The organism is Rhodococcus sp. GQ147 (assembly GCF_059759155.1).
On the sequence record NZ_JCAXDU010000007.1, the window covers coordinates 57672 to 113453 of the forward strand.

The 55782-nt window shown below is 68.9% G+C and carries 57 protein-coding genes (2 of these 57 running past the window's edge); 28 read left to right on the forward strand and 29 right to left on the reverse strand.

The features are described 5' to 3' along the window. A protein-coding gene (locus AC6CID_RS10285) for an MMPL family transporter (protein WP_498353919.1) crosses the window boundary here: on the reverse strand, positions 1 to 2023 show its 5' portion. Its footprint begins 92 nt before the window's first position; the window shows 2023 of its 2115 coding nt (coding positions 1–2023); the start codon lies at positions 2021 to 2023; the stop codon falls past the left edge of the window. Positions 2024 to 2315: 292 nt separating this feature from the next. Between AC6CID_RS10285 and AC6CID_RS10290 the strand changes: the two genes are divergently transcribed. Beyond that, entirely contained in the window at positions 2316 to 3092 is a 777-nt protein-coding gene (locus AC6CID_RS10290) for a putative protein N(5)-glutamine methyltransferase (protein ID WP_064061453.1), read from the forward strand. A 22-nt stretch (positions 3093 to 3114) separates the two neighbouring features. Here AC6CID_RS10290 and AC6CID_RS10295 read toward each other — a convergent pair whose 3' ends face one another. From AC6CID_RS10295 to AC6CID_RS10305, 3 genes are all read right to left on the reverse strand, one after another. Further along, positions 3115 to 3933: an anti-sigma factor gene (locus AC6CID_RS10295; RefSeq protein ID WP_217579315.1), complete on the reverse strand. Its 819-nt coding sequence runs from the start codon at positions 3931 to 3933 to the stop codon at positions 3115 to 3117. Beyond that, positions 3926 to 4498: a sigma-70 family RNA polymerase sigma factor gene (locus AC6CID_RS10300; protein ID WP_024102602.1), complete on the reverse strand. Its 573-nt coding sequence runs from the start codon at positions 4496 to 4498 to the stop codon at positions 3926 to 3928. Before AC6CID_RS10300 ends, AC6CID_RS10295 begins: the two co-directional genes overlap by 8 nt. A 77-nt stretch (positions 4499 to 4575) precedes the next feature. Next, positions 4576 to 5199 carry a DUF1365 family protein gene (locus AC6CID_RS10305; RefSeq protein WP_006553346.1) on the reverse strand — a complete coding sequence of 208 codons (624 nt, stop codon included), beginning with the start codon at positions 5197 to 5199 and terminating at the stop codon, positions 4576 to 4578. Positions 5200 to 5681: 482 nt separating this feature from the next. Between AC6CID_RS10305 and AC6CID_RS10310 the strand changes: the two genes are divergently transcribed. Continuing rightward, on the forward strand, positions 5682 to 6353 hold the full coding sequence (locus tag AC6CID_RS10310) for a fasciclin domain-containing protein (protein ID WP_064061457.1): 672 nt from the start codon (positions 5682 to 5684) through the stop codon (positions 6351 to 6353). 30 nt (positions 6354 to 6383) lie between these two features. Next, the gene (locus AC6CID_RS10315; protein WP_217579314.1) at positions 6384 to 6974 is read left to right on the forward strand and encodes a lipocalin family protein; all 591 of its coding nucleotides are present in this window, start codon (positions 6384 to 6386) and stop codon (positions 6972 to 6974) included. 144 nt (positions 6975 to 7118) lie between these two features. On the opposite strand, the gene AC6CID_RS10320 is transcribed toward AC6CID_RS10315, so the two are convergent. The 3 genes from AC6CID_RS10320 to AC6CID_RS10330 form a co-directional block, all read right to left on the reverse strand. Further along, a complete protein-coding gene (locus tag AC6CID_RS10320; protein WP_363888716.1) occupies positions 7119 to 8582 on the reverse strand; it encodes an SDR family oxidoreductase in 1464 nt (487 codons plus the stop codon). Beyond that, entirely contained in the window at positions 8579 to 9943 is a 1365-nt protein-coding gene (locus AC6CID_RS10325; protein WP_006553351.1) for a TIGR01777 family oxidoreductase, read from the reverse strand. Before AC6CID_RS10325 ends, AC6CID_RS10320 begins: the two co-directional genes overlap by 4 nt. Before the next feature lie 355 nt (positions 9944 to 10298). Beyond that, positions 10299 to 11654 carry a cryptochrome/photolyase family protein gene (locus AC6CID_RS10330; protein WP_064853058.1) on the reverse strand — a complete coding sequence of 452 codons (1356 nt, stop codon included), beginning with the start codon at positions 11652 to 11654 and terminating at the stop codon, positions 10299 to 10301. Positions 11655 to 11682: 28 nt separating this feature from the next. Here AC6CID_RS10330 and AC6CID_RS10335 point away from each other — a divergent pair, with 28 nt between their 5' ends. Further along, entirely contained in the window at positions 11683 to 11904 is a 222-nt protein-coding gene (locus AC6CID_RS10335) for an RNA-binding S4 domain-containing protein (RefSeq protein ID WP_006553353.1), read from the forward strand. A 25-nt stretch (positions 11905 to 11929) separates the two neighbouring features. Here AC6CID_RS10335 and rraA read toward each other — a convergent pair whose 3' ends face one another. Genes rraA through AC6CID_RS10350 form a run of 3 tightly spaced genes read right to left on the reverse strand, consistent with a single transcriptional unit; the run spans position 11930 to position 14712 of the window. Continuing rightward, positions 11930 to 12418 (reverse strand): ribonuclease E activity regulator RraA, encoded by a 489-nt coding sequence (rraA, locus tag AC6CID_RS10340; protein WP_006553355.1) that lies wholly within the window; start codon positions 12416 to 12418, stop codon positions 11930 to 11932. Positions 12419 to 12465: 47 nt separating this feature from the next. Further along, the gene (locus AC6CID_RS10345) at positions 12466 to 12849 is read right to left on the reverse strand and encodes a DUF5313 family protein (protein WP_006553356.1); all 384 of its coding nucleotides are present in this window, start codon (positions 12847 to 12849) and stop codon (positions 12466 to 12468) included. Positions 12850 to 12867: 18 nt separating this feature from the next. Continuing rightward, positions 12868 to 14712 (reverse strand): AMP-dependent synthetase/ligase, encoded by a 1845-nt coding sequence (locus AC6CID_RS10350; RefSeq protein WP_217579312.1) that lies wholly within the window; start codon positions 14710 to 14712, stop codon positions 12868 to 12870. 67 nt (positions 14713 to 14779) lie between these two features. Between AC6CID_RS10350 and AC6CID_RS10355 the strand changes: the two genes are divergently transcribed. Both AC6CID_RS10355 and AC6CID_RS10360 read left to right on the forward strand, forming a co-directional pair. Further along, the gene (locus tag AC6CID_RS10355; protein WP_006553358.1) at positions 14780 to 15163 is read left to right on the forward strand and encodes an ArsR/SmtB family transcription factor; all 384 of its coding nucleotides are present in this window, start codon (positions 14780 to 14782) and stop codon (positions 15161 to 15163) included. Continuing rightward, on the forward strand, positions 15160 to 15786 hold the full coding sequence (locus AC6CID_RS10360; protein ID WP_064061460.1) for an SRPBCC family protein: 627 nt from the start codon (positions 15160 to 15162) through the stop codon (positions 15784 to 15786). The genes AC6CID_RS10355 and AC6CID_RS10360 overlap by 4 nt, the downstream gene beginning before the upstream one ends. 33 nt (positions 15787 to 15819) lie before the next feature. Here the strand turns inward: AC6CID_RS10360 and AC6CID_RS10365 are convergent, their stop codons facing one another. Beyond that, entirely contained in the window at positions 15820 to 15957 is a 138-nt protein-coding gene (locus AC6CID_RS10365) for a hypothetical protein (RefSeq protein WP_019290400.1), read from the reverse strand. 43 nt (positions 15958 to 16000) lie between these two features. Here AC6CID_RS10365 and AC6CID_RS10370 point away from each other — a divergent pair, with 43 nt between their 5' ends. The 5 genes from AC6CID_RS10370 (at position 16001) to AC6CID_RS10390 (ending at position 23033) form a co-directional block, all read left to right on the forward strand. Next, positions 16001 to 16270 carry a hypothetical protein gene (locus AC6CID_RS10370; protein ID WP_019290399.1) on the forward strand — a complete coding sequence of 90 codons (270 nt, stop codon included), beginning with the start codon at positions 16001 to 16003 and terminating at the stop codon, positions 16268 to 16270. 159 nt (positions 16271 to 16429) lie between these two features. After that, positions 16430 to 17161 carry a GAF and ANTAR domain-containing protein gene (locus AC6CID_RS10375; protein ID WP_064061461.1) on the forward strand — a complete coding sequence of 244 codons (732 nt, stop codon included), beginning with the start codon at positions 16430 to 16432 and terminating at the stop codon, positions 17159 to 17161. A 65-nt stretch (positions 17162 to 17226) separates the two neighbouring features. Then, positions 17227 to 18780 (forward strand): succinic semialdehyde dehydrogenase, encoded by a 1554-nt coding sequence (locus AC6CID_RS10380; protein WP_064061462.1) that lies wholly within the window; start codon positions 17227 to 17229, stop codon positions 18778 to 18780. A gap of 426 nt (positions 18781 to 19206) precedes the next feature. Continuing rightward, a complete protein-coding gene (locus AC6CID_RS10385) occupies positions 19207 to 20526 on the forward strand; it encodes an alpha/beta hydrolase (protein ID WP_094979626.1) in 1320 nt (439 codons plus the stop codon). Beyond that, complete coding sequence (locus AC6CID_RS10390) at positions 20526 to 23033, forward strand: bifunctional lysylphosphatidylglycerol flippase/synthetase MprF (protein ID WP_498353952.1); 2508 nt, start codon at positions 20526 to 20528, stop codon at positions 23031 to 23033. The genes AC6CID_RS10385 and AC6CID_RS10390 overlap by 1 nt, the downstream gene beginning before the upstream one ends. Positions 23034 to 23130: 97 nt before the next feature. On the opposite strand, the gene AC6CID_RS10395 is transcribed toward AC6CID_RS10390, so the two are convergent. Then, positions 23131 to 24552, reverse strand: a complete 1422-nt coding sequence (locus tag AC6CID_RS10395) for a DHA2 family efflux MFS transporter permease subunit (protein WP_498353920.1) — start codon at positions 24550 to 24552, stop codon at positions 23131 to 23133. Beyond that, positions 24549 to 25322 carry a DUF427 domain-containing protein gene (locus tag AC6CID_RS10400; protein WP_019290393.1) on the reverse strand — a complete coding sequence of 258 codons (774 nt, stop codon included), beginning with the start codon at positions 25320 to 25322 and terminating at the stop codon, positions 24549 to 24551. Before AC6CID_RS10400 ends, AC6CID_RS10395 begins: the two co-directional genes overlap by 4 nt. A gap of 177 nt (positions 25323 to 25499) precedes the next feature. Between AC6CID_RS10400 and AC6CID_RS10405 the strand changes: the two genes are divergently transcribed. The 7 genes from AC6CID_RS10405 to AC6CID_RS10435 all read left to right on the forward strand — a co-directional run bounded on the left by AC6CID_RS10405 (position 25500) and on the right by AC6CID_RS10435 (position 33656). After that, positions 25500 to 25631, forward strand: coding sequence for a hypothetical protein (locus AC6CID_RS10405; protein WP_019290392.1), 132 nt, complete (start codon positions 25500 to 25502; stop codon positions 25629 to 25631). Further along, entirely contained in the window at positions 25628 to 27247 is a 1620-nt protein-coding gene (crtI, locus tag AC6CID_RS10410; protein ID WP_039583614.1) for a phytoene desaturase family protein, read from the forward strand. The genes AC6CID_RS10405 and crtI overlap by 4 nt, the downstream gene beginning before the upstream one ends. Further along, on the forward strand, positions 27240 to 28208 hold the full coding sequence (locus AC6CID_RS10415) for a phytoene/squalene synthase family protein (protein WP_006553367.1): 969 nt from the start codon (positions 27240 to 27242) through the stop codon (positions 28206 to 28208). Before crtI ends, AC6CID_RS10415 begins: the two co-directional genes overlap by 8 nt. 52 nt (positions 28209 to 28260) lie before the next feature. Beyond that, positions 28261 to 28953, forward strand: a complete 693-nt coding sequence (idi, locus tag AC6CID_RS10420) for an isopentenyl-diphosphate Delta-isomerase (RefSeq protein ID WP_498353921.1) — start codon at positions 28261 to 28263, stop codon at positions 28951 to 28953. Positions 28954 to 28990: 37 nt separating this feature from the next. Continuing rightward, the gene (locus AC6CID_RS10425) at positions 28991 to 29743 is read left to right on the forward strand and encodes an ABC transporter permease (protein ID WP_498353922.1); all 753 of its coding nucleotides are present in this window, start codon (positions 28991 to 28993) and stop codon (positions 29741 to 29743) included. Positions 29744 to 29815: 72 nt separating this feature from the next. Next, positions 29816 to 32998, forward strand: a complete 3183-nt coding sequence (locus AC6CID_RS10430; RefSeq protein WP_498353923.1) for an acetyl-CoA carboxylase family protein — start codon at positions 29816 to 29818, stop codon at positions 32996 to 32998. A 19-nt stretch (positions 32999 to 33017) separates the two neighbouring features. Then, positions 33018 to 33656 carry a UdgX family uracil-DNA binding protein gene (locus tag AC6CID_RS10435; protein WP_230789578.1) on the forward strand — a complete coding sequence of 213 codons (639 nt, stop codon included), beginning with the start codon at positions 33018 to 33020 and terminating at the stop codon, positions 33654 to 33656. Positions 33657 to 33660: 4 nt separating this feature from the next. Here the strand turns inward: AC6CID_RS10435 and AC6CID_RS10440 are convergent, their stop codons facing one another. The 5 genes from AC6CID_RS10440 to AC6CID_RS10460 are packed head-to-tail and all read right to left on the reverse strand — an operon-like array spanning position 33661 to position 37052. Further along, positions 33661 to 34599 carry a CopD family protein gene (locus AC6CID_RS10440; RefSeq protein WP_230789581.1) on the reverse strand — a complete coding sequence of 313 codons (939 nt, stop codon included), beginning with the start codon at positions 34597 to 34599 and terminating at the stop codon, positions 33661 to 33663. Positions 34600 to 34604: 5 nt separating this feature from the next. Next, on the reverse strand, positions 34605 to 35138 hold the full coding sequence (locus AC6CID_RS10445) for a copper resistance CopC family protein (RefSeq protein ID WP_006553373.1): 534 nt from the start codon (positions 35136 to 35138) through the stop codon (positions 34605 to 34607). Further along, a complete protein-coding gene (locus AC6CID_RS10450) occupies positions 35135 to 35809 on the reverse strand; it encodes a YcnI family copper-binding membrane protein (protein WP_498353924.1) in 675 nt (224 codons plus the stop codon). Before AC6CID_RS10450 ends, AC6CID_RS10445 begins: the two co-directional genes overlap by 4 nt. 33 nt (positions 35810 to 35842) lie before the next feature. Beyond that, the gene (locus tag AC6CID_RS10455) at positions 35843 to 36334 is read right to left on the reverse strand and encodes a hypothetical protein (RefSeq protein WP_120281026.1); all 492 of its coding nucleotides are present in this window, start codon (positions 36332 to 36334) and stop codon (positions 35843 to 35845) included. Positions 36335 to 36368: 34 nt separating this feature from the next. Then, positions 36369 to 37052, reverse strand: coding sequence for a DUF6474 family protein (locus tag AC6CID_RS10460; RefSeq protein WP_106200837.1), 684 nt, complete (start codon positions 37050 to 37052; stop codon positions 36369 to 36371). 149 nt (positions 37053 to 37201) lie between these two features. Between AC6CID_RS10460 and AC6CID_RS10465 the strand changes: the two genes are divergently transcribed. Both AC6CID_RS10465 and AC6CID_RS10470 read left to right on the forward strand, forming a co-directional pair. Next, complete coding sequence (locus AC6CID_RS10465) at positions 37202 to 38779, forward strand: TM0106 family RecB-like putative nuclease (protein WP_498353953.1); 1578 nt, start codon at positions 37202 to 37204, stop codon at positions 38777 to 38779. A 15-nt stretch (positions 38780 to 38794) separates the two neighbouring features. Further along, the gene (locus tag AC6CID_RS10470; RefSeq protein WP_225623685.1) at positions 38795 to 38998 is read left to right on the forward strand and encodes a hypothetical protein; all 204 of its coding nucleotides are present in this window, start codon (positions 38795 to 38797) and stop codon (positions 38996 to 38998) included. On the opposite strand, the gene AC6CID_RS10475 is transcribed toward AC6CID_RS10470, so the two are convergent. From AC6CID_RS10475 to AC6CID_RS10505, 7 genes are all read right to left on the reverse strand, one after another. Then, on the reverse strand, positions 38982 to 39791 hold the full coding sequence (locus tag AC6CID_RS10475; protein ID WP_159417038.1) for an alpha/beta hydrolase: 810 nt from the start codon (positions 39789 to 39791) through the stop codon (positions 38982 to 38984). The two genes, AC6CID_RS10470 and AC6CID_RS10475, sit on opposite strands and share 17 nt — an antisense overlap. 71 nt (positions 39792 to 39862) lie before the next feature. Continuing rightward, positions 39863 to 40630: an SDR family NAD(P)-dependent oxidoreductase gene (locus tag AC6CID_RS10480; protein WP_120281029.1), complete on the reverse strand. Its 768-nt coding sequence runs from the start codon at positions 40628 to 40630 to the stop codon at positions 39863 to 39865. Between the two features lie 44 nt (positions 40631 to 40674). Further along, positions 40675 to 41922 carry an MFS transporter gene (locus AC6CID_RS10485; RefSeq protein ID WP_174246956.1) on the reverse strand — a complete coding sequence of 416 codons (1248 nt, stop codon included), beginning with the start codon at positions 41920 to 41922 and terminating at the stop codon, positions 40675 to 40677. Beyond that, on the reverse strand, positions 41919 to 42422 hold the full coding sequence (locus tag AC6CID_RS10490) for a MarR family winged helix-turn-helix transcriptional regulator (protein WP_174246955.1): 504 nt from the start codon (positions 42420 to 42422) through the stop codon (positions 41919 to 41921). Before AC6CID_RS10490 ends, AC6CID_RS10485 begins: the two co-directional genes overlap by 4 nt. 78 nt (positions 42423 to 42500) lie before the next feature. Continuing rightward, on the reverse strand, positions 42501 to 43199 hold the full coding sequence (locus tag AC6CID_RS10495; protein ID WP_159417037.1) for a TMEM165/GDT1 family protein: 699 nt from the start codon (positions 43197 to 43199) through the stop codon (positions 42501 to 42503). Positions 43200 to 43463: 264 nt separating this feature from the next. Then, positions 43464 to 43997: a peptidase gene (locus tag AC6CID_RS10500; RefSeq protein WP_498353925.1), complete on the reverse strand. Its 534-nt coding sequence runs from the start codon at positions 43995 to 43997 to the stop codon at positions 43464 to 43466. Between the two features lie 231 nt (positions 43998 to 44228). Then, positions 44229 to 44852, reverse strand: coding sequence for a superoxide dismutase (locus tag AC6CID_RS10505; RefSeq protein ID WP_006553395.1), 624 nt, complete (start codon positions 44850 to 44852; stop codon positions 44229 to 44231). Positions 44853 to 45148: 296 nt separating this feature from the next. Between AC6CID_RS10505 and AC6CID_RS10510 the strand changes: the two genes are divergently transcribed. The 3 genes from AC6CID_RS10510 (at position 45149) to AC6CID_RS10520 (ending at position 47668) form a co-directional block, all read left to right on the forward strand. Continuing rightward, entirely contained in the window at positions 45149 to 46243 is a 1095-nt protein-coding gene (locus AC6CID_RS10510) for an acyltransferase family protein (protein ID WP_120281032.1), read from the forward strand. Between the two features lie 9 nt (positions 46244 to 46252). Beyond that, positions 46253 to 46921, forward strand: coding sequence for a peptide-methionine (S)-S-oxide reductase MsrA (msrA, locus tag AC6CID_RS10515; RefSeq protein ID WP_006553397.1), 669 nt, complete (start codon positions 46253 to 46255; stop codon positions 46919 to 46921). Positions 46922 to 47077: 156 nt separating this feature from the next. Beyond that, positions 47078 to 47668 (forward strand): Rv1733c family protein, encoded by a 591-nt coding sequence (locus tag AC6CID_RS10520; RefSeq protein WP_225623686.1) that lies wholly within the window; start codon positions 47078 to 47080, stop codon positions 47666 to 47668. A 15-nt stretch (positions 47669 to 47683) separates the two neighbouring features. Here the strand turns inward: AC6CID_RS10520 and AC6CID_RS10525 are convergent, their stop codons facing one another. Continuing rightward, positions 47684 to 48619 carry an LLM class F420-dependent oxidoreductase gene (locus AC6CID_RS10525; RefSeq protein WP_159417036.1) on the reverse strand — a complete coding sequence of 312 codons (936 nt, stop codon included), beginning with the start codon at positions 48617 to 48619 and terminating at the stop codon, positions 47684 to 47686. A gap of 258 nt (positions 48620 to 48877) precedes the next feature. On the opposite strand from AC6CID_RS10525, the gene AC6CID_RS10530 reads away from it, so the two are divergent. The 4 genes from AC6CID_RS10530 (at position 48878) to AC6CID_RS10545 (ending at position 52012) form a co-directional block, all read left to right on the forward strand. After that, positions 48878 to 49204, forward strand: a complete 327-nt coding sequence (locus tag AC6CID_RS10530) for a rhodanese-like domain-containing protein (RefSeq protein WP_059382076.1) — start codon at positions 48878 to 48880, stop codon at positions 49202 to 49204. Continuing rightward, positions 49204 to 50262, forward strand: coding sequence for a DUF4328 domain-containing protein (locus AC6CID_RS10535; protein ID WP_498353926.1), 1059 nt, complete (start codon positions 49204 to 49206; stop codon positions 50260 to 50262). Before AC6CID_RS10530 ends, AC6CID_RS10535 begins: the two co-directional genes overlap by 1 nt. Further along, entirely contained in the window at positions 50259 to 51032 is a 774-nt protein-coding gene (locus tag AC6CID_RS10540) for a glycerophosphodiester phosphodiesterase (RefSeq protein WP_016694581.1), read from the forward strand. Before AC6CID_RS10535 ends, AC6CID_RS10540 begins: the two co-directional genes overlap by 4 nt. A gap of 62 nt (positions 51033 to 51094) precedes the next feature. Continuing rightward, on the forward strand, positions 51095 to 52012 hold the full coding sequence (locus AC6CID_RS10545) for a DUF5926 family protein (RefSeq protein WP_498353927.1): 918 nt from the start codon (positions 51095 to 51097) through the stop codon (positions 52010 to 52012). Between the two features lie 84 nt (positions 52013 to 52096). On the opposite strand, the gene AC6CID_RS10550 is transcribed toward AC6CID_RS10545, so the two are convergent. From AC6CID_RS10550 to AC6CID_RS10560, 3 genes are all read right to left on the reverse strand, one after another. Further along, the gene (locus AC6CID_RS10550) at positions 52097 to 52642 is read right to left on the reverse strand and encodes a ferritin (RefSeq protein WP_229568520.1); all 546 of its coding nucleotides are present in this window, start codon (positions 52640 to 52642) and stop codon (positions 52097 to 52099) included. 140 nt (positions 52643 to 52782) lie between these two features. Further along, positions 52783 to 54012, reverse strand: coding sequence for an LCP family protein (locus tag AC6CID_RS10555; RefSeq protein ID WP_232512453.1), 1230 nt, complete (start codon positions 54010 to 54012; stop codon positions 52783 to 52785). A 199-nt stretch (positions 54013 to 54211) separates the two neighbouring features. Continuing rightward, positions 54212 to 55018: a CPBP family intramembrane glutamic endopeptidase gene (locus AC6CID_RS10560; protein ID WP_006553406.1), complete on the reverse strand. Its 807-nt coding sequence runs from the start codon at positions 55016 to 55018 to the stop codon at positions 54212 to 54214. Between the two features lie 195 nt (positions 55019 to 55213). Between AC6CID_RS10560 and AC6CID_RS10565 the strand changes: the two genes are divergently transcribed. Next, positions 55214 to 55782, forward strand: partial view of an MFS transporter gene (locus AC6CID_RS10565; RefSeq protein WP_037217341.1) — the start only. The gene runs 733 nt beyond the window's last position; only the first 569 of its 1302 coding nucleotides appear in the window; it begins with the start codon at positions 55214 to 55216; its stop codon lies off the right edge, out of view.

A 55782-nucleotide genomic window follows, 5' to 3' on the forward strand; every position in this document is an offset into this window, starting at 1 on the left:
TCTTGCCGATGTCGATCGTCAGGGCCGGCACCACCAGCGACCGCACGAGCAGCGCGTCGAGCAGGACACCGAAGGCGACGATGAACGCCAGCTGAGCCAGGAACAGCAGTGGGATCACCGCCAGCGCCGAGAACGTGGCCGCGAGCACCACGCCGGCGGACGTGATGACACCACCGGTGACGGTCAGCGCCCGCAGGGTGCCCGCACGGGTACCGACCTTCTTCGTCTCCTCGCGGACGCGGGTCATGAGGAAGATGTTGTAGTCGATACCCAGCGCCACGAGGAAGACGAACCCGAACAGAGGCACCACCGGGTCGGCGCCCGGGAAACCGAACAGGTGGTTGAACACGAGCGATGAGATACCGAGGGTCGCCGCGAACGAGACGATCACGGTGAGCATCAGCAGGATCGGTGCGACGACCGCCCGCAGCAACGCGATGAGCACCAGCAGCACCACGAGCGTCACAACCGGGATGATGACGGTGCGGTCGCGGGTCGCGGTGTCCTTCGTGTCGAGGTCGACGGCCGTGGGTCCGCCGACGAGTGCCTCGGCCCCGGGCACGGCGTGCACCGCCTCGCGGATGCGTTCGACGGTCTCCTCGGCGGCGAGGGAGTCGGCGGGATCCGAGAGCGTCGCCTGCACCGCGACCAGTCCGTCGACCACGCGCGGCGCGCCGTCGGGGCCGGGGACGGGCTGGACGGTCGTCACGCCCTCGACGCCCTCGGTGGCGCCGACGACACCCTCGAGCGCGCCTTCGCGGGCGACGACGATGCTGGGCGAACCGGTGCCGGCGTCGAAGTGCTCACTGAGCACCTCCTGGCCGGACTTCGAATCGGTTTGCAGGAGGAACAGATCCGAGGACGCGACACCGCTCGCCTTGAACTGCGGTGCCAGCAGGGCGAAGGCGACGAGCACGAGGCTGCACACGATCCAGATGGGACGCGGCTTCGACCCGACGAAGTCGGCCACCCGGCCCCACACCTTGTGGGACTTCTGCATGTCGTCGGCGTCGGCGTTCGGGTCGTAGACCGGGCGGGTGGGCCAGAACGCGACGCGGCCGAGCAGCACGAGCACTGCGGGCAGGAAGGTGAGCGACGCGAGGAACGACGTCGCGATGCCGATGGCGGCCACCGGGCCGAGACCGCGGTTGGAGTTCAGGTCCGACAGCAGTAGGCACAGCACACCGAGGATGACGGTGCCGGCCGACGCCGCGATCGGCTCGATCGAGCCGCGGAGCGCGCTGCGCATCGCGGCGTACTTGTCCTGCTGCAGTCGCAGTTCCTCGCGGTACCGGGAGACCAGCAGCAGCGCGTAGTCGGTGGCGGCGCCGAACACGAGGATGAACATGATGCCCTGGCTCTGGCCGTTGAGCGCGATCGCTCCGGCGTCGGCGAGCACATAGATCAGCAGGCTCGCGAGGGCGAGTGCGAACAGCGCCGAGATGATGACGACGAACGGCAGGATCGGGCTGCGGTAGACCACCACGAGGATGACGAGGACGACACCGCCCGCGACGAGCAGGAGCAGTCCGTCGATGCCGCCGAAGGCCGACGACAGGTCGGCGGCCTGCCCGGCGGGGCCGGTGACGTAGACGGTCAGGCCGTCCGGTGCGCCTTCGAGGGCCGTCCGGAGTTCCTCGACGGCCTCCTGGACCTCCCCGGAGGCGTCGAGCGGCACGATCATCTGCGCCGCTGCGCCGTCCTCGGACGGGATCGGCGGCGGTCCGGCCGATTCGGCGGCGAGGAAGGCGAGGTCCTCGTCGGTGATCCCACCGTCGCGTTCGGCGACGACGATCGCGGGGATGAACTCGCTCTCGTTGAACTGCGCGTACAGCTCGTCCGCGCGGGTGGATTCGGCCGATGCCGGGAGGAAGGTGCTCGCGTCGTTGGAGGCGACCTCGCTGAGCTTGCCTGCGAACGGGCCGCCGCCACCGGCGGCCACGAGCCACGCGATGAGCAACAGGGCGGGTAGCAGCCACCGCCATCGGCCGGTTCTACGTGGGGGCGCGGTAGCAGTGCTCAAGATTCCTCCTGGCGTGAACGGATATGTCGACCCACCCGGGGGCGTGGACGCCTACCGGCGTGTGATCGAACTCGAGCGCGACGACGCGACCGGTGGCGACTCTCCGGTCGCGGTCTCGGACCCGGCGACCCTGCGCAGGCTCCTGCTCGAGATCGTTCGTTCCCACAGCGCTCCTCGTGACAGCCCGCGGAATACCCATGATCGGGAGATTCCACCCCTTCACGGGGTGTGAGCCGGCCCCCGCCCCGGGAAACGGAGAGATTCGCCGGATGAGCGCGCGGTAGGGTTCCGCATGGTCTCCGCCCACCGGACCCACGCCGACGTTGTCTCCGCACTGCGAGCGGCCGGGTGCGTGTTTGCCGAGGAGGAGGCGCAGCTGCTCGTCGAAGCCGCTCCCACACCCTCGGATCTGGAGCGGCTCATCGCGCGGCGGGTCGGCGGAGAACCCCTCGAACACGTACTGGGACAGGTCTTCTTCCACGGCAGGCGCATCGCGGTGCGAGAGGGGGTGTTCGTCTCCCGTCGCCGCACCGAGTACCTGGTGGACTGCGCGATCGAACTCGCGCGGCCCGGCGCCGTGATCGTCGACATGTGCTGCGGGTGCGGTGCCGTCGGTGCCACGCTCGCCACCGCCGTCGAGGCCTGCGAGGTCTACGCGGCCGACATCGATCCCGTCGCCACCGCGTGTGCCCGCCTGAACCTGCCGCCCCACCGGGTGTTCGTCGGCGATCTGTTCGACGCCCTGCCGGGCACGCTGCGCGGTCGCGTCGACGTGCTCGTCGCCAACGCGCCCTACGTGCCGTCGGGGGCGATCGCGTCGATGCCGCGGGAGGCGCGCTGCAGCGAGCCGCGACATGCACTGGACGGCGGACCCGACGGACTGGACGTCCACCGTCGGCTCGTCGCCGACGCGGGTCGGTGGCTCACCGACGGTGGGTCGCTGCTCGTCGAGTCGGCCGCGTCGCAGGCACCCGTCGTGCGCGACCTCATGACCCGGGCCGGACTCGACGCCGACACGCGGGGTTTCGAGGAGGCCGACGCGACCGTCGTCATCGGCACCCGCCGATGACGTGCTCGCTGCCGCGAACATGTCAGTCGAGCGGCAGCTGAGCGAAGATCGCGGTCGGCTGGGTCGACCCGCCCGTCGGTTCCACGCTGAAGGCGAGCGCGGTGGCACCCGAGATGTCCTCGAGCACCGCGGTCGTCGACGGCGCGACGTCGTCGGGTGTCATCGTGCCTGCGGGCTCCATTCCCTCGGGCCCGACCAGCCACATCTGGTAGACGCTGCCCTCGGCCGGCGGGGCGACGTTGTTCATCACCAGCACGCCGGCGTCCTCCTCCTTGGAGAACACCACGGTCGCGGTGCCGCCACCGTCGAGCTCGCCCGACGAGGTCCGTACGTCCTCCGCGGCGAAGACCCGCTCGCTCGTGCCCGGCTCGGACGTGTTCTGCCATTGACCGGCCACCACGACGCCGCCGATCGCGACGATCACGGCCGCTGCCGCGGCGAGCAGGAAGTTCCGCCGTCGGGCCTGGCGGCGCTCGTCGAGGGAGACGGGCGGGGGAGGGTGATCATCCTCCGCCCGAGGTGCCTCGGTCGCCTCCGGGTCACCGGGTCGTTCCGTGTGCGTCTTCTCGGCGGGCGTCTTCGCGGTGAGTTCGGCGTGGACCAGATCGAGCAGTCGCACCCGGAGTTCGGGCGGCGGCTCGGTCGCGGTACCGGCCGACATCGCTGCGAGGGTCTCGCGGACCTCGCGGACCTCGACGCCGAACCGTTCGGCCACCTCCGGGTCTGCTTCCGCGAGTCGCTCGGCAAGCTCTCGACGTTCGTCGGGCGTGACGGCATCCAATGCGAAGACGGGTGCCATGTCGAGCAGATCGCGCGAGGAATAGTTCGCCTCGTCAGCCATCCACAGTCACCCCCAGACAATTCTTCAGTCGTTTCAGGCCGTCCCGGATGCGCGACTTGACCGTCGGCAACGGGGACGAAAGTTCTTCTGCCACTTCGGTATACGTAAAACCTCTGTAGTAGGCGAGCTCGACCGAGCGTCGCTGCAGTTCGGTGAGCGAACCCAGACACTCGTTCACCCGGCGGCGATCGTCGCGCTGCGCTACCTCCTCGCTCACCGAGTCGAAGGCCGCGTCGACGTTCGTCGAACCGTACTGCGACTCGCGGTCGGCTCCGGACTGTTCGCTGCGGACCCGGTCGACGGCACGCCGATGGGCGAGCGTGATGATCCACGACAGAGCGGAACCCTGACGCGGGTCGTACTTGTCGGCCGACCTCCATACCTGGAGGTAGACCTCCTGGGTGGTCTCCTCGCTGTAACCGGGATCCCGCAGGACCCGCAGCACCATGCCGAAGACTCGGGAACGCGTCGCGTCGTACAGTTCGGCGAACGCCGTAGGGTCTTGCCGGGCCACCCGCCCGAGCAGTTCGCCGAGGGTATCGGTATGGCCTCCGACGCCGGTCATCGGCTCAGTCCGCTCATCGAGGGAAAGCCTAGCCTGGACATTCCCTCCACTCAAGGCAACCGTGTCGACCACGAGCGTCACCCCATCCACATCCGAGCACGTAGAACAGTCGTGAGATCGGCCGGCAGCCGTTCGCCGCTGACGGTCGCGGTGAACACCGGGACGCCGGGTCGCCGCAGGGCGACCGAGACCGCGAACGTGTCGCCGGCCCGGGTGATGATGTCGATCTCGTCCGAGCGCAGCGTGTAACAGTGCCGTCCGTTCCGGCGCGAATGGATCTCCGCGACCACGCAGGCCAGGGAACCGCTCGGATCGTGGCACCAGAACAGGTTCAGCGGATCCGATCCGAGGCCGAGGCGCCGGATGTTCAGCAGCGCAGTGATGCGCCCGACCGGAACCCGCACCCCGTCGGCCACGAGCTGATCCTCGACCCGCCCGCGGAAGGTGTCCGAATCGCTCGCGACGAAGTGGTCCCACGGCTCGAACCGCATCAGCGTGCGCAACCACCAGGACGAAGGCATCGACTCGTCGACATCCATGACCCAGCTGAAGCCGCGGTACTCGAGCGAGGGGCGCTCGGCCGAGCCCTGCGCGTGGCGGACGAAGGTCCGGTAGATCGCCGGCACGACCGCCTCCCGGCCACCCGGGAACTCGACGTCGTCGCCGATCATCGCGACTGCGCGGGGAAGGTCAGGATGCATGGTCGTCTCCGGGGCACTGGGTCGGTTTCCCCGACAGTGTGCACGTGAGGAAATCGGCTGTGGTGTCGGCCCACCAGCGCGGGTCGGTGAGGAGGAAGTGCCCGGCTCCGGGCAGGGGATGCCAGCGCGTGTCCACGCCCCGGTCTCCCGCCGCCGTCGTCCGGCTCTGCGCCATCCGCGGGTCGGTCCGGGTGTCCTCCGACGCATGTGCAACTGCGACAGATGCCACGGACGCGGCGGTGTGGTGCCGACCGGACGCCCACCGGGCAACACGAATACGTGAGCCGGTCGGAGATCCTCGACGTCGTCCATGACCTGCATTCGGAGCCGACCGCAATACGGATGGGTCGAACACCGGATACCGATCCGAAAAAAAATCTCTCGATCCGACCCATCCGGGCCGACCCGAGGTTCGAATGACCGGTGACACACCTGATCGACGTGGCCGTTTCCGGCCACGGCCTACGAAGGGAACCACAGTCATGAACATCACTGCGCGCAAGAGCCTGGCCGTCGTCGGAATCGGTGCGATGTCCCTGCTGGGTGTCGCGGCGTGTTCGGATGATTCGGGCACGGACACCACCGACACCACCACGATGGAGACCACCCAGGAGACGATGCAGGAAACCACTACGGCTGCAACCGGTACCGCAGCCCCCGCTGCCGGCCCCGTCGGACCGGGCTGCGCCGATTATGTCGCCGCGAACCCTACCGGCCCGTCGTCCGTCGAGGAACTCGCGAACCAGCCTGTCGCCGAGGCCGCCGGAAACGTGCCGATCCTGACCACTCTCACGCAGGCCCTGTCCGGCCAGCTCAACCCCGACGTCAACCTGGTCGAGACGCTCAACGATGGCGAGTTCACCGTCTTCGCGCCGGTCGACGACGCGTTCGCCGCCCTGCCGCCGGAGACCGTCCAGACGCTGCAGACGGATTCGGCTCTACTGACCGACATCCTCACCTACCACGTGGTTCCCGGTGAGCTGACCCCGGCCGATATCGCCGGCACGCAGACCACCGTCCAGGGCGGCACCGTCGAGGTCGCCGGCGAGGGTGAGATGTGGACCGTCAACGACGCCAACGTGATCTGCGGTGGCATCGAGACCGAGAACGCCACCGTGTACCTGATCGACGGCGTTCTCATGCCCCAGCAGTAACCGATACCGGACGACGGAAAGGTAGAAGGCATGCGTAGATCCCGACACGGCGTTCGGGGGCTTGCGGCGGCGTTCATCGCCGCCGCAGGCGCGCTCCTGTTCGCCACGCCCGCCGCCGCAGCGCCGCTCACTCCGGTTCCCGAGCTCGACGTGAACCGGTATGTGGGGCAGTGGTATCAGCTCGCCGCCAATCCGGCTCCCTACAACATCGACTGCGCTCGCGACACGACGGCGTTCTACACGCTGCTCGACGAACGCAACGTGCGCGTGGAGAACTCGTGCACCACGTTCACCGGTGATCGTCGCGGGATCATCGGGAACGCCCGCGTGAACGACACTGCCGCACTGCATGTGTCTTTTCCGGGGGTACCCTTCCAGGATTCGCTCGACGGACCGAGCAACTACATCGTCACGTACCTCGCGAACGATTACTCGTGGGCAGTCGTCGGTGACCCGACGCGCATCTCCGGATTCGTGCTGTCGCGTTCGCCCGTCGTCAGCGACGACGCGTGGCGCGAGATCCGGAACGTCGTCGAGGCGAGCGGGTACAACTCGTGCCTGATGCTCACCTCGCCCACCACCGAGGGAGTGCAGGACATCAAACCGCTCTGCGCCGTGTAACTCTCGGTCGATCGTGGTGGTGTGCGGATCCCGAGGAAGATCCGCACACCACCCAGATCCGTCGTCCCGAGAACATCCGCTCGCGAACTCGCCATCCGCTACAGCAATTGCCGTAGCGGATGGCGAAAGATGTAGCGGATCGCTCTAGCGGCCGGCCGTACCCGCGATGTTCTCGAGCATCCCCCGGAAGATGATGCCGTGGAACGGGACCAGCACGTACCAGTACAGACGGCCGGCGATCCCTCGCGGGAAGAAGATCGCCCGCTGGTGCACGCGCGACCGGCCCGACTCCAGCGGTTCGACCCGCCACTCGAGCCACGCTCCGCCGGGTGCCCGCATCTCCGCGCGCAGGCGCAGCAGCGTCGGGCGTTCGATCCGTTCGACGCGCCAGAAGTCCAGGGCGTCACCGGTATGCAGGGTTTTCGGGTCGCGGCGACCGCGGTGGAGTCCGACGCCGCCGACGAACCGGTCGAGCCAGCCGCGGATGGTCCACGCCAACGGGAAGGAATACCAACCGTTCTCGCCGCCGATGCTCTCGACGACGGCGAACACCTTCTCCTGGGACGAATCCGACTCGAGTGACCGCTCGTCGGTGAAGACGACCTCGCCGGCCCAGTCCGGGTCGGACGGAAGCGGATCGGCGGGTGCACCGACCGGTGATGCGTTCGTCCACGTCGTCTCGACCTCTCCCCGTTCGATACGGCCGAGGGCGAGCCGGACCGCGTCGCGGTAGCCGGTGAGGCCGGATTCCGGCGGGGGGATGATCGAGTCGACGTCATGGTTGCGCATTACCGCGTCGGTCGACAGCGATTCGAGGAGCGCGCGACCGAGAGGCGGAGGAATCGGCGTGACCAGACCGATCCACAAACCGGCGAGCTTCGGTGTGAGGACGGGCAGGACGAGGATCCGGCGTTTCGTCAGACCGGCGACCTCCGAGTACTGCTGCATCATCTCGCCGTACCGCAGGACGTCGGGCCCACCGATGTCGTAGGTGCCACTGCGGGGGAGGGGTGCATCTGCGGCAGCGAGCAGATAGTGCAGGACGTCGCGCACCGCGATGGGCTGGATCCGGTTGTTCACCCAGCGTGGGGTCGTCATGACGGGGAGTCGGTTGCTCAGATGGCGGATCATCTCGAACGACGCCGAACCCGAACCGATCACGACGCCGGCCTGCAGCACGAGCGTCGGAACACCGGAATCCGTCAGGATACGTCCGACCTGGGCCCGTGAATACAGGTGCGGTGAGAGATCACCCGACTCCGGGTGCAGCCCACCGAGGTACACGATGCGGGAGACGCCGTGGTCGCGTGCCGCGTCGGCGACGTTCTGCGCCGCTCGCTTCTCCGCGTCGACGAACTCGTCGCGACCACCCATCGAATGCACCAGGTAGTACACGACGTCGATGTCGCGGCATGCCGCGCGCAGCGATTCGGCGTCGTCGAGGTCGCCACGGACGATCTCGACGTCGTCGGCCCACGGCACGTCGCGCAATTTGTCGGGGCTGCGCGCGAGCACCCGTACCCGGTAACCCGCCTCGAGCAGGCGCGGAGCGAGCCGGCCACCGATGTAGCCGGTCGCTCCGGTGACCAGGACACGCTTTCCGCTCACGGTTCCTCCAGGATGTGGCCGAGTTGGTGGCGCAGCGACGCTTCGAGATCGGGACGCCGGAACCGGTGCCCGGCGTCGATCAGCGCCTTCGGGACGACGAACTGATCGGCCTGGGCGACCTCGCGTGCACCCTCGTCGCCGAGCAGCAACCGGGGGCCGAAACCGGGGACGGGCAGCAGTGCGGGCCGGTGCAGCACCGACGCCAGTACCCGGGTGTACTCCTCGTTGCGCACCGGCTGCGGTGCAACGGCGTTCACCGGTCCGGTCAGGCCGGGGTCGGTGAGGGCACGGTGGTAGACCTCGAGGAGGTCATCGATGTCGATCCAGGAGAACCACTGCCGGCCGTCGCCGATCCGGCCACCGAGACCGCTCGCGAACAGCGGCCGCATCAACTGGAGCGTTCCGCCGCGGGGTGTCTGGACGATGCCGGTGCGTACGTGCACGACCCGCATGCCCTTCTTCTCCGCGGGATGTGCCGCGGCCTCCCAATCGGAGACGACGTCGGCGAGGAAACCCGTTCCACGTGATGCGTTCTCGTCGAGCGGTGTGTCTCCTCGGTCGTAACCGTAGAGGCCGATCGCGGACGCGGAGACGAAGGTCGCGGGACCGTTGGGTGTGGTCGCGGCGAGTTCGGCGAGTCGGCGTGTCGGTTCGATGCGGCTGTCGCGGATCGCGGCCTTGTGGGAGTCGGTGAACCGTCCCGCGATCGACGCGCCCGCGAGGTGGACGACGGCGTCGACGCCTTCGAGTAGGTCGGGCGCCGGATCCTGAGGGTCCCAGCATCGTTCGTCGGTGCGCTGCGGTTTCCGGCGCACCAGGCGGACTACCTGGTAGCCACCCGTGGACAGGAAGGCCGTCAGGGCAGTACCCACGAGTCCGCTCGATCCGGTCACCGCGACCGTCCCGGGTCGGATGCCCTGCGCGTGCGACCAGCGGTGGCTCGCGAGATCGTCGGCGAGCTGGCGGTGCCGGTAACGGAAGGTCTGGGTGAGGAAACAGCCCGGTACCGGCGTGTCGACGCGATCGGTGACGCGGGTGCGGAATTCGTCGACGACATCGAAGCGGTGTTCGTGGCGCCACGAGCCGATGACGGTGGCGGGGCGCGACAACAGGCCGTCGTGGGAGAGTTCGTCCACGAAACGTGCTGGCGGGTCGTAATCCTCGGGTCTGTGCCGGGAGATCCAGCGCAGACCGCCGGGGAGACCGAGGACGGCCGTACCGGATTCGAGGGAGTCGGCCTCGGCGACGACGTTCATCGGCTGCCAGGGCGGGATCAGGCGGAGGATGGCGCCGGGCCGGGAGTGCCAGTCGAACACCTCGTCACGCGGTGCGTCGACGACGCTCGAGAATTCGATGCCCATGCCCTACCTCCTGTTTGCAGTGATGCTCACCCGGTGGTGACGGCGCCGGGGCGCCCGGTGTGACGGCGCCGGGGCGCCCGGTGGTGACGGCGCCGGGGCGCCCGGTGGTGACGGCGCCGGGGCGCCCGGTGGTGACGGCGCCGGGGCGGACTCCTGCACCGTATCCACTCAAGCAGGAAGGACGCTGATCAGAAAGGTGTATGCGTCGACGAGCGGGTTGTGGATGGTCATGAAAGCTGCCTCGACGAGAGCGCGCACTGCGATGTCCTTTCGTTGGGTGTACGGCGAACAGGTTGTCCGTCCAGAAGTTGTTCGGAGCACCGCCACGACCGGATGGGTCGTTTCGCCGTCTTCTTCATCGGGGTGAGCGAATCCGCTCGTATCTGTCCAGAGCGACGCGGCGTTCGTGTGCGTGATCGACGACCGGTTCCGGGTATCCGTCCGGAGGGCCGTCGGGCAGGCTGTGCACACGAGCGCCGTCGATGCTCCGCAGTTCGGGTACCCATCTGCGTACGTATTCACCCGTCGGATCGAACTTCTCGCCCTGCCGGGTCGGATTGAACACCCGGAAGTAGGGAGCGGCGTCGGTGCCGCTGCCCGCCGTCCACTGCCAATTGTGTTGGTTGGAGGCCAGATCGCCGTCCACCAGATGCTTCATGAAATGTCGCGCCCCACGCCACCACGGCAGGTGCAGGTCCTTCGTCAGGAACGACGCGACGATCATCCGCACCCGGTTGTGCATGACGCCCTCTGCGAGGAGCTGCCGCATCCCGGCGTCCACGATCGGGAATCCCGTGCGGCCCTCGCACCACGCGGCGAACAGGGCGTCGGCGTCGGGTCCGGAATCGTAGGTGATGGCGTCGAAGTCGCTGTTGTAGTTGGTCCGGGCGGTCTCGGGCCGCTGGAACAGGACGTCGGCGTAGAAGTCGCGCCACGCCAGTTCGCTGCGGAAGGTGACGGCCCCCTCGTCCGACCGGTTCCTCATGTCGTGCAGCAGGGTCCGCGGATGGATGCAGCCGAACTTCAGATAGGGCGACAGGCCGCTCGTGCCGTCGTAGGCCGGCCGGTCACGGTCGGTGGCGTACCGCTCGAGACCGTCGTCGAGGAATTCGCGCCATCGCTCCAGTGCGGCCGCCTCTCCGGGGGGAGGTGTGGGTTCGTCGCCGGCTTCGGGAATCGGCACGCGTGTGGAGCAGCCGCTCGGGTCGACCCAGTCGGCGGTGTCCGGTCCGGTTGCCGCGGGTGTGTGCCATCCGTGGTCGTTCCAGGCGCGGCGGAAGGCCGAGAACACCTTGTATGCAGTGCCGTCGGGTTTCGTTATGCGGCCCGGCGTGACGGCATACGGCGAGCCGGTGGCCACCAGCGGGACGTCGCCGAGCGCTTCGGCGACCGCTCGGTCGCGTCGCGTGCCGTAGGGACCGTGGTCGGAACTGATGTGGACCGCGGCCGCATCGAACTCGGCGGCGACTTGCGGCACCAGCACCATCGGGTCTCCCTGGACGACGAGCAGGCGCCCGCCGAGATCCCGGTCGAGGGCTTGCAGGCATCCCATGAGGAAGTCGCGCCGGCGGGCACCGGACGGGCGGAGCAGTGCGTCGTCGAGGACGAACAGGGCGAGGACGTCGTCGGCGGCCTCGGTGGCCGAGAGCAGGGTGGGCAGATCGTTCAGTCGGAGATCACGACGGAACCAGATGATGCTGGGGCGGGCCATGGATCCAGTGTCGGGGACAATGGGTGCCATGTCCGACGCATTCGATGTACCGATCCGTGACGAGTCGATCCGGCTCGGTCAGTTCCTCAAGCTCGCCAGCCTCATCGAGTCGGGTGCGGAGGCCAAGGAAGTGATCGCCGACGGCCTGGTGTCGGTCAACGGTGAGGTGGAGGTGCGTCGCGGCCGTCAGCTGAAGGTGGGCGACGTGGTGGAGATCGCCGGGGCGAGCGCGCGGGTCGCGCACGAATAGCGGGTCGACCCGCGCGCTCGGCTGATCAGTTCTCGACGCGGACGACGACGCCGTCGGAGTCGCTGTAGACGATCTCGCCCGGGTTGAACGTCACGCCGCCGATCTCGACGGGCACGTTCTTCTCGCCGGAGCCGGTCTGGGTGCTCTTGCGCGGGTTGGTGCCGAGGGCCTTGATGCCGATGTCGAGTGTGCGCAGGATGGCGGAGTCGCGGACCGCGCCGTTGACGATGACCCCGGCCCAGCCGTTGTCGACACCGCGACCGGCGATGATGTCACCGACGAGCGCGGTGTGGATGCTGCCACCGCCGTCGACGACGAGCACGCCGCCGTTGCCCGGCTCGGAGAGGGTCTGCTTGACGAGCAGGTTGTCCTGGAAGCAGCGGATGGTGGTGATGGGGCCGACGAACTCGGTGCGGCCGCCGAACTGAATGAACTGCGTGTCGCAGCTGCGGATGTCCGGGCCGATCTCGTCGGCGAGGTCTGCTGTGGCTGTGAAGGCAGGGGTGTCACTCATGGTGCGAGGATAAGCGGACACGCTGCCCCGCACCGTGGGAGGTCCGGTCAGGACGCGCGACCGAAACGGCGTTCGTAGTCCTCTCGTTCGCGGGCGGCGCGGGCGCGTGCCTTCGCGCTGAGCAGTTCCGGATCGAGACCGTGCTGCTGGAGGCGGTGCCGCTGCCAGATGGGCATCAACGCCACCGAGAAGTAGACCCATGGCAGCAGCAGCAACAGCATCATCGCGATCGGGATCCACACCGGCCCCGGGATCAGCAGGAACAGCAGGAGCAGCGGGATGATCGGCAGGTTCCATCGCAGCAGGTAGCGGCGTGTTCCGCCGGGGCCCAGGACGTCGTCGCGTACCCACTCCCGCATCTCGGGCGGTAGCGCGCGACCGAACATGTAGCCGATCCGCTGCAGGAAATTCGGTCGTGCACTACTCATCATGAGACCCAGGATAGGCCGTCACCCTTCGTAGAGGCCTGCCAGCCTGTCGGCGAAGTTGTCGACGACGACCTTCCTGCGCAGCTTCATGCTCGGCGTCAGATCACCCGATTCGACCGACAGTTCACGCTCGATGATCGTGAACTTCTTGATCTGCTCCCACCGGTTGAGCTGCAGGTTCAGCTCGTCGATGTATCCGGAGATCAGATCGTGGGTCTTGTCGTGCCGTGCGATGTCCTCGAACGATCCGCTCACACCGTTCTTGTTCGCCCACTCGCCGACGGATTCCGGATCGAGCGCCACCAGCGCCACGCAGTAGGGCTTGCCCTCCCCGTAGACGACGATCTCCGACGCGTACGGGCACATGCCTTTGAAGGTCGCTGCCAGCGACGACGGGGCGACGTACTTGCCCTGCGACGTCTTGAACATGTCCTTCTTGCGGTCGGTGATGCGCAGGTAGCCCTCATCGTCGAGGCTGCCGATGTCGCCGGTGTGGAACCATCCGTCGTCGGAGAGCGACTCGGCGGTCGCGTCGGGCCGGTTGTGGTAGCCGGTCATCACACCGGGGCCGCGGACGAGCACCTCGCCGTCCTCCGCGATGCGGACCTCCGTGCCCGGGACGGGCCAGCCGACCGTGCCGATGCGGTTGGCGTAGGGACGGTTGACGAACGTCGCGGCAGAGGTCTCGGTGAGTCCGTAACCCTCGAGGACGGGGATGCCGACGGCGTCGAACCATTCGCCGACCTCGGGGTTGAGCGCCGCCGAACCGGAGATGAAGAACCGCAGGTGACCGCCGAAGCGTTCGCGGATGGTGGAGAAGACCAGCTTGTCGGCGAGGCCGTGCTGCAGTTTGTCCAGCAGTCCGGGCGACCTGCCGGCCTGCTTCGCTTTCGACACCTTCCGGCCCACGCCTACGGCCCAGTCGAAGATCTTCTTCTTGGCGCCGCCTTCCTCCTCCATCATTGCCTCGACGCGCGCGTGGGCCTTCTCGAAGATGCGCGGGGCCGCACCCATGAAGGTCGGGCGGACCACCGCGAGGTTCTCGACGATCTTGTCGACACGTCCGTCCACCGCGGTGGGGAAGCCGATCTGCAGAGGGAGGGTGAGCAGCACCTTGCCGAAGACGTGCGACAGCGGCAGCCACAGATACTGCAGGTCGTCGGAGCTGAGCATGTGCAGCGCGTCGATGGCGGCGGCCTCGTAGGTCCACGCCGAGTGCGGCAGGCGCACGCCCTTCGGCTTGCCGGTGGTACCCGAGGTGTAGATGAGGGTGGCCAGGTGCTCGGCCCTGATGCTGTGGATGCGGTTGAGCACCGCTCCGGAGTCCTCGGCGAGCAGGCCACGGCCCAGGTCGGCGAGCTCATCGAAATTGATGACCCAATCACCGTCGCCGGTGCCCTCGACGACCACGACCTTCGCCACCTCGGGCAGATCGCTGCGGTGGCTCACGAGCTTCTCGACCTGCCCGGCGTCCTCGGCGATGACGATCCGGCTGCCGGAGTCGGCGACGATGAACGCGACGTCGTCGGCGTGGGTGGTGGGGTAGACGGTGGTGGTTGCGGCGCCCGCGCACATGACGGCGAGGTCGCCGAGCACCCATTCGTAGCGGGTGGACGACGCGAGGGCCACGCGGTCCTCGGCCTCGATACCCAGGGAGATCAAGCCGGCCGCGAGCAGTCGTACCCGATCCCCGGTCTGTTCCCAGGTGACCGACGTCCAGCCGTCCTTCCCGTCGGGGTAGCGGAAGGCCTCGGCGTCGGGTGTGGCGGCCACTCGATCGAGCAACAGGCGGGCGACCGAGGGGGCCCGTTCGTCGATGACCGCTCGGTCGACCTTTTCCTCGGAGACGCGCGTCGTTGTCGTCATATGTCGAAGTCTAGGTAGCGGAACCGTCCTTCTGGTGAATATAAGTAGGAACTTATATAGTTGGTTCATGCACGGGTTCGAGGTCCTCGCAGATCCGGTTCGCCGCCGCATTCTCGAACTGCTCGCGGGCGGTCCGCAGGTGGCCGGTGAAATCGTCGCGGCGATCGGCCGGGAGTTCTCGATCTCCCAGCCGGCGGTCTCGCAACATCTCAAGATCCTGCGCGACCAGCGGTTCGCCGCCGTCCACAAGGACGGCACCCGCCGCTACTACGAACTCGATCCCGAGGTCCTCGTCGAACTCGAGGACTGGCTCGCGGGTCTGCATACGCCGGTATTCGCGGCGCTGGACGCCCTGGAGACCGAGATCGCGCGCGGCAAGCGTGAGCGGCGGAGCCGCGACGCCGTCCCGCCCGCGCTCCCTGCTTCCGACGAGAGAAGGAAATCCTCATGAAGAACGTGATCACGAGCAACGAGACGAGTCGCCGCACGGTCGGTCGTCGCACCGTCGAGGGCCACGAGGCCAAGGTTGTCACGATCTCGCGCAGCTACCGCACGAGCGCCGAGGACCTGTGGGAGGCGTGCACCGACCCGCAGCGCATCCCCCGCTGGTTCCTGCCCGTCGAGGGCGACCTCGAGGTCGGTGGCCGGTACCAGCTCCAGGGCAACGCCGGCGGTGAGGTCCTCACCTGCGAACCGCCCCGGACGTTCAGGGCCACCTGGGAATTCGCTGGTCGCGTGAGCTGGATCGAGGTGTCGGTCCTGCCCGAACCGGGAGACCGGGCGCGCCTGGAACTGACGCACATCGCCCACCCCGACGAGCACTGGGAGCAGTACGGTCCGGGCGCAGTCGGTATCGGCTGGGACCAGGCGCTTCTCGGACTCGGACTGCACATCGAATCGGGAGAAACGGTGGATCCGAAGGAATTCGAGACCTGGTCAATGTCCGAGGAAGGTCTGCAGTTCGTCCGCGACAGCAGCGAAGGTTGGTGCGAGGCCGACATCGCCGCGGGCGAGGACCCCGAACAGGCACGCGCAGCCGCCGAGCGGACGAGTGCGTTCTACACGGGCGAATAGAACGGGCTCACGCTGCGTCTCCGACGCACGGGGTCAGGCCGGGGCTCCGACGCCGATCACGTCGAGGTCGTGGCCGATGACGAGGCGCCCGTCGAATCCGGCGCCGCATCCTTCCCAGGTGGAATCGGGCCGATTGCCCGGGACCATGTGCGAGAGCACCAGGGTTCCCACTCCGGCTTCCTGGGCGATCGGGCCGATCCTCGATGAGGGTGGCGTGCCGGATCTGCTCGGCGTCCATGACGGCGGGGACGTCCTCGGCCTGCTGTTCGATCGTGGGCACGTGGTCGACGGGATCGGAGAGCCCGAAACCGCGGCGCTGGAAACAGACGGCGCGCGAACAGGTGGCGAGGCGTTCGAAGAGCGAGTGCATGTACGGATCGGTCCACAACAGGTCCAGACGCATCTGGACCTCGAAGAACCACACGACGTCGGTGGGGCCGGTTCCGGCCACCCCGTAGGCCGGATTGTGACCATCGCGGGGTAGATACCGGGTCACCGGCGGATCCATCAGTCCAGACTATCGGGGTAGAAATGGAAGAGGTCGTGTTCTGATGAGGAGGACGGCGGTGTAGAGCTCGCTGAGTCGGGCAATACGGTCGGCGGATCCGCGGGGTTACGAACTCGGTGGAGAAGGGATGAACCCATGACACGTGCGTCGGAAGCGGGCGATCTCGGGCGGCGTATGGCCCAGCTCGCTCGCGGCTTCTACCATCCGGCCGATCTCGACGAGACCCTGCGCGGCGTGACCGCGGCCGCGGTCGAACTGGTGGAGGGGGCCGACTGCGCCGACATCCTCATCGTGACCGGAAGGAAGCATTTCCGCTCTCTCGCCGCGACGTCGGAACTCGCCGAGCATCTCGACGACGTCCAGGAACAGTTCGGGGAAGGTCCGTGCCTCGATGCGAGCTTCAAATATCTCGTGGTGCGCTCCGAAGACCTGCGGACGGAGACCCGCTGGCCGCGTTTCGCGAAGGCCGCGGTGGACGCGGGTGCGTTCAGTGCCTTGTCGTTCCAGCTGTATCTCGATCAGGAGAGCATGGGAGCGCTGAACATGTTCTCTGCGAAAGCCGAGGCGTTCGGTCCTCCGGCGGAGGCGACCGCCGAGGTCCTGGCCGCTCATGCCGCGATGGCGATGAGCGCGGCCCGCAGTCGGGGACAGTTCGCGTCCGCCCTGGCGACCCGCGACATCATCGGGCAGGCCAAGGGCATGATCATGGAGCGTTTCGGTATCGATGCCGTTGCGGCCTTCGAACTGTTGCGCCGGCTCTCGCAGGACAGCAACGTCCCTCTCTCGGAGGTCGCTCAGGGGATCGTCGAAGCAGGTCCCGAGCGACGCGACGATCGGGAGACGGGCCTCGACGCCACGCCTGTGTGACAGCACACACGCACCCGGGTAGGTTTAGTGAAACTGCAAGTACTACTCACCGGTAGGGGTGCAACATGCCAGCTCCGAGCGCTGCGACCTTCCAGCGTCTTGCCGACCTCATCGCGATCCCCGACGCCGCCGAGCGGACCACCCGCCCCGTCGTCGAGGCGTTCACCGGACGGGAGCTGGCCACCGTGCCGGTCGGCACGGCCGATGACGCGAAGGCCGCGATCGACCGGGCCCGCACCGCGCAGGTCGCGTGGGCGAAGCTGCCCGTCGAGAAGCGTGCCGCGATCATGCACCGCTACCGCGAGCTCGTGCTGTCCCGACGCGAGCAGCTCATGGACATGGCGCAGGCCGAGACCGGCAAGTCCCGTGTCTCCGCGCAGGAAGAGGTGCTCGACATCTCGATGACCGCGCGGTTCTACGCGCGCGTCGCACCGAAGCTCCTGCGCCCCCGCAAGGCCACGGGCATGCTGCCGGTCCTGACGAAGACCACCGTCCTGCACCATCCCAAGGGCGTCGTCGGCGTGATCGCGCCGTGGAACTACCCGATGACGCTGGCCGTCTCCGACGCGATCCCCGCCCTGCTCGCCGGCAACAGCGTGGTGCTCAAGCCCGACAGCCAGACGCCCTACTGCGCGCTCGCCGTCGTCGAACTCCTCTACGAGGCCGGGGTTCCCCGCGACGTCTTCGCCGTGGTCACCGGTCCCGGCACCGTGGTGGGCACCGCGATCGTCGAGAGCACCGACTACCTGATGTTCACGGGTTCGTCGGAGACGGGACGTCTGCTCGCCGAGCAGGCCGGCCGGCGCCTGATCGGGTTCTCCGCCGAACTCGGTGGCAAGAACCCCATGATCGTCACCTCCGGGGTGAACCTGCGCGAGGTCACCGACGCCGCCGTGCGGGCATGCTTCTCGAACTCCGGGCAGCTGTGCATCTCGATCGAGCGGATCTACGTCGAGAAGTCGATCGCCCCCGAGTTCATCCGGATGTTCGGGGCACGGGTGCGCGAGATGTCGCTCGGTCCCGACTACGACTTCGGTACCGAGATGGGCTGCCTCATCAGCGAGAGCCAGGTCAAGACGGTGACCCGGCACATCGAGGACGCCGTCGCCAAGGGCGCGACCGTCGTCGCCGGCGGGAAGACGCGGCCCGACCTCGGACCGCTGTTCTTCGAACCCACCGTGCTCACCGACGTGCCCGAGGACGCCGAGTGCTACCGGAACGAGACGTTCGGCCCGGTGGTGTCGATCTATCCGGTGGAGAATGTCGAAGAAGCGATCCGCGAGGCCAACGACACCGAGTACGGGCTCAACGCATCGGTGTGGGGCGCGACGAAGGCGCAGGGCGAGGCCATCGCCGCGCGGGTGCGTGCCGGCACGGTGAACGTCGACGAGGGATACGCCCCGGCATGGGGCAGCACCGACGCACCGATGGGCGGTATGGGCATCTCCGGCATGGGACGCCGCCACGGCGCGGAGGGCCTGTACAAGTACACCGAGGCGCAGACGATCGCGACGACGCGCCTGCTCAATCTCGACGGCCCGCGCGGACTTCCGCGGCGGATGTGGGCGAAGGTGCTCGCCCCCTTCGTCAAGTCGATGCAGTGGCTGCCGGGTCGCTAGGAGCCGGATCGCTCTTCCACGCGATGGTGGTCGCGAGGGGTTTCTCGACGACGAGGCACAGCAGGACCCCGGCGACCACCACGAGCGGCGCAATGTACAGGTAGATCGGCACGAGCGCGTCGTTGTACGCCTCGAGAACCGGAATTCTGCACGATCAGCACGAGAAGCTGCATGGACGTGCCGAATCCGATGCCGAGCACGGCGAACCAGCAGCCCAGCACCCAGATCGGGGTGTCCGCGCCGAGGGTCGACAGGAGCACCAGCCGATCGCGGGTTCGGCGACGCGTCGTTCCACCGCGACGAACAGCACCGCACCGGCCGCCGTAGCGGCGATCAGCGCGTGCGTGTAGAAACCTCCGCTTGTTCTGCGATGGTCTCGACGGTGATGTCGGACAGGTGGGTGTAAGGCCGCGCATACTGATCGCCATGTCCTCGACCAGGATGGTGAACGGAGTGCTGGGAATACCGCTCACCACCCCCACGGCGACCGCGGTGTTCGCGATCCTCACGGTCATCGGTCTGATCGTGTTGCTCCTCCGCCGCTACCGGGTGTGGTTCGCACACGGAGTACCCCTCGCAGTAACCGCCGCCCTCGGCTCGACGGTGGTAGCCGCCCTCCTGATCGAGAAGGTGTGGAAACCGTTCCCGGATCGTCTGCCGTGGGCGGTGTACGGGTGGGCGGCAACGGCACTGCTCGCCGTCTCCCTACTGATCGGACGATGGTTCGTGCGACGTCGCGACCGGGCCCGACCACTCGTCGCGACGGCACTCGTGGTGTCTGCGGTACTCGTCGTGATCTCCGCCGCGGGCCGGATCGACGCGGTCTACGACGCCTATCCCACCGTTCGGACTGTTCTCGGAATCAGCGACTACCGGACCGTCCCCTTCGACGACCCCTCCCTCCGGGCATCGCAGACCGTGCCGGTGGAGGACTGGTCGGCGTCGGACGATCTGCCTGCGACCGGTGCGGTCACCTCTGTGACAATTCCCGGAACAGTCTCCGGATTCCGGGCGCGGGAAGCCCGCGTCTACCTCCCGCCGGCCTACTTCTCGGATCCACGACCGGAACTGCCGGTGCTGGTACTGCTCGCCGGACAGCCCGGCAGTCCGGAGGACTGGCTCGTGGGCGGACATCTCCCGTCCACCATGGACGCCTATGCCGCGCAGCATCACGGCCTGGCGCCGGTCGTCGTGCTCGCGGACGGCACCGGAGGCCAGTTCGACAACCCGTTGTGCGCCGACTCGCATCTCGGCAACGTGGCGACCTATCTGGCCGTCGACGTTCCGGCGTGGGTACGGGACGACCTGCAGGTCGACGACGACCCACGGGCACGGGCCGTGGGCGGACTCTCGTACGGCGGAACGTGCGCACTGCAACTCGCGACCACCCGGCCAGATGTCTACCCGACCTTTCTGGACATGTCGGGACAGGCCGAGCCGACCATCGGTGACCGGGCGTCGACGATCCGGGACGTGTTCGGTGGTGATGCGGAAGCATTCGCGCGCAACAATCCTGCCGACCTGCTCGCACCCAATCGGTATCCCGATTCCGCCGGTGCTTTCGTGGTGGGACTCGACGATTCCGAATACCGTGCCGGGGTGGAACAACTCGCTTCGTTGGCTCGGAGCGCGGGGATGGACGTCCACCTCACCGAACTGCCGGGCACACACAGCTTCGCCCTGTGGTCCGCAGGGCTCGAGAAGGAGTTGCCATGGCTCGCACAACGGCTCGGGCTCGGCAACTGATGCGCCGCACAGGGGCGGGGGTGCTGATGTCCCGCACCGGGACGGTGGTGCTCCGGGCGCCCGTCTCGTGCGGACTGCTCGTGCTGATCTGGTTCCTGGCGGTCGTCACCGGTTCTGTGAGGAACGGGCCGTCGCACGCAACGGCATCCGAGATGTCGCTCGGGATCCCGAATATCACCGACGGCCACCTGTGGACACTGTGGACTTCAGGGTTGTTCGCCTCCGGTCCCGGTGAGTATGTGCTCGGAAGCATTGCGATCCTCGCCGTCGCGGTGCCGGTCGAACGTCGCATCGGCAGTCGCAGGTTCACGCTCGCCGCGCTCGTCTCACAGGGCCTGGGCGCGGCACTCGCATTGCTCGTTGCTCAGGTCGCCTCCCTGGTGCCGAACCTGTGGGGCAGGGAGCTGCACACCCACCTCACCGAGGACCCGCTGGCGTGGGTGCTCGGCGTCCTGCTCGCCTCCACCACCGCGATGGGCACCCTGTGGCGTCGCCGCATCCGGACACTCCTGCTGGTTTTCCTGGTGACCGCAGCTTTGTTCGCCGGACACCTGCAGGACGTGAACAGGGTGACCGTCGCGCTGGCCGGGTTGCTCGCCGGCCCGCTCCTGTTCGGACGTGGTGTGCGCCGTCCTGTGCTCGGCGGCACCATCCGGGAGCGCCGCACGCTCGTCGCGCTCGTGGTCGCAGCGAGCGTGCTCGGCCCGATCTTCGCGGCGCTCTCCCCACACTCGATCGGACCGCTGTCCGCGCTACGCGAGCTGTTCGAGCAGGTTCCCTACACCCCGCGAGAACTCGTCGAGGTGTGTGCCGATCCCGCGCTGCACGACGAGTGCCGGAAAGGGCAACAGGCCCTTCGGCTCTCCGGTGCAGGTCCGCTCGTCGCGAATCTCATGCCGTCGGTACTGCTGCTGATCGGTGCCGAAGGGCTGCGTCGAGGGCGGCGGGCAGCATGGTTCCTCTCGGTCGGAGGACACATCGTGCTGATCGTCGTGGCCGCCGCGAGCACGATCGTCCGCGTGACCGAACAGGACGAGACCCGCTCCCTGTTGTACGGAATCCACCGGCACAGCTCCGTATCCATGGAACTCGCGCCACTCCTCGCGCTGGTCTCCGTGCTCGCCCTGTTACTGCTGACCCGCACCCTGTTCGATGTCCGTGCACCGCAGGGAACCTATCGCCGGGTATGGGCCGGAACCGCAGCCGCCGCAGGCATCGCGCTCGTGACGTACGTGGTGGTGGGCACGCTGGTGGCGGAGGGGTTCGATCGTGATCCCGGCATCGGCACCTTGCTCCGCGACGCGCCGCGCCGGCTCCTTCCACCGGTCTACCTCCAGCTCTTCGAGCCTCCCGTGATGCCCCTCGACACCGCCGCCACCCTGTTGTTCGAGTGGATCGGCGTGATCGTCTGGGTCGCCTTCTGCGTGCTCCTGTGGCGCAGCTTCCTCGTGCCCCCTGCCGGGGTCGACCTCGGCGACGAGCAGCGGGTGCGAGAACTCCTGCACGACCCGGGCGGCGGATCGATGTCGTGGATGACCACCTGGGCGGGGAATCGGTACTGGTTCGGCACCGACGGCAGGCACGCCGTGGCGTATCGGGTCCACTCGGGTGTCGCCCTGACGGCGACGGATCCGATCGGTGAGCGCGCCTCGATGACCGAGACGATCGACGAGTTCGCGGCGTACTGCCTCGGCAACGGATGGACACCGTGCCTGTACTCGGTGGGCGAGGAGACGGCGACGATCGCCCGGGACCACGGTTGGACCTGTTTGCAGGTGGGTGAGGAGACCGTCGTCGATCTCGCGGACCTCGCCTTCAAGGGCAAGAAGTTCCAGGACGTCCGCACCGCCCTCAACCGTGCTGCCAAGGACGGGATCGAAGCGCGATGGACGACCTTCGCCGCCGCGCCGCTGTCGGTGACCGAGCAGATCGTCGACATCTCCGAGGAATGGGTGGCCGACAAGGGACTGCCCGAGATGGGGTTCACGCTCGGAGGAGTCGCCGAACTGCGCGATCCCGAAGTCCGGTTGCTGCTCGCGGTCGACGCGAACGACCACGTCCATGCGATCACGTCGTGGATGCCGGTCCACCGGGACGGGAAGGTGGTCGGGCTGACGCTGGACTTCATGCGGCGACGTTCGGACGGCTTCCGGCCGGCCATGGAATTCCTCATCGCGTCCGCGGCACGGTCCGCCGCCGACGAGGGCCTCGAATTCCTGAGCTTGTCGGGGGCGCCCCTCGCGAGTATGGACGGTGGGTCCGGACTCGACCGAGGAGCCCTCGACGCCCTGCTCGATCTGCTCGGCCGCACGCTCGAACCGGTATACGGATTCCGCTCGCTGCTGGCGTTCAAGGCGAAGTTCCAGCCCCGTTACCGCCCGCTGTACATGGTGTTCCCGGACCCGGCGGCGCTGCCGACCATCGGGATCGCGGTCGGTCGTGCCTATCTTCCCCACATGTCCCTGGAGGAAGGCGGACGCCTGGTCACGCACCTGCTGCGCCGATGACGGTTGCTCACGCACCCGTTGCGCCGATGACGGTTGCTCACGCACCCGTTGCGCCGATGACGGTTGCTCACGCACCCGTTGCGCCGATGGCGGTTGCTCACGCACCCGTTGCGCTGGTGACGGTGGAACTCTCTCGGAAACGGGAGACCGCCACCAGTCCCACCAAGAGGAAGACCACCGGGAGCAACACCGCATTGCCCATCGCGGCACCGAACCCGAGCGCCCCCTCACCCATCTGCATCACCGCACCGAGGGCGGCCGCACCGAGTACCGCACCGACCTGCCGGGCGGTGTTGTACACACCCGATCCGGCGCCTACGAGGTCACCGGGCAGGTCGCGCAACGCGATCGTCGAGTTCGGGGCCCAGCACAACGAGTTCGCGAAACCGAGCAGCACGATCGGGATCAGGAGCCAGCCTACGGTGGCCTCGAGATGCATCGCCACACCGAACGACAGCATCGCCGCGATCATCGCGGAGAAACCGATCCGGGAGATCCGGCCCGGCGCGACCCGATCGGTGACCCGCCCGATCAAGGGCGCCATGATCACCGAGATCACGCCCATCGGTACCAGCATCAGACCTGCGACCTGCGCGGACAGTCCCTGACCCACCTGCAGGTAGAGCATGATCGGCAGGTTCACGGCGTAGACCGTGAAACCCAGCGTCGCCACGGCGGTCACCCCGAGGGTGAAGTTGCGGCGGGTGAACAACCCGAGCGGGGCCAGCGCCTCGGTGCCGCGGGCCACCGCGGTCCGCTGCAGACGCACGAACACCCCGAACGCCACGATCCCGATACCGAGGACGACCCACACCCACACGGTCCAGCCGACATCGGGACCCTGCTGCAGGGAGAAGATCACGCCGGTGACCGCGACCAGCGAGACGACGGCGCTCAGCACGTCGATGCGACGCGCCCCGGTCGGCAGTTTCGGCACGTACCGCGCGACCATCACCAGAGAGATCAGGCCCAGCGGGATGTAGACGAAGAAGACCCACCGCCACCCACCGGTACCGACGAGCACCCCACCGAGGACGGGCCCGAACAGACCCGCCGAGCTGGCCACCGCGCTCCACACACCGGTGGCCGCACCGCGCCGGTCGTGCGCGAAGATCCGGTGGATGATGCTCAGCGGTTGCGGGTTGATCAGCGACCCGCCGAGCCCCTGCACCGCACGCAGCGCGATCAGCCACTCGATCGTCGGAGCCATCGAGCACGCGAAGGCCGCGGCCGTGAAGATCGCCATGCCCACCAGGTAGACGTTGCGCTGACCGAAACGGTCGCCGAGACGACCGGTGACCAGCAGCGGCACCGCGAAGGTCAGCAGATAGGCCGCCGACACCCACACCACCTGGTTGATGCTCGCGTCCAGATCCTCGCGGATACGCGGCAGCGACACCGCGACGAGCGATTGGTCGAGCAGGGTGATGAACAGACCCACGCACAGGGCCGCCAGTGCGCGCCAGGCCCGCGGCTCGGGGATCGGGGCAGCGCTGCGTCCCGCAGCCGACGCACTCACTCCTCGACCGTGATCTCCGCGGCGTCGTCGTAGAAGCACACGTATCCCTCGATGGGCTCCATGCCGGGGAACGGCTCGGGATACGACCATGCGACGTTCTCGGCAGGCGGTGTGCCGGAGAACGACCAGTATCGGGCGACGCCCTTGTAGGGGCAGCTCGTCCGCCACTCGGATTCCTCGAGCACCGAGAAGTCGACGTCCTCGGGAGGGAGGTAGTAGCGGGTCGGGAGGCCGGTCTCGAACACGAGTACGGGGTTGCGGGTCTCGGCGACCACGACGTCGCCGATGGTCACCCGCACGTGCCGGGAGCTGCGCAGGGCGTCGACGCGGTGATAGGGATCGCGTGGATGGGTGAACACTTCGGTCTCCTCCTCGAACCACCGTTCGCCCTCGTCGACGTCGTCGCCCGGCCCGGTCTCGCCCCACCGGAACCACTGGAAGACGAGACGGTCGTCGAGACCGTCGACGTCGAGCTGGCAGACCGGTGAATAGGCCCGATGGTCGCGGACGACGATGTCGTACCACTGCCAGACGTCCTGCCGGGAGCGGCTCGGTGACAGGGAGGCCGCGATCAGGTCGAGCCGGACGTCCTCGCGGGGGAAGGCATAGAACGGAACGGGCTTGCCGGGTGCCCACACCAGCACGGCCCGGGTGCTGTCGACCACCGTCCGGCCGAACCACTCACCTCTGATCCTGCGATCGACGGGTTCGTAGAGGTAGTCGTCGGTCTCCGACGGCCGTCGGAGTACAGCGGTCTTGCGGGCAGCCATACCTCGACCGTATCGCGCCCGTCCAGGGCCGGGACGAATCCGCAGACCCGACCCATCCGCTCGACGACGGGCTCCGAATACGGGGAGAGACGGCGTGAGGGCCGTCACCCGAACCGACCGACACGAACCACTACGCACGCCCACGCCGCTCAGGCGACGACCAGAGGAACACCGATCATGCCCAACTACGAAGCCCGGCAGAACGAGAATCGGCACCCGTACCCGTCCGTGGGTTTCCTCCAGCTGTTCATGGAAGCGCGCACGCGCACCGAGCAGACGACCCCGCGCGCGCAGGTAGGCAAGGCGTGAGGTCGGTCGGCGGCTCCGTCGAGTCCGTCGTCGTGGTGGGTGCGGGCCTCGCGGGACTGTCCGCGGCGCTCCACCTCACCGGTGCCGGCAAGCGCGTCACCGTCCTCGAACGCGAGAACACGGTCGGTGGTCGCGTGGGAACGTACCCGGTGTTCGAGGACGGGCGGCATCTCTACGACATCGACAACGGCGCCAGTGTGCTGACGATGCCGAACCTCATCGCCGACGCGCTCGCGGCCGTCGGGGAATCCTTCGACTCGACCATCCCGGCGCTCGACCTCACCCCGCTCGCACCCGGCTACCACGCGCGCTTCGCCGACGGCACCGCCCTGAACGTGTACTCCGATCCGGACGAGATGACCGCCGAGATCGCGCGCGTGTGCGGTTCCGAGGAGGCCGGCGGATATCGGCGGCTGCGCCGCTGGCTCGCGTCGATCTTCGACGCCGAGTTCGACCGCTACATCGACTCCAACTTCGATTCGCCGCTCGACCTCGTGTCGACACCCGCGGCGCTGCGCGACACCGCCAACCTCGTCCGGCTCGGCGGCTTCGGCCGGCTCGGATCGCGCGTCGGGTCGTTCATCCGGGACGACCGGCTCCGGCGAATCTTCACCTTCCAGGCCCTGTACGCGGGCACCGCACCGTCGACGGCCCTGGCGGTCTACGGCGCCATCGCCCACATGGACACCTCGCTCGGCGTCTACTTTCCGAAGGGCGGCATGTCCACCATCGCCGCCGCGATGGTCGATGCGCTCGTCCGCAACGGCGGCACCGTGCACACCGGGGTCGAGGTGTCGGAACTCCGCGTCGACGGCGGCCGCGCGAAGAGCGTGCGTTCCGCGGACGGCCGGGAGTTCGCCGCCGACGCCGTCGTCCTCACCGTGGACCTGCCCGTGGTCGACGACCTGCTGCTGCGCGCCGGGGTCCCGCCGCGCCGCCGCGCCCGCAGCGCCACCGTCGCGTCGCCCTCGGCCGTCGTCTTCCACGGCACGGTGCCCACCGAGGTGACACAGGCCTGGCCGGATTCCCACCACACCATCGATTTCGGTGAGGAGTGGGCGGAGACCTTCGCGCGGATCACCGCCCCGCGCGGCCGCGGCCGGTTGATGGCCGATCCGTCCCTGCTCATCACGCGACCTGCCGTGACCGATCCGTCCCTGCGGGTCGTGCGCGGCGGTGTCGAGTGCGAACCGGTCTCGGTGCTGGCGCCGTGCCCGAATCTCGCTGCCGCACCCCTCGATTGGGGCCGACTCGGCAGGCCGTACATGCGGGAGATCCAGCAGGTCCTCGAGCAGCGCGGCTATCGGGGACTCGCGAGTTCGATGCGAGTCGACCACATCGACACCCCGCGGACCTGGGCCGACAAGGGCATGCTCGACGGCAGCCCCTTCTCGGCGGCGCACCTGTTCCGGCAGACCGGGCCCTTCCGCCGCCCGAACCTCGTGCACGGCGTCGACAATGTCGTCCTCGCCGGGTCGGGTACCACGCCGGGTGTCGGCGTCCCGACCGTGATCATCTCCGGACGTCTTGCCGCAGAACGTATCTCCGGTGGCGCGACTGCCGGGCTCACGACGATGTCGATTCCGATGGAAGCAGGTGCGGTTGCCCATGGGTGAACTCGACGGGATCGATCCCGATCTGCACGAGGCGTATCAACTGTGCCGTGAGCTCAACCGGCGCCATGGCAAGACCTACTTCCTCGCGACCCGCATCTTCCCGGCGTCCAAACGGGCCGGGGTGCACGCCCTCTACGGTTTCGCGCGGATGGTCGACGACATCGTCGACGTGAAACCGGTCGACGCGGCACCGGTTCTCGACGCGCTCGAACGCCGTCTGTCCGACGCGCTCGGGGGCAGGCCGCCGACCTACGACGAATTCGGTCTCGTGCTGCGGGCCCTCGTCGACACCACGCAGCGGTACGACATCCCGCACGAGTACTACTACGCCTTCTTGCGGTCGATGCGGATGGACATCCCCGGCACCGAACTGTTCCGGTCGCGGTACCGCACGATGGACGAACTGTCGGAGTACATGTACGGCTCGGCCGCCGTCATCGGGCTGCAGATGCTGCCCATCCTCGGGATCGAGGGCGAACGCGAACAGGCCGAGGCTCCCGCCGCCGCACTCGGTGAGGCCTTCCAGCTCACCAACTTCATTCGCGACATGGGTGAGGACCTCGACCGCGACCGCATCTACCTGCCCGCCGACATCCTCGCCGCCTTCGACGTGGACGAGGACCTGCTGTGGCACTGCCGCCGGACCGGACAGCGCGACGTGCGGTTCGAACGCGCCCTCGCGCACCTGATCGCGCACACCCGCTCGATCTACCGTGTGGCCGAACCGGGCATCGACCTGCTCGACCCGAAGGTGCGTCCCGCGATGCGGACCGCCTTCGTCCTCTACGGCGACATCCTGCGGGCGGTGGAGGAGAGCGGATACCGGGTACTCCACCAGCGCGCACGCGTGTCGCGGCGCCGGCGGTTGTCGGTGGCGGCACCGCGGCTGGCCTCGGCCGGTTGGACCACGCTGCGTTCACGGTCGAGACTGGGGATGCCCACCGCGCCGCTCGGCCGGTGAGGCCCGACCGGCCGAGCCGGCATTCGGACACGAATACAGAACAGGACATCACATGGAACAGGTCGTGCTGCTCGACGACGCAGGCCGCGCGGTCGGGATCGAGCCGAAGGCCACGGTGCACACCACCGACACCCCGCTGCACCTCGCCTTCTCGTCGTACGTCTTCGACCACCACGGCAACGTTCTGCTCACCCGGCGCGCCCTGGACAAGTCGACCTTCCCCGGTGTCCTGACGAACAGCTGCTGCGGTCATCCGGCGCCCGACGAGCCGCTCATCGAGGCCGTGCGCCGCCGGCTGCGTCAGGAACTCGGGCTCGACGCGCACGACATCGAGGTCGTCCTGCCGTCCTTCCGCTACCGGGCGGTGATGGACAACGGCATCGTCGAGAACGAGATCTGCCCGGTCTTCCGCGTGCTCTACGACGGGCCGGCGCCCACCCCCGAACCGTCGGAGGTGCACGACACCGAATGGGCCGACTGGACGGAGTTCTCCGAGGACGTCGTCGAGGGACGCCGTGAGGTGTCGGTGTGGTGCCGCGAGCAGGTGGAGCAGCTCCGCACGCTCGGCCCCGATCCGCTGCACTGGCCCGTGGCGTCCACCGCGGATCTGCCGCACGCCGCGCCCGAGCGCCTTTGGGGACGCACCGCGCCCGAGCGCCTTTGGGGACGCGCCGCGCCCGAGCGCCTTTGGGGACGCGCCGCGCCCGAGCGCCTTTGGGGACGCGCCGCGCCCGAGCGACGATAGGGCCTCACCCGGCGACCGGGACGTTAACGTCGACCCTGTGATCGACCCGACCGTCCTGATCCCCACGATCATCGGCATCCTCGCCCTCGCCGTGATCTCGTCGGCGGTGCTGTGGGCGTTCCGGGTCCCGCACCGATTCGCGCCCGTCGGTGCCATCGCCCGCGGCGCGGTCCAGCTCGCGCTCATCAGCGTCGTGCTCTCCGGTGTCATCGCCGACGCCCGCTGGGTCGCCGTGGTGCTCGTGGTGATGTTCACCGTCGCGTGGTGGACGGCCTGCCAGCGGATCGGGAACGAGGCCGTCGTGCGCGGGGCGACGGCCGTCGCGATGTCGACCGGCGTAGTCGTCGCGGCGGGCATCGTCTTCGCGACCGGCGCGGTGGAGGCCACCCCGCGCTACGCGCTCGCGCTCGGCGGCATCATCATCGGCAACACCATGACGGTCGCGGCCCTCGCCGGTCGCCGCTTCCACGAAACCGTCGACGACCATTGGCCCGAGGTGGAGGGCTGGCTCGCACTCGGCGCGACGATGCGGCAGGCGACACTCTCACCCGCACGCTTCGCCGTGCACGCGGCGATGATCCCGTCGACCGACCAGACGAAGACGACCGGTCTGGTGACGCTGCCCGGGGCGTTCGTCGGCGCGATCTTCGGCGGGTTGTCGCCGGTGGAGGCCGGACGGTTCCAGGTGGTCGTGCTCGCCGCGATCATGGCGACGGCGTCGATCACGTCCGTGCTGATGGCGCTCGGTCTCGGTCGCGCCCTGCGCTACCGTCCCGTGGTCGTTGCGTGAGACGGCGGTCTGCGGTGCGGGTGCCGACCGGAGTAGGAGTTGATACAACCGCTGCCGAGGGAAGGATCGTCGATGTTGCTCGTAGCCAACCGGGGTGAGATCGCGTTGCGTGTCGTCCGCACGGCCGGGGACCTCGGACTCGACACCGTCGCCGTCCACGCCGCGGACGACGCCGACGCTCCGCACGTCCGCGCCGCCACGCGAGCCGAGGCCCTACCGGAGTCCGGTCCCTCGGCCTATCTCGACCCCGGGGCGATCGTCGGGGTCGCCCGAGCGACCGGATGCACGCTCGTGCATCCCGGTTACGGATTCCTCAGCGAGAACGCCGCCTTCGCGCAGGCCTGTGCGGACGCCGGACTCACCTTCGTCGGGCCGTCCCCGGAAGCACTGCGCGTCCTCGGCGACAAGCGGGCCGCCCGCTCGGTGGCGGAGGAACTCGGCATCCCGGTGACCGCTGCCGTCGAGGCGACGGATCCGGAGTCCGTGCGGGCCTTCCTGCGCGACCATCCGGGCGGGATCGTCGTCAAGGCACTGTCGGGTGGTGGCGGTCGCGGCATGCGCGTGGTCCGCGATGCCGCCGATCTCGACGAGGCGCTCCGGCTCGCCGCCGCCGAAGCGCTCGCCGCTTTCGACGACGACCGGCTGTACGCCGAGGCGCTCGTCGAGCGTGCCCGGCACGTCGAGGTGCAGGTCGTGGCTGCCGAGTCGGGGTCGGGTACCCGCGCCGTCGCGTTGGGCGACCGCGACTGCAGCGTGCAGCGCAGGCACCAGAAACTCGTGGAGGTCGCACCCGCGCCCGACCTGCCCGACGCCCTGCGGGAGGCGCTGCACGGCGCGGCCGTCCGGCTGATCGGGAACGTCGGATGCCACGGGCTGTCCACCGTCGAATTCCTCGTCCACGACGCCGGTTTCGTGTTTCTCGAGGTCAACCCCCGGATCCAGGTGGAACACACCGTCACCGAGGAGGTGACGGGCGTCGATCTCGTCGCGACCCAGATCGCGATCGCTCGCGGGGCGGGATTCGACGAACTCGACCTCCCCGCAGGAATCACCTTCGACGGCAACGGGATCGGCGGACGTCCTGCGATGGCGCAGGGCATCGCGGTGCAGGTGCGCGTCAACGCCGAGACATCGCGCGCCGATGGCATCGCCCTGCCCACCGCCGGGACGCTCACCGCGTTCACGCCTCCCACCGGACCGGGCATCCGCGTCGACACCCACGGCCGACCCGGCCTCGAGGTGACCGGACGTTACGACTCCCTGCTCGCCAAGGTCGTCGCGTACGTGCGCTCCGGCGACCGCGCGGCCGTGCTGCGCAAGGCGTCGACGGCACTCGGCGAGTTCGTCGTCGACGGTGTGGACACCAACCGCGATCTCCTGCAGAAGATCCTGGACGACAAGGAGTTCCGGTCCGGCAACGTCCACACCACGTGGCTGGGGGAGCGGCTCGCGGATTTCGTCGACACCGCCACGACCGCGCCGGTGGAGTACACGGATCTGCGCGCCGACGAACACGCGGTGCACGCCGAGATGGTCGGCACGGTCGTGGAGATCGCCCGCGCAGGCGATACCCTTCCGGCCGGTGCGCCGCTCGCCGTGCTCGACGCAATGAAGATGCAGCACGAGATCCGGGCACCGGGCAGCGCCGTGGTCGAACGCGTGCTCGTCGAGCCGGGCCGCACCGTCGACCCGGGCACCGTGCTCGCGGTGGTCCGCGTGCTCGACGCGGACACCGCGACGGACGACATCGCCGCGGTCGACCTCGACGCCGACCGTGCCGACCTCGACGAGATCCGCCGCAGGCACGAGATCACCACCGACGCGGCGCGGCCCGAGGTCGTGGCGAAGCGGCACGGGCGGGGCCGGCGCACTGCGCGCGAGAACATCACCGACCTCGTCGACGGCGGCAGCTTCGTCGAATACGGGCCGCTCGTCCTCGCCGCGCAGCGCGGCCGCCGCAGCGAGGAGGACCTGATCGCGAACACCCCCGCGGACGGACTCGTCGGCGGCACCGCCCGGATCGGAGGGGCCGAGGTGGTCGTGATGTCCTACGACTACACCGTCCTCGCAGGTACCCAGGGCCGTAACAACCACCGCAAGACCGATCGGCTGCTCGAACTCGCCGCCCGGCGGCGGGTGCCGCTCGTGCTGTTCGCCGAGGGTGGTGGCGGGCGACCCGGGGACGTCGACGCCGGTTCCGGTGCGGGCCTCGACCTGCCCACCTTCCGCTCGATGGCGTCGCTGCGCGGACGCGTGCCCACCGTCGCGGTCGTCTCCGGCCGCTGCTTCGCGGGCAACGCCGCGCTCGCCGGGGTGTGCGACGTGCTCATCGCGACCCCCGACGCCAACATCGGCATGGGCGGCCCCGCGATGATCGAGGGCGGAGGACTCGGCGTGCACCGCCCCGAGGACATCGGGCCGATCGACGTGCAACGCCGCAACGGCGTCGTGCACGTCGCAGCGCGCGACGAGGCACACGCCGTGGACGTCGCCCGGCGATATCTCGCCTACTTCACCGCGCCGCACGAGGACCGGCAGGCACCCGACCCGCGTCTCGCGCGACATGTGGTGCCGGAGAACCGGCTCCGCGCCTACGACGTGCGGTCGGCGATCGACGCGATCGCCGACCTCGGATCGGTGCTCGAACTGCGCCCGGACTACGGCGTCGGCATCGTCACCGCTCTGATGCGCGTCGAGGGCGCCTCCTGCGGTGTGCTCGCCAACAGCAGCGCCCACCGCGGCGGGGCGATCGACGCCGAAGCCGCCGACAAGGCCGCGGACTTCCTGGAACTGTGCGAATCACACCGGCTTCCCGTGGTGAGTCTGTGCGACACACCGGGATTCATGGTCGGACCGGAATCGGAGAAGGACGCCACCGTGCGCCGCTTCGGACGTTTCTTCGTCGCCGGCGCACGCTTGACCGTCCCGTTCGGCATGATCATCCTTCGCAAGGGCTACGGCCTCGGCGCGATGGCGATGGCCGGCGGATCCTTCCACGCACCCGAATTCACCGTCGCGTGGCCGACGGGGGAGATCGGCGGAATGGGACTCGAAGGGGCCGTGCGTCTCGGATTCCGCAAGGAACTCGACGCCGCAGAGACACCCCGGGAGCGCGAGGAACTGTTCGACCGGCTCGTCGCCCTCGCCTACCAGCAGGGCAAGGCCCTGCAGGCGGCGACGAGCTTCGAACTCGACGACGTCATCGACCCCGCCGACAGCCGCGCTTGGATCGCGCGACTGGTGCAACCGCGGTGAAGCCGGGTATGCGACAGCCATGGTGACCTATCCCGGCGCGCAGGAGTACGTACCCGACAGCCGCGACCTCGCCGAACTCGCCGCCGCATCCGCGGGATGCCGGGGATGCGATCTCTACAAGGCGGCCGAGCGGACGGTCTTCGGGGCAGGGGTGCGCGACGCACGCATGCTGTTCGTCGGCGAACAACCGGGCAACGAGGAGGACCTCGCGGGAGAACCGTTCGTCGGGCCCGCAGGGCACCTGTTCGACAAGGCCCTCGAACGCGCGGGTATCGATCGCGGGGCGGTGTACGTGACCAACGCGGTCAAGCATTTCCGCTTCGACCGGTCCGCCAACGGCCGCAGACGCATCCACAAGAAACCGTCGGGTGGGCAGGTCGCGGCGTGCCGGCCGTGGCTCGAGGCCGAACTCGACGCCGTCCGCCCCGACGTGGTGGTGTGCCTCGGAGCCACGGCCGCGCAGTCGCTGCTCGGTAAGGACTTCAAGCTCACGCAGCACCGCGGGGAGGTCCTGCACCTGCCCGAGGAGCTGTGCGGGTCGTGCGATCCGGCGGTGGTCGTCACCGTGCACCCGTCGGCGGTGCTGCGGGCGAAATCGCAGCGCGACGACATGTTCCGCTCGTTCGTGCAGGACCTGGAACGCGCGGCGTCCTTGTGACGGTTCAGCCGGTCGTTGCGAGCCCGGCCGCGAGCCCGAGCGCCACCGACATCGCGCACACCTCGAGGACGGCGTTGCGCAGCGACTCCTCCTCCGGCAGGCGGTGCGCCGAGGCTGCGGGGAGCCAGTTGCGCCGCCAGTTCCACGCGAGCCCCAGCAGGGCGCACAGCACGATCGCCTTCGCGAGCACGACGCGTCCGTAGCCCGTGCCCAGCAGCGCGGAGACCGAACCGAGCCGCACCGCCGCGTCGACCACCCCCGTGATCACCAACGCCACGACGCACCGAAGGGCCAGCTGCGAATAGCGCGGCAGCAGTTCCGCCCATCCTCCGCGGCCCCGCACGGTGACGGCCAGCGCCACGAGCACCCCGAACCACACCGCGGCCGCGAGCACGTGCACGGCGTTGAGCAGCGATCCCAGCGGTTGCTGCGCCATGTGGCCGGTGACCGGGCGGGCGATCAACGCGAGCGCCGCGGCCACGAGCACCGGGAGGGTGGACCACCCCGCCGACCGGCGGTACGCCACCGCGGCGACGACGACGATCGCGGCGATGCACACCCATGCCGCCGCATCCACGCGGCCCGTGGTGGTGCCGACGAACTGGCCGAACCGCCCCACGTCCAAATCTGTGGCGGGAACGTCGGCCGCGGTGGACGCGGCCCAGGCGAGGTCGACGCTCGCGAGCACGAGCCAGACACCGCCGAGCGCGGCGATCGTCCGCCACAGCGTGTCGGAGGGGACCGCGGGACGGCGTTGCCGCTGCACCATGACGGCCAGGACCGCGAGCCCGAGCACGGTCGAGCCGGCGCACAGCCCGATCGCCCGTACCGAACTCGAGGGGGCGGGCAGGGCGAGGGAACCGGCCACGGCGATGCCCGCGACGGTTCCGAAGGCAACGCCGGCAGCGGCCACGACGAGCCACTGCCGGCGTTCCGGGATCATGCCGGTCAGGCCTTCGGCTTGCGCAGCGCGAAGGCGAGACCTGCGGCGACCACGACGACACCTGCGACGACGAACCACCACACGGCAGGTCCGCTGCTGTCGCTCTCGCCCGACTCCGCGCCGGTCTCACCGGTCGCGGTGTCACCGGACGCCGCCTCGCCGGGCGTGCCGGTTCCCTCCTGGGTGAGCGTGAAGGTGCGGGTTCCGCTGACGGGATGCCCGTCGGCGGAGGTCACCCGGTAGGCGATCGTGTACTCGCCCACGGGGCCGAGACCGTCGAGTTCGACGGATGCGTTCGCACCCTCGATGATCGGGTCGCTCTTCGACCACAGGTTGCCGTCCGGCCCGACGACGGTCAGGGCCGCGAACTGCTCCTGCAGGTTCTCGTTGAACGTCACGGTCACCCGATCGGGTGCCTCGGCGATCTGCTCGCCGTCCTCGGGCGAGCTCGACAGCACCACCGAGTGGGCGGCCGCGGAACCGACGGACAGGGTCAGCGCCGCGATCAGCGCGGTGAGGAGAACGAGGATGCGCTTCATGCCCGCCGCCCCCGGATCACGGCGCCGAGACCGAGTGCGGCACCGAGCGCGCCGAGCACCAGACCGATACCGCCGAGCCAACGCGCGGTGCTGTCGGTCGTCGTGCCCTCCGACGCCGCAGCGGTCTGCCCGGTGTCGGTGACGTGCGCGTCGCCGCTGCTGCCGTGCCCGTCGCCGCTGCTCGCCGCGAGCGTCAGGCTGGGGGCGGGACGCTCGGGCTCCTCGTCGCCGGTCGTGATCTCGTCCCACGCCACGACCTCGCCGTCGCTGTAGGTCTGGATTGCGGGGAAGGCGACCTGGTCCTCCTCGGGCAGCGGCCCGACGGACAGGACGAACTGCTGGAACTGCCCCGGCCCGACCTGCACGTCCGGCTCGGCGGTCCACGTCACGGAGGTCGCGAGCTGCGACTCGGGATCCTTCTCGACGGTCGCCGTCCAGCCGGGCAGCGGCTCGGTGCGCGCCGAGCGCAGGCCCGGAAGCTCGACGGTGAGTGCCGTCGTGCCGGCGGTCTCGGACTCGGTGGGGACCCGGAAGGTCAGGACGGTGTAGCCGCCCTGCTCGGCTCCGGGTGCGACGACGGTGACGTGGGCCGAAGCGATGCCGGCGCCCGCGACCATCAGCGCAGCGGTTGCAGTCGCGCCCACGAGGGCGCGACGGGAGAACTCGAACATATGTGGTCTTTCTCGTGGTTGGAGGATCGATCGTCACAGCACAGCCGTGGCGAGCGGTGGTCCTCTCCGCGAGATGGCCGGGGGTGCACGTCCCCACACCAGTCGGCCGGTCGACGAGGTCGGGGCGAGCACGGCGGGGGCGGCGACCCGCGGCCCGCGCAGCAGCACGACCCGCAGCGCGGTGCCGCACGCCGCGTACACGTGGGCCGCGGCGCTGAGCAACACCGCGCACACCGCCACGGCCAGCGTGTGGGCGCCCAGCATGGACACCGACAGGTGCTCGTGGCCGGGCACCAGCACGGTGAGCGCGACGTGCGTGGCCGCCTGCCCACCGGCGAGCAGCACGAGCGGGGACAGCGACGGCTGGTGCGCGCCGAGGATCCCGACGATCGCCGCGACCGCGACCAGCAGTACCGCGACCGGTCCCGTCGGCACACCACCGCCGGCGGAGCCGTGGGCGGCCACCGCCAGCACCGCGGTGGCGATGCCCGCGGTGGTGCCGAGAACGGTCGGGTACCTGGTCACTGTCGGTCGTGCTCGTTCCTGATGTGCAGCCGTGTCAGCGCACGCCGAGGCGTGCGAGAAGATCCGCTTCGATGCCGTCGAGTTCCGACGAGATCGCCGCGTGCGCCGACTTCCGGCGCGCGGCCGGCATCTGCTCGGCCGTCTGCACGGCGGCGGTCAGATCGGTGAGGCGTTCGCGGGTCGCCGTGGCGAACTTCTGCGTCTCCGCGTCCTTGGGGTTGCGCTGCTCGACCTTCGCGAGCGACTGCTCCGCACCCGCGATGCGGGCACTGAGCCGGGCACCGTGACCGGTGAATGAACCCAGTTCCTCGATCGGCACCCCGAGCTGCTGCGCGCGACGCGAGTCGAGCTGACCGCGCAGCGCCGTCACGGCCTGGTAGACGATCGGGACGAGCACCGGCGCGAGCAGACGCGCGACGCCGAGATAGCGGCGCACCTTCGCTGCGGTGAGGCCCTGATTCTCGGCGGCCTTCTTCTGTGCCTTGAGGGTCGCGATCTGTTCCTTCTCGACCTTGGCCTGCGACCTCGCGAGTTCCTGGTCGAGCTTGACCTGCGACTTCGCGAGCTTCTTGTCGATCTTCGCCTGGGCCTTCGCTGCCCGCCGGTCGTTCTCGAGCCGATTCTTCGCGACCAGCCTGGCCTCGAGCTTCGCCTTGGTCCTCAGCGCCTTCGCTTCCGCCCTGCGAGTCGCGCGACGCTTCCGTGTGAACAACCCCATCGAACAGCACCCTCCATTCGGTACGACACGACGCTCCGGCGCCCCGCGTCAGCCTAACGTGACGGTGCTGCTGCGAGCCGTCGCCTGTGCAGGGAATACCCTGGAATGTCGTGGACGCAACCGGAGAACTACCGCGGCCCCCACGCGGAGTGTCACAGCGCACAGCCGTCTCCCTCGAGGCCGCTGCGCTGACGAGGTGCCGCCACCGGGTCTATCTCGACGCCACCTTCCCCGACGAACTCGCAGGTGCACCCGAGAATCCGGGTGCGCGGCAACGCCAGGAGGCGGCGGCTGCGCATCGCGAGGCGATCCGCCAGAAGCTGTTCGACGCCGACCCGGACGGGTGGGCGCGCGTCGCCCCCGAAGGACCGATGTCGCAGCGCGCCGAGCGCACACTCGACGCGTGCCGCGCGGGCGCCGACCGCATCTGGGGTGCGGTGCTGCCGAGCGAACCCGACACCGGACGCCGCGGCCGGTCGGAGATCCTGCTGCGCGACGCCGAACACGGCGGCTACATCCCGGTGATCGTCGTCAACCACAAGGTCACCGATCCCGGACGCGGCGCGCTCACCACCGATCTGTTCGCGTGGGCACCCGCCGTCGACGAGACCCGCAAGGTGCGCAGTCAGGTGCGCGACCAGATGCGCCTCGCGCACCTGTACCGGATGCTCGAGCGTCACGGACTCGCGAGCCCCGCGAAGGTCGCCGGGGCGATCGGCTACGGCGGCGACTGCATCCTCGTGCACGATCTCGACCAGATCCTCGACGACTACGACGCCCGCCTGGCGGACCGTCTGGAGGTTGCGCGGGGTCTGGCTCCGACGGCGCCGTCGCAGATCGGCGAGTGCAAGACCTGCCCGTGGTGGGACCGCTGCCGCGCCGAACTCACCGTCACCCGGGATGTGTCGCTGGTCGCGCCGGGGCAGCGTGCCGTCGTGCTGCGCGAACTCGAGGTGCACACCATCGACGGTCTCGCCCGGTGGGAAGGGGAGGAACCCGAGGCGTGGCCGCAGGGTTCGTTCGAGGACGCGATCGTCACGGCGCGGGCGTGGATCGCCGGTGTGCCGCTCGTGCGTCGCTACCGGCACGTGCACGTCCACCGCGCCGACGTCGAGGTCGACATCGACATGGAGAGTTACCACGAGCACGGCGCCTATCTGTGGGGCACGCTCCTCAATTCGGGATCGTCCTCGGAGTACATCCCGTTCGCGACGTGGGAGCCCGTGCCGACCGACGACGAGGCACGCTCGTTCGCCGAGTTCTGGCGCTGGCTGTCGGACCAGCGGCGCGCGGCCGAACGTCGCGGGAAGACCTTTGCGGCCTACTGCTATTCGCGGTCGGCGGAGGACAAGTGGTTGTTGTCGTCGGCGCGCCGGTTCCACGGTTTCCCGGGTGTGCCGGAACTCGCGGAGGTCAAGGCGTTCATCGGTTCGAACGAGTGGGTCGACATCTTCCAGGCCGTCACCGACCAGTTCGTGTGCCCGAACGGCAAGGGGCTCAAGAAGATCGCGCCGATCGCGGGGCATCACTGGCGCGACGCCGAGGCCGGGGGTGAGGCGTCGATGAGCTGGTACCGCGAGGCCGTGGGCATGGCGGGCGAGCCCGATCCGGCGCAGCGTGTGCGGTTGCTCGAGTACAACGAGGACGACGTGATCGCCACGAAGGTCCTGCGCGAGTGGATGAGTGATCGCGCGGTGCTGGACATCCCGTTCATCGAGGACCTGTAGCGCAGGTCGTGCCCCGTGCATGGTTCCGGCGGCAAGCTGATGCCGGCACACGTGCCCCGGGGCGGCTCCGGACGCCGAGCTGCGCCGGCTGTCCCGATCCGCGACTCGTCGTCGTTCGTCGTCGGCGGCCTGTACCTGCACGGTTCGGCCGCGAAGATGCAACCCGACCCCGACCTGGTGAGATTCGACGGATCCGTGAGACTCACAGGCCTGCTCTGAGCCGGATCAGGGCGTCCACCACAGGCGCGCCGAACATCGGTGGATCGTTGTGTTCGAGACCGCCGAGCTCGACCCGCTCGTGCAACTGCCGGGCGGCATCGGCGACCGCCGCGCTCTGGGCGGGCGGGACGATGCTGTCGGCGGTGCCGTAGACGACCGTGATCGGCACGTCGATGCGGCCGACGAGATCGGCGACGGGGAACTCGTCCTTCAGTGCCGCGGCGGGGACGAACGGATAGTGGTGCCGGGCCACGGCGGCGAGATCGGTGAACGGCGAGCGCAGCAGCATCGCGGCGGGAGGGTTGTCGACGGCGAGCGCGGTGACCACGGCGCAGCCGAGGCTCTCTCCGAAGTACAGCAGCCGGGTGGGGTCGACGTCGTCGCGCGAACGGAGATAGCCGAGCGCCGCGCGGGCGTCGGCGGCGAGACCCTCCTCGGTGGGGGAGCCGGGATTGCCGCCGTACCCGCGGTAGTCGAACAGGAGCGTCGAGAAACCCGCCGCGGCGAGGTCGGCGGCGGTGTCGACGCGGCCGAGGCGGTTGCCGCCGTTACCGGGGGCGAGGAGGACGGTGAAGCCGGCTCCGGGTCCGTCGGGAGCGCGACCGGGCACGAACCAGGCGTCGAGCTCGAGACCGTCGGCGGTGGTGAGCACAACGTCCTCGGCGCCGGGCAGGACGGTCGCGGCGGACGGGGGAGCAGAGCTGTCGGGCAGGTAGATCAGGCGTCGTTGCAACGCCCAGCCGGCGACGCCGACGAGCGCGACGACGAGCACCACGGCGAGAACGATCCGCATGGGACCGGTCTAACGCACGTGCGCGTTCCCGGTGGCCGGAACCACCGGAAACGCGCACGGAAGGGACGTGATTACCGCGGCGCCATGCGCAGCGCACCGTCCATGCGGATGGTCTCGCCGTTGAGGTAGTCGTGCTCGACGATCATCTGCGCGAGCTGCGCATACTCGGCAGGCTGGGCGAGCCGCGACGGGAACGGCACACCGGCCTCGAGGCCCTTGCGGTACTCCTCGGTGACACCGGCGAGCATCGGGGTGTCGACGATGCCGGGGGCGATGGTGTTGACGCGGATGCCGAACTGCGCGAGGTCGCGTGCGGCGGGGACGGTCATGCCGTGCACGCCACCCTTCGACGCGGAGTACGCGATCTGGCCGATCTGGCCCTCGAACGCCGCCACCGAGGCGGTGTTGATGATGACGCCGCGCTGACCCGACTCGTCGACCGTCTCGGTCTTGGAGATCGCGTCGGCCGCGAGGCGCATGACGTTGAAGGTGCCGAGCAGGTTGACGGTGATGACCGTGCGGAACAGCTCGAGGTCGTGCGGGCCGTTCTTCGACAGGATGCGGCCGGCCCAGCCGACACCGGCGCAGTTGACGACGATGCGCAGCGGAACACCGGACTCGACGATGCGGTCGACGGCAGCCTGCACTTCGTCGCCGCTGGTCACATCGGTGGCGAGGAGCGTGACACCCGCGGGTGCGGCATCGCCGACGCGGTCGATGGACTGCTGCAGGTCGAGGCCGAAGACGGTCGCTCCGGCGTCGGCGAGGCGGCGTGCGGTTGCGGCGCCGAGACCGGAAGCGGCACCGGTCACCAGTGCCGCGGATCCCTGAATCTCCACTGTTCGTATCTCCTGTCCCGTGTGAGTGTCGTTCGTCACGAACCCTAACCGGTGACGGCCGCGGGTTCCGCGGGGGTCGCGGTCCGGCGGCGCAGTGCGACGACTCCCATCGCCGCGGCCACGAGACACGCGACGGCACCGAGCAGCAGTCCGGCCCGACCACCCCACTGCTCGCACACCCATCCGGCGATGGGACCGCCGATGGCCGTGGAACCGAGGAAGGCGACCGACCACAGGGCCATCACCCGTCCGCGCATCGTCGGCGCGGAGGCGAGCTGCAGCGAACTGTTGGTGGTGGATGTGAACGTCACGCTCAGTGCACCGACGATCACCATGAGCACGATGAGCGTGGTCAGGTTCGGGGCCGCGGCGGCGACCGCCATGGCGATGCCGAACGCGAGGGAGGTGAGGATCAGCGGCCTGGTCCCGGTGCGGCCCCAGGTGGCGACGGCGAGCCCACCCACGACCGATCCCGCGCCCATCGCGGCGGTGAGGAAGCCGTAGGCCCCGGCACCGGCTGCGAAGGTGTGGTCGGCCAGGACCGGCAGGACCACCTGGAACTCGAAGGCCAGACATCCGACGAGCGCCATCATCAGCAGCGGGACGGCCAGGTCGGACGTGCGGCGGACGTAGGCGAAGCCCTCGCGCAGCTGTCCCTTGGCGCGGGCGGCGGCGGGGGAGCGCTGAAGCCGGGAGACGTCGAGTCGCAGCAGCGAGGTGACGACGGCGACGAAGCTCGCAGCATTGAGTAGGAAGCACACGCCGAGGCCGCCTGCGGCGATGACCAGGCCGGCGACGGCCGGGCCGATCATGCGCGAGCACGAGGCGAGGACCGACTGCAGGCTCACGGCGTTGCGCAGGTCCTCCGGGCCGACGAGTTCGAGCATGAACGACTGTCGCGCGGGGTTCTCGAAACACTGGTTGAGGCCGAGCGCGACCGCCAGGACGTAGACGTGCCACAGGGCGATGGTGTCGGTGACGACGAGCAGCCCCAGGATCAGGGCCTGCACACCCATGAGGGTCTGCAACCCGATCATGAGCCGGCGCTTGTCGGAACGGTCGGCGACCACCCCGCCATAGGGACCGAGCAGCAGCATCGGCACGGTCTGCAGCGCGAGCACGATGCCGATGGCGGTCGCGGAGCCGGTGAGCTGCAGGACGAGCCACGACTGCGCGACCGTCTGCATCCACGTGCCGATGAGCGAGACGGCCTGGCCGCTGATGTAGAGGCGGAAGTTGGGGCCGCGCAGGGCCGCGAAGGTCTGTCCTCTGAGGTCGGCGAGCATCGTCACGGGCGACCCCCCTCGGCGGAGGGGCGCGGTGAATCGGCGACGCGCTGCGAGAGTGCCTCCAGGGCGGGCAGTGCGTCGTGCAGAGCTTCGAGGTGCCGGTCGTTCAGTTCGGCGAGGTGACGGGCGAACAGGGCGGTGCGGCGGCCGCGCAGTTCTGCCGACAGTGCGGCACCGGCGGGAGTGATGTGGACGCGGACGACGCGCTTGTCGTCGGCGTCGGGGGACCGGGTGAGCAACCCGGCGTCTTCGAGTTTGCCCACCATGCGCGAACACATGGTGGGGTTGAGCCCTTCGATCTCCGCGAGTTCGCGGACTCCGATCGTCTCGTGGCGGGCGACGGTCGTGAGGAGAGTCGACTGCGAACGCGTCAGCCCTTCCTCCGAGGCGAACATGCCCATGCGGCGGGAGATCCGTCCGATCGCGATACGCAGACGGTGGACGTCTTCCGCGTCGAACGGAGGAGTTTCGGATCGAGGGGTGCTGTCCGTGAGTTCAGACATGGAACCACCTCCGAATTTATTTGCCTATCGGCAAGCATACTCCTGTCCGAAGCGGAAAGACACTGTTCGGAAGGGTGATCAGGAACGCATGAAGGCCGGGGAATCGTCCTCGGCGACACGGCGGGAGCGGCGGCGTACGACCACCATCGCGGCGACGGACAGCAGCAGGGCCACCGCGCCGGCGATCGGTCCCACGGCACCGGTCTCCGGGAACAGCCCGTCGCCGAGCATCCACGCGCCGAAGCCGAAGAACAACGCGGCGGCGCCGTAACGGATGGCGTTGTCGGGAAGGTGCCGGCCGAGCACGGCACCGATGACGATGGCCAGCGCGTCGGCGGCGACCATGCCGACGGTGGACCCGATCCACACCCCGGCCCAGTTGTTGTCGGTCGCGAGCGTGATGGTCGCGAGCATCGTCTTGTCGCCGAGCTCGGCGAGGAGGAACGCGGAGGTCACGGCGAGGAAGGCGGAGCGCGCCACGCGTCCGGCCTTGGACTGCTCGTCGTCGTCGAGGGAGTCGCCGCGCAGCGTCCACGCGCCGAAGATCAGGAAGGCGATGCCGCCGACGATGGAGATGGCGGTCGCGGGGATCGCGACACCCAGATAGTGCCCGACGGCGACCGACACGAGGTGAACCGCGGTGGTCGCGAACAGGATCCCCGAGAGGACGACCCACCAGCGATACCGCAGGGCGAAGGTCATCGCCATGAGCTGGGATTTGTCGCCGAGTTCGGCGACGAAGATGACTGCGAAGGACAGGACGAGCGCGGACCACATACGCGTTTCCTCCTTTCGTATGGAGGAAACGGGGCTTCCTCCGGACGCCGGACGCACGGTGCGACCAGCGGCCGAAGGTCTCGCCCACCGGAGGATGATCCGGTCCGCGGGGCCGGGCAGTGCCGTTGTCGGGCGCCGCCAGTATGTCGACCCTGCGATTGGGGGCTACTCCCCTTCGCCGACGACAACGTTAGCCCGGCGAACCGAATTCTGTAAAGGCAATGCTAACTTTCGGAGAACCGAACTTCCGTTTTCAGGGCGCCCTCACGAAGCGAGCAGCATGGCCAGAATCGCGGTGTCAGGGTCGTTGACCGGATCCACTCCCACCTTGCTGACCAGCGCCGTCACCGTCCCATCCGGTTCGGCCTCGACCCACGCGGCGCGATGCTCGAGCCCGAGATGTGGGATGCCGGGGAGCAGCACGCAGCCCGAGGCGGCGCCGGCATTCTCCGGTAGTGACGGCGTCGTCTCCGATGGTGGATGCAGCATGATCAGCGCCGGCGGCTGATGTTCGGCGAACCGCCCGGGCTGCACGGCACGCTCGCCGAGCACCGGACCCTCGGCGACCACGAGGCCCACGGTTCCGGGCTCGGGGTCGTCGGGCAGCTCTTCCTTGACCCCGAACACCGTCGAGGTGGGCAACAGTCCCGGCAGTGACGCGATCCGCACCGTCATCGCCAGCACCTGGGCCCATTCACGGGTGGTCGCGGGCCATCTGCCCGAGACGACGAAGCCTCGAAGCGAACCGGCGGACTGGAATGCGGACAGCTCGATGCGGCTGTGTTCCTCGGCGTTCATCCCACTCCTCCCTCTCGGTCGGTAAGGGGAGAATGCCCGTTTTCTCCGTTGGCACACAAGAGGTGTCGAGTGCCAGCACTTCCGCTACACCTTTTGCCATCGGCTACAGCAATTCGCTGCGGCGGATGGCGATTCCTGTAGCGGATGGAAAAGACCAGGCCCGGAGACGACGAAGGGCGCCGGTCTCCCGGCGCCCTCGCTGTCGGTCTCGCGACCTGTGACCGATCCGTACTAGACGATCAGGCCCGAGGTGGCGGTGCGAGCGCGCTCGAAGCGAGCCTGCACGTCGGCCCAGTTGACGATGTTCCAGAAGGCCTTGACGTAATCGGCCTTGACGTTCTGGTACTGCAGGTAGAAGGCGTGCTCCCACATGTCGAGCATGAGCAGCGGGGTCAGGCCGATCGGGATGTTGCCCTGCTGGTCGTACAGCTGGACGATGATCAGACGCTGTCCGATCGAATCCCAGGCGAGGATCGACCAGCCGGAGCCCTGGATGGAGTTCGCGTTCGCGGAGAAGTGATCGCGGAACTTGTCGAACGAGCCGAAGGCGTCGTCGATCGCAGCAGCGAGCTCACCCTCGGGCTTGTCGCCACCCTCGGGGGAGAGGTTGTTCCAGAAGACGGAGTGGTTGGTGTGACCACCCAGGTGGAAGGCGAGGTCCTTCTCGAGCTTGGTCGCCTGGGCCGCCATGGTGCCGTTCTCGCGGGCCTCGGCCAGCTTCTCGAGAGCGGTGTTCGCACCGGCGACGTAGGTGGCGTGGTGCTTCGAGTGGTGCAGCTCCATGATCTTCGCCGAGATGTGCGGCTCGAGCGCTGCGTAGTCGTAGGGCAAGTCCGGAAGTGTGTATTCAGCCACGAAGGGTCCCTTCTTCACCGGGCCGTCCGGCCCGTGCAGTTATTCCGTACCTTTTCGGGTTTCCACCCAAGTCCATAACTACACCGTCCGCAACATTGGCCGTAATGCGGACACGATCGGACCCCGACTGTGTCGGAGAGCACCCGAAACCGTCCCTGCCTCCGGAAACGGCCCTCACCAGCGGGAACAGCCGGAGAACGGGACCATCGGCAACAGCTGCGTGAACGGGACCTTAACATTGGCGCGTGTTTCGGCCCTTCCTGAACGAACCGACACGCGGGGCCGATGCACCGCGTGTGGATCTGCCGGGCGTCGATGTCGTCCGGTTCGTCGCGGTCGCGGCCGTGCTCTACTCCCACATCGCCTTCTACCTGATCGACGACCTCGGGACGGGCTGGTGGGGCATCGACCTCACCTACGAGGTGCTCGTCAAGGGCGCCGGTCTCAACCAGCACCTGTCGTCCGTCGGGGTGACGGCGTTCATGATGCTCACGGGCATGCTCGTCACCCGGTCCGCGATCCGCCAGGACCGACGGAAGTTCCTCATCGCCCGGGCCGCGCGGCTCCTGCCGGCGTTCTGGGTGGCGATCCTCGCCGCGGTCGTGCTCGTGTGGCTCGGCATCAACGGCACCTTCAGCGGCCACACCACGGTGTCGGTCTCCGAGGCGTTCCTGTCCTTCTTCCTCGGTGCGTTCTTCCTGAAACCGCAGGTGATCGTGCTCGGCGTTGTGTGGACGCTCGCCGCGCAGATCTCGTTCTATCTGTGGTGCGTGGCGGGACGGTCGCTGCTACGGACGGCGCCGGTGGCGGTGCCGATGCTCGGCGCCGTGCTGTGCATGCTGGTGCTCCTCTACAACCTGTACGTGCCCGAGCCGTACACGGTGCCGTTCCTGTCGAAGATCGCGTCGACGCTGCCGACCCTGTTCCTCGGGCAGATCGTGTACTTCGGCTGGGCCGGACTGATCTCGCTGCGCGCCCTGCTGGCGGCGATGTTCGCGCAGATCGCGGTGATCGTGATGGCCACGGACATCAACGTCTACTGGTCGGGCAGCCGCTATCTGTGGACGGTGACGGTGGTCTTCGCGGCGGTCGTGCTGGTCGCGCGGTACGACGGGCGCCTCGCGCGCTCGACCGTCGTCTCCTGGGTCGCGACCCGCAGCTACTGCATCTACCTGACCCACACCCTCGTGATGTACCGGATCTACGAGAACACCGTGGGCCTCGTCGGCACGACCGCGGCGATCGTGCTGCTACTGATCGGCTGCGGTCTCGTCGCCGAGGTGCTGTACCGCAGCGTCGAGGTACCGGCTGCGCACTGGATCAAGAGCCGCTGGCTCGCGCCGAAGCAGGTCGCTTCCGACGAACGGACTGCCGCTCCGACCCGCGCGTAGCATCGGGTCATGTCCTGGTTCGACGAGATCCTCGCCCGTGCAGGTTCGAAGTCGCAGATGGTGACGCGCGAGGACGCGCTCCCCGGTCGCGCCGAACCGCTGCCCGTCCCCGAGACCCACTACGTCAACGGCAACCGCATCGTTCCCCCCTTCCCCGAGGGCCTGCAGGCCGCAGTCGTCGGCATGGGTTGCTTCTGGGGCGCCGAGAAGGAGTTCTGGCAACTCGACGGCGTCTACTCGACCGCGGTCGGCTATTCCGGCGGCTACACGCCCAACCCCACCTACGAGGAGGTGTGTTCCGGCCGGACCGGGCACACCGAGGTGGTGCTCGTCGTCTTCGACCCGAAGGTGATCGGCTACGAACACATCCTGCAGCAGTTCTGGGAGAACCACGACCCCACCCAGGGCATGCGGCAGGGCAACGACCACGGCACCCAGTACCGCTCGGCGATCTACACCCACGACGAGACGCAGATCGAGGTCGCCGAGGCCACGGCCGAAGCGTTCGGCAAGCGACTGGCCGACGCCGGATACGGGCAGATCACCACGGAGATCGCCCCGCTCACGCAGTTCTACTACGCGGAGGACTACCACCAGCAGTACCTCGCGAAGAACCCCAACGGCTACTGCCCCGTCCACGCCACAGGCGTGAGTTGCCCGGTGGGCCTCGGCGCCTGAAAGAGCGTCGGGCCTCAGGGGCCGACGGTGTCGCGCACCACATCTCCGCTCGCAGCGCGAGTGTGAGATGCGTTGGCGTTCCTTGAACTTCCCCGAAAGCGGACGCATCCTGGAAAAAGGGATCATTCCAGAGGGGGAAAGGGACGGCTTGCCGACATGACGACCAGAGCGGGGTATCTGCGGCGCACACGGCGAAGTCTGCGCAGGCGGGACCCGCTCGTGCGTCGCACTGACAAGCTCGAGGCGCGCTGCTTCACCCTCATGATCGCCGTGATGGCGCTCCTGATCCCCGTCGCGGTGTGGGTGTCCGCCACCATGTGGAGCTCCCAGCTCGAACTCTCCGAGAAGCAGAATGCCGAACGCGTCAGCGTCACGGCCGTCCTCGACGCCGACGCCCTGAGCGACTCCGCCGGATGGGGCGAGACCGTGAAGATCTCCTCGGCCCCCGCGACCTGGGGTTGGGGCGACGAGACGCGTCACGCTCTCGTCCAGGTCGACAGCCTCGCGACCGCGGGCAGCGAGGTGCCGGTCTGGGTCGACGCGAGCACCGGCGAATACACGCAGGCCCCGCTGACCAGTTCCGCCGCGAAGTTCACCGCCGTGCTGTCCGGGGTGTCGCTGTGGACGTTCTCGTCCGCCGCCGCGACCGGCCTGTTCGCCCTCGCGCACTGGCGTCTCGAGGTGCGGCGCAGCCGCGAGTGGAGCCGGGACATCGAAGCGTTCCTCGGCTCCACCAGCAGCCACTGACCCACTGGAGGCGCGTCAGAGATCCGCGACGGCGGGCATGACCTCGTCCGCCACCAGTTCGAGGTGCTCGAGATCGGCGAGATCGAGGACCTGCAGGTAGATGCGCTGTGTCCCCGCCTCGGCGAAGGTGCGGATCTTCTCGATCAACTCCTGCGGGGTACCCGCGAGTCCGTTCTCCCGCAGTTCGTCGACCTCACGGCCGATCCGTGCCGCGCGACGCGCGATCTCGTCCTCGTCCCGGCCGCAGCACAGCACGAGTGCGTTCGAGTAGGTCAGTTCCTCGGGGTCGCGTCCGGCGTCCCGGCAGGCCGAGCGCACCCGCTCGAACAGAACCTTCGTCTCGTCCAGCGACTTGAACGGCACGTTGAACTCGTCGGCGTAGCGCGCCGCCAGTGCCGGCGTGCGCTTCTTGCCCGCGCCGCCCATGACGATCGGCGGGTGGGGACGCTGGTACGGCTTCGGCAGCGCCGGGGAGTTCTCGATCCGCACGTGCTCGCCCTCGTACGAGAACGTCTCGCCCTCAGGGGTGTCCCACAGGCCGGTGATGACCGCGAGGGACTCCTCGAAGCGGTCGAACCGCTCCTTCAGCGTGGGGAAGGGGATGCCGTAGGCGAGGTGCTCCTCCTCGAACCAGCCGGCTCCGAAGCCGAAGTCGACGCGTCCGCCACTCATGGCGTCGACCTGCGCGACGGAGATCGCGAGCGGGCCGGGGTACCGGAAGGTCGCCGAGGTGACGAGCGTGCCGAGGCGGATCGTCGACGTGTCGCGGGCGAGACCGGCCAGGGTGATCCATGCGTCCGTCGGTCCGGGCAGGCCCTCGGCGTTCATGGCCAGATAGTGGTCGGAGCGGAAGAACGCGCCGTAGCCGAGTCGTTCCGCGGTCTGCGCGACGGCGAGGAGGTCGTCGTAGGTGGCGCCCTGCTGGGGTTCGGTGAAGATGCGTAATTCCATGACTCGATCATTTCAGCGCCGGAACCCGCACGGGGGATCGGCGGGCGCCTGTCCACTGTGAGATGTCTCGAGTGTGATTCCCCATGCGTGGATAGACCTGTTGATGAACCTGTGGAAACTGTGGATAACTCCAGCGGATGGGGTTGATGGGGAGTGTTGTGGAGGACCCACCGGCCCCACCTGCGCAACAAGATCGGTACGACCACACCCACATCCGTTCACGCCGCGTGCCACTATTGAGACGTGAGCTTTTCCGACGTGCCCACCGTGTCGGTCGACCTGGTACCCGAACTCGGCGACGAGGTCGTCCTCCTCGACGTCCGCGAGGACGACGAATGGGAACTCGGACACGCCCCCGGCGCGCTGCACATTCCGCTCGCCGACGTGCCCGCCCGCATCGAGGAACTCGACCCCGACGCCGAGATCTACGTGATCTGCAGGCAGGGCGGCCGCTCTCTCGGAGCGGTCGAGTACCTGGCCCGCATCGGGTACGACACCTTCCAGGTCGCCGGCGGCATGGTGGCGTGGCAGAAGCACGGACTCCCGCTCGTCTCCGAGCGCGACGAACCGGCAAAGATCTATTGATGTCGGCCTATCAGATCTGTGTGCGCTGTGAGAATCGCTGGCCGGTGACCTATCAGCCGCGGCAGTGGTGCCCGGCCTGCCGCGGTGTGCTGCTCTCACCCGTCGCCCCCGACGGATCGGTTCCTCCGTCGCGCCGCAACTTCCGCTGGGTCGCGCGGCCGGCGGGTGGCCCTCCGACGACCGAACCGGCGTCGCCTCCGCGCGGGCGTCCGTCGGCCGAGACCCCGTCCTATCGCGAGATGCCCCGCTGGGGACTGCTCGATCCGCTCCCGGACGAGGACGTCGAACCGGATCGCGCCGAGACCGCCGCCGACCTCGCACCGACGCTGCTCGTCGGCACCGCCGTCGTCTTCGGTCTCGCGGCGGTCGCCGAGGCCGTCCGGTACGGAGTGTTGCTGTACAACCGCACCCGTCTCGTCGACCCGCTCGTGCTCGCGGTGTCGGACGCCGCGGTGTGGGCGACCCAGGTGGTCGGGCCGGTCGTGGCGCTGGCCGCGGCGGTCGCATCCGGGTTGCGGTTGATCGACCTGCGCCGGCGCATCTACGCCGAGCGTGGTCTCGCCGAGTCGCGGTCGCCGCTGTCCATCCTCGCGGGGCTGGTCGTTCCGGGCCTCAACCTCGCGATGCCCGGTGTCTTCCTCACCGAGATCGCCGACCGCGACCCGCGGTTGCTCCGCGCGATCCGCACCTGGTGGGTGCTGTGGGTGGTCAACGGCGTGCTCATGGTGGCGCTGCTCGCGTGGCGCCAGCGCGACACCCTGCAGGCCCGCGCCGACGGCGTCCTGCTCACCGCCGTCCTCGCGGCGCTCGGGGCGGTCGTCGCGCTGTCGACCCTGCACGTCCTGCGTCTGTTCGACGACGCCGATCTGTGGGGACGGCCGCTGCGTCGTCGCCGCTTCACTCATGCGACCGGTCCGGCCTCGTCGCCGATCGCGCCCATCGTCCCCGCCGCCGTGCGCGAACGGGAAGAGGCCCGCGAGGACCAGGACGACGCTCCGGAGAAGCCGGCCGGCGAACGAGCGGACGACGAGGAGCGCGCCGAGGCGGTGGCGCCGTGACCCGCAGCGCGCATCCCCGGGTCGTCGCGCATCGCGGTGCGTCCGCCGCGCTCCCGGAACACACGATCGGTGCCTACGAACTCGCGTTGAAGGAAGGCGCCGACGGCGTCGAATGCGACGTGCGGCTCACCCGCGACGGTCACCTCGTGTGCGTGCACGACCGCACGATCGACCGGACGTCGAACGGCACCGGTGTCGTCAGCGAGATGACCCTCGACGAGCTCGCGCAGTACGACTACGGACGCCCCGGCGAGCCCGCCGACCTGCTCACGCTGCGGCAACTGCTCGAACTCGTCATGGACTTCACGAGTGTCCCGGTGAAGGTCTTCGTCGAGACCAAGCATCCCGTCCGCTACGGCGGTCTCGTGGAGAGCAAACTGCTCGCCGAACTGGCCCGCTTCGGTCTCGCGACCCCGGCATCGGCCGATTTCTCCCGGGTGGTGGTGATGTCGTTCGCGGCGGGGGCCGTCTGGCGCATCCGCCGGGCCGCGCCGCTGCTGCCCACCGTGTTGCTGGGGGAGACCTCGCGCTACCTGCGCGGCAGTGCCGCGACCACCGTCGGCGCGACCGCTGTCGGTCCCTCGATCGCGACGCTGCGCGAGCACCGCGATCTCGTCGACCGGGCTGCGCTGTCGGGCCGGGCCACCTACTGCTGGACCGTCGACGACCCCGCCGACGTCGAACTGTGCCGCGAGCTGGGCGTCGAGTGGGTCGCCACCAACCATCCCGGGCGCACCAAGCTGCAGCTCGACGCCGCCTTCGATCGGTGAGCACCCTCACCCGGTCCCGCGACCTCGACATCGCGACACGGGTCGCCGTGTAGTTTGACGCCGTGGCCAAGAAGAGCAAGAGAAACAGCGGACCCAAGCCCGGCAGCAACCGCGCCGCGAAGCTCGAGCAGCGCCGACTCGAGCGGGAAACAGCGGCCGCCGCGACGTCCCGGTCCTTCGAAGGACTCGCCTTCGAATGCGATCTCGTGGCACTGCGCGAGTTCGTGCCGTCGGCCCTCGCGGAGCTGCCCGCGGCCGAGGACGGCCGTCGCGTCGTGGGTGCGACCATCCTCCCCGGCGGGGTAGCGGCCCTGGTCCGCGAGGAGAACGGTGAGCCGGTCGCGTACGTCGGCCTGCAGCTCGCCACCGGCTTCGGCCCGGACCCGGCGGGTGAACTGGCCGCGGCCCTGTACTGGGCGCACACGGCCGAGCCGGGCTCGTCGCTGCAGGTCGCGAGTGTCGACGACGACACCCCGCCGTTGGCCGAGCTGATCGACCCGGCAGCCGTGCCGGCGATCACCGTCCACAACGACTTCGACTGGTGGATCCCGGCCGGTGTCGAACCGAGCGCCGAGCTCGCGCACACCGTCAAGCACGCGAACGAAGCCGTGCTGCCGTCCGCGCGTCTCGAAGGCGACGGTCTCCGCGGCGCGTGGTGGGTCGATCCGGGCGAGAAGGCGCACCTGCGCTGGGTGCGCCCCGAGGACGAGGACGCGCTGATGGCGGCGCTGTCGCGCGTGCACGCGGCGGGCGGTCTGCACCTCGGTGAGGGATCGCGGTTCGCTGGTTCGTTCCGCACCCACGGTCTGCTGGTGCCGGTCTTCGACCTCGACCGCGAGAAGCACCCCGACGAATGGGTCACCCCGACCATCGAGTTCGGGCAGCGCCTCGACGAGGCCCTCGCCGTGGACGAACCGCTCACCGCCGCCGAGCGCCGGTCGCGCGACGGCCTGCGCAGCCGCCAGGTCACCCTGCGCTGACCCGCTCACGACAGCACGAAGGCCACCTCCTGCGGGAGGTGGCCTTCGTCGTTCCGGGTGGGCTGTCCCCGGATGGAGGAACGATCAGATGGCACCGCCGGCGGCGAGCGGGGCGTTGCCGCGCGGCTCGCGCACCTTCGAGTTGAGCTCGCGGGCCACGAAGTCCTCGAGGTTGAAGAGGTTGGAACCGGCACGGTCGGCCACGGTCAACAGGGTCGTCATCGTCGCAACCTCCTCGACCTGTTCCTGCAGGAACCACTGCATGAACTGCTCGCCGAGGTAGTCGCCCTCGTCGCGCGCGGTGCGGGCGAGCTCGACGATCTGGTCGGTGACCTTCTTCTCCTGGGCGAGGGCCAGCGCGATCGGCTCGCGGGCATCCTCGAACATCGACTGCACCGCGTCGACGCCGGTGAGGTCGACGGCCATGTCGCGGTCCAGGAAGTACTGGACGATCATCATGGCGTGGTTGCGCTCCTCGACGGCCTGCGCGTAGAAGTGCTTCGCCAGCTGCGGGAGATCGGTGTTGTCGTAGAAGACCGCGATGGCGATGTACTGATGCGACGCCGTGAACTCGTGGCGGATCTGGTCGTGCAGCAGCGTGTGGAACTTGGTCTTGGTCATGTCGCCCATCGTCGTCATGATCACGACGTTAGTGCAGGTCAACGCGCTTTTCATCCAAGCCTTGGCTACCCTTGGGCAACGCAGCATCGGCTACCCTACGGAAAATTCGGACAGCCTTCCCCAAGATCGACGACGATTCGCGGCGTCCGTCAGGGGGTCGGAGCGAGCAGTTCCGGCGGGATCGGGTCGCCCTCCGAGATGGCTCCGAAGAACGGCACGGCGCGCTCACGATCCCACAGCAAGACGTTGCCGATGCCGTAGACGTCGTCGAATCCGCCCACCGGAACCGTCGTGGTGACCGTCTCGCCGCGCATCGCCCACGCGAGTCGTGCGAGGTTCCACAGGTGGTCGCCGTCGTCGACCCGCAGCGACCCGGCCGCACCCGACATCAGCGACCATGCCCGGAAGGGGTTCAGGAAGGTGCCGGGACTGGTGGCCTTGCTCAGCAGCGCCGACAGGAACAGGCGCTGGTTGTTCATCCGGTCCAGGTCGGCGAGCGGGGTGGCGCGGGTGCGCACGAAGCCCAGGGCCTGCGCTCCGTTGAGCTCCTGGCATCCCGGTTCGAGCCTGAGTCCGGCGAGGGGGTCGTCGATCGGATAGGGCACGCAGATGTCGACCCCGCCGACCGCGTCGACGATCGACGCGAACCCGCCGAAGCCGATCTCGGCGTAGTGGTCGATGTGCACGCCCGTGGCGCCCTCGACCGTCTGCACGAGCAGTTGCGGTCCGCCCAACGCGAACGACGCGTTGAGCTTGTCCTGGCCGAAGCCCGGGACGCTCACGTAGGAATCGCGGGGCAGCGAGATCATCGTCGTGGCGCCCCCACCGGGCGGGATGTGGACGAGCAGCACCGTGTCGGTGCGGTCGGCGCCGACCTCCCCGCCGGTCGCGAGTTCCTGTTCCTGCTCGGGGGTGAGGCCCACGCGGCTGTCGGAGCCGACGAGCAGCCAGTTCGTGCCGGGGGTGTCGCCGACCCGGCCGTCGTAATCGGCGAGCGCATCGACGCGCGCGAGTGTGCCGTCGAGGTAGACCATGCTCGCGCCCATCGCGACGACGAGCACCACCAGGACGATCGCGAGTCGCCGCAGGATGCGCCGGGCACCGAGCGGGCGGCGTGGTGCCGGTCGTGAGGGCGGGCCCGGTCGTGAAGGCGGTGCCGCAGGGCGTCGCGGGGGTGCGGGCGGTGGTGTGTTCCCGCGCGGCGGGCGACGGTTCGGGGCGGGGTCGGCGATCCGTTCGGGTCGCTGCGTCGGTGCCCAGTCGCGTCGTTGCTGCGGGGGCGGTTGCTGCCGGTCCTGCCGCGGAGCGGGCCGGTAGTTCGGGGCGGGTGCCTGCGACCACGCCTGCGGTGACTGCGGTCGTCCGTCGCGCCGGAGCACCTGGGTGCCCTCTGGGGACGGCGGGGGGCCGCCGCGACGCTGTGACGGAGGAGCGCCCCGTCGCTGCGGTGGCACCCCGCGCTGCGGGTTCGGCGGTACTGCCCGCCGGGCAGGAGGGCCCTGCGGGGGAAGTCCCTGCGGAGGCCGCGGCCGGTTCCGAGGGTCGCGAGGGTCGCCGTTCACCCGGACAACTCTACGTTCAGGGCAGCCAGGAGACGTGGCCTCTCAGTGCTTGGTAGCCCACGAAGGCGATGGTGTCGATGAGTGCGTGGGCGATCACGAGCGGCCACAACCGGCCGGTGCGCTGCCAGTAGCGCCCGAAGACCAGGCCCATGACGACGTTGCCGAACCCGCCGCCGACGCCCTGGTAGAGGTGGTAGCTGCCGCGCAGCAGGGCGGAGGCGAGCAACGACGAATTCTCCGACCAGCCGAGCTGCCGCAGGCGGGTGAGGAGATAGGCGACGACCAGGATCTCCTCCGCCCCGGAGTTGGCGATCGCCCACAGCACCTCGGTGGGCAGTCGCCACCAGTAGTCCTCGAGCAGGCTCGGCGCGACCGTCAGGTTCAGGCCGGCGGCCCGCGCCACCAGGTACAGCACCAGTCCGGGGAGTCCGATCAGGGCGGCCAGCCCCAGGCCGGGCAGCAGGTCCCGGCGCAGACCGGGTCGGGCGAGGCCCGCGAGTCGCGGTCCGACACCGCTGCGCCAGAGCAGGTACAGGCCGAGGGCACCCCAGGCGAGCAGGCGCACGATGCCGAGGAGTTGGCGGGCGAGATCGATGAACCCCTGCGACGAGCGTGGCGTGTTGAGGGCGACGGTCTGATCCGACAGCGGTTCTGGTGCCAGCGCCGCCTCGGCCAGCGACAGGATCGACGAGATCCCGCTCAGGCCGAAGGTGACGAGCAGGACGATGGTGATCTCGATCCACAGCGCGCGGCGCTCGGTGGGGTCGAGGGGCGGCTCGGGGTTGCGGGATGCGGGCCGCAGCCAGTCGCGAAGGGTCGTCACCGGAGCGATTGTGCCGGACCCTGCGTGGCCGGTCCTTTCGCCGCGGAGAGGCGCCCCACCGGTTCGCGGTGATGTGTCCAATTTGACAGCGGTCCATGTGACCCATCACACTTCACATCGCCCGACCGATCGATCGCTCGGGTGCGGATAGGGGCCTTGGGGGCCGAGGGGAATCTGCGACCCGGAAGTAGGGACATGAACATCGAAACATCTGAGAAGAATTCTGTTGCAACAACTTCGGTGACTCTCGCATCGAAGAAGAAGTCTCTTCTCGCCAGCTCCGTGGGCAACATCCTCGAGTGGTACGAGTGGAGCGCCTACGCTGTGTTCGCTCCGTTCATCGCCGCAGCGATGTTCAACAGCGACAATCCGGTCTCGGCATTGCTGTCCACACTCGCGGTCTTCGCCGTCGGATTCCTGATGCGACCGCTCGGTGGCATCGTGTTCGGCCGCATCGCCGACAAGCGCGGCCGCAAGTTCGTGCTCGTCACGACCATGCTCATGATGGCCGGTGGCAGCCTCGTCATCGGGCTCATGCCCACCTACTCGTCGATCGGCGTGTGGGCGTCGGTGCTTCTGCTGCTCGCCCGCGTGGTGCAGGGCTTCGCGCACGGTGGCGAGTCGGCGACCGCCTACTCGTATGTCAGCGAGATCGCGCCGCCGCATCGCCGCGGCATGTGGGGCAGCGTCGCCTTCGTCGCGATCTTCGGCGGTTCCGTGCTCGCGTACACGATCGGCGGAGCGGTCACCTCGACGCTCTCCGA

Excerpts from the sequence above, each read along its gene's own strand:
- AC6CID_RS10495 (WP_159417037.1), bottom strand. The coding sequence starts at position 43,199 with ATGTGGTCCGCGCTCGTCCTGTCCTTCGCAGTCATCTTCGTCGCCGAA.
- AC6CID_RS10415 (WP_006553367.1), top strand. The coding sequence starts at position 27,240 with ATGGGTGAACTCGACGGGATCGATCCCGATCTGCACGAGGCGTATCAA.
- AC6CID_RS10295 (WP_217579315.1), bottom strand. The coding sequence starts at position 3,933 with ATGGCTGACGAGGCGAACTATTCCTCGCGCGATCTGCTCGACATGGCA.
- AC6CID_RS10435 (WP_230789578.1), top strand. The coding sequence starts at position 33,018 with ATGGTGACCTATCCCGGCGCGCAGGAGTACGTACCCGACAGCCGCGAC.
- AC6CID_RS10380 (WP_064061462.1), top strand. The coding sequence starts at position 17,227 with ATGCCAGCTCCGAGCGCTGCGACCTTCCAGCGTCTTGCCGACCTCATC.
- AC6CID_RS10450 (WP_498353924.1), bottom strand. The coding sequence starts at position 35,809 with ATGTTCGAGTTCTCCCGTCGCGCCCTCGTGGGCGCGACTGCAACCGCT.
- AC6CID_RS10360 (WP_064061460.1), top strand. The coding sequence starts at position 15,160 with ATGAAGAACGTGATCACGAGCAACGAGACGAGTCGCCGCACGGTCGGT.
- AC6CID_RS10335 (WP_006553353.1), top strand. The coding sequence starts at position 11,683 with ATGTCCGACGCATTCGATGTACCGATCCGTGACGAGTCGATCCGGCTC.
- AC6CID_RS10330 (WP_064853058.1), bottom strand. The coding sequence starts at position 11,654 with ATGGCCCGCCCCAGCATCATCTGGTTCCGTCGTGATCTCCGACTGAAC.
- AC6CID_RS10525 (WP_159417036.1), bottom strand. The coding sequence starts at position 48,619 with ATGGAATTACGCATCTTCACCGAACCCCAGCAGGGCGCCACCTACGAC.
- AC6CID_RS10490 (WP_174246955.1), bottom strand. The coding sequence starts at position 42,422 with ATGTCTGAACTCACGGACAGCACCCCTCGATCCGAAACTCCTCCGTTC.
- AC6CID_RS10500 (WP_498353925.1), bottom strand. The coding sequence starts at position 43,997 with ATGAACGCCGAGGAACACAGCCGCATCGAGCTGTCCGCATTCCAGTCC.
- AC6CID_RS10325 (WP_006553351.1), bottom strand. The coding sequence starts at position 9,943 with ATGGGCATCGAATTCTCGAGCGTCGTCGACGCACCGCGTGACGAGGTG.
- AC6CID_RS10520 (WP_225623686.1), top strand. The coding sequence starts at position 47,078 with ATGACGACCAGAGCGGGGTATCTGCGGCGCACACGGCGAAGTCTGCGC.
- AC6CID_RS10300 (WP_024102602.1), bottom strand. The coding sequence starts at position 4,498 with ATGACCGGCGTCGGAGGCCATACCGATACCCTCGGCGAACTGCTCGGG.
- rraA (WP_006553355.1), bottom strand. The coding sequence starts at position 12,418 with ATGAGTGACACCCCTGCCTTCACAGCCACAGCAGACCTCGCCGACGAG.
- AC6CID_RS10345 (WP_006553356.1), bottom strand. The coding sequence starts at position 12,849 with ATGATGAGTAGTGCACGACCGAATTTCCTGCAGCGGATCGGCTACATG.
- AC6CID_RS10445 (WP_006553373.1), bottom strand. The coding sequence starts at position 35,138 with ATGAAGCGCATCCTCGTTCTCCTCACCGCGCTGATCGCGGCGCTGACC.
- AC6CID_RS10475 (WP_159417038.1), bottom strand. The coding sequence starts at position 39,791 with ATGCGGATCGTTCTCGCCGTGGTGCTCGTCGTCGCGCTCGTCGGCGTC.
- AC6CID_RS10305 (WP_006553346.1), bottom strand. The coding sequence starts at position 5,199 with ATGCATCCTGACCTTCCCCGCGCAGTCGCGATGATCGGCGACGACGTC.
- AC6CID_RS10290 (WP_064061453.1), top strand. The coding sequence starts at position 2,316 with ATGGTCTCCGCCCACCGGACCCACGCCGACGTTGTCTCCGCACTGCGA.
- AC6CID_RS10390 (WP_498353952.1), top strand. The coding sequence starts at position 20,526 with ATGCGCCGCACAGGGGCGGGGGTGCTGATGTCCCGCACCGGGACGGTG.
- AC6CID_RS10405 (WP_019290392.1), top strand. The coding sequence starts at position 25,500 with ATGCCCAACTACGAAGCCCGGCAGAACGAGAATCGGCACCCGTACCCG.
- idi (WP_498353921.1), top strand. The coding sequence starts at position 28,261 with ATGGAACAGGTCGTGCTGCTCGACGACGCAGGCCGCGCGGTCGGGATC.
- AC6CID_RS10350 (WP_217579312.1), bottom strand. The coding sequence starts at position 14,712 with ATGACGACAACGACGCGCGTCTCCGAGGAAAAGGTCGACCGAGCGGTC.
- AC6CID_RS10440 (WP_230789581.1), bottom strand. The coding sequence starts at position 34,599 with ATGATCCCGGAACGCCGGCAGTGGCTCGTCGTGGCCGCTGCCGGCGTT.
- AC6CID_RS10400 (WP_019290393.1), bottom strand. The coding sequence starts at position 25,322 with ATGGCTGCCCGCAAGACCGCTGTACTCCGACGGCCGTCGGAGACCGAC.
- AC6CID_RS10375 (WP_064061461.1), top strand. The coding sequence starts at position 16,430 with ATGACACGTGCGTCGGAAGCGGGCGATCTCGGGCGGCGTATGGCCCAG.
- msrA (WP_006553397.1), top strand. The coding sequence starts at position 46,253 with ATGTCCTGGTTCGACGAGATCCTCGCCCGTGCAGGTTCGAAGTCGCAG.
- AC6CID_RS10385 (WP_094979626.1), top strand. The coding sequence starts at position 19,207 with ATGTCCTCGACCAGGATGGTGAACGGAGTGCTGGGAATACCGCTCACC.
- AC6CID_RS10430 (WP_498353923.1), top strand. The coding sequence starts at position 29,816 with ATGTTGCTCGTAGCCAACCGGGGTGAGATCGCGTTGCGTGTCGTCCGC.
- AC6CID_RS10460 (WP_106200837.1), bottom strand. The coding sequence starts at position 37,052 with ATGGGGTTGTTCACACGGAAGCGTCGCGCGACTCGCAGGGCGGAAGCG.
- AC6CID_RS10535 (WP_498353926.1), top strand. The coding sequence starts at position 49,204 with ATGTCGGCCTATCAGATCTGTGTGCGCTGTGAGAATCGCTGGCCGGTG.
- AC6CID_RS10315 (WP_217579314.1), top strand. The coding sequence starts at position 6,384 with ATGCGTAGATCCCGACACGGCGTTCGGGGGCTTGCGGCGGCGTTCATC.
- AC6CID_RS10355 (WP_006553358.1), top strand. The coding sequence starts at position 14,780 with ATGCACGGGTTCGAGGTCCTCGCAGATCCGGTTCGCCGCCGCATTCTC.
- AC6CID_RS10310 (WP_064061457.1), top strand. The coding sequence starts at position 5,682 with ATGAACATCACTGCGCGCAAGAGCCTGGCCGTCGTCGGAATCGGTGCG.
- AC6CID_RS10550 (WP_229568520.1), bottom strand. The coding sequence starts at position 52,642 with ATGGGCGACATGACCAAGACCAAGTTCCACACGCTGCTGCACGACCAG.